Source organism: Luteolibacter sp. (assembly GCF_058122085.1).
The window spans coordinates 1-57,003 of record NZ_JBIKBQ010000001.1 but is presented as its reverse complement, the minus strand read 5'-3'; the positions used below and the strand labels follow the sequence as shown (position 1 = coordinate 57,003).

The 57,003-nt window shown below is 61.5% G+C and carries 50 protein-coding genes and 1 tRNA gene (1 of these 51 only partly in view); 29 read left to right on the top strand and 22 right to left on the bottom strand.

What is annotated here, in order from left to right; translation table 11 throughout:
- The 3 genes from AC4DF4_RS00255 to AC4DF4_RS00245 form a co-directional block, all read left to right on the top strand.
- Nucleotides 1-566: the 3' portion of a pyridoxamine 5'-phosphate oxidase family protein gene (locus tag AC4DF4_RS00255; protein ID WP_490046095.1), read on the top strand. It extends 46 nt beyond the left edge of the window; 566 of the gene's 612 nt are visible here — the last part of the coding sequence; its start codon lies off the left edge, out of view; it ends in the stop codon at nt 564-566.
- A gap of 87 nt (nt 567-653) precedes the next feature.
- Nucleotides 654-947: a hypothetical protein gene (locus AC4DF4_RS00250; RefSeq protein ID WP_490046094.1), complete on the top strand. Its 294-nt coding sequence runs from the start codon at nt 654-656 to the stop codon at nt 945-947.
- 4 nt (nt 948-951) lie between these two features.
- A complete protein-coding gene (locus tag AC4DF4_RS00245; RefSeq protein WP_490046093.1) occupies nt 952-1,137 on the top strand; it encodes a hypothetical protein in 186 nt (61 codons plus the stop codon).
- Between the two features lie 60 nt (nt 1,138-1,197).
- On the opposite strand, the gene AC4DF4_RS00240 is transcribed toward AC4DF4_RS00245, so the two are convergent.
- From AC4DF4_RS00240 to AC4DF4_RS00215, 6 genes are all read right to left on the bottom strand, one after another.
- A complete protein-coding gene (locus AC4DF4_RS00240) occupies nt 1,198-1,347 on the bottom strand; it encodes a hypothetical protein (RefSeq protein WP_490046092.1) in 150 nt (49 codons plus the stop codon).
- A 64-nt stretch (nt 1,348-1,411) separates the two neighbouring features.
- A complete protein-coding gene (locus tag AC4DF4_RS00235; protein ID WP_490046091.1) occupies nt 1,412-1,855 on the bottom strand; it encodes a TA system VapC family ribonuclease toxin in 444 nt (147 codons plus the stop codon).
- Nucleotides 1,852-2,082: an antitoxin gene (locus AC4DF4_RS00230; RefSeq protein WP_490046090.1), complete on the bottom strand. Its 231-nt coding sequence runs from the start codon at nt 2,080-2,082 to the stop codon at nt 1,852-1,854. Before AC4DF4_RS00230 ends, AC4DF4_RS00235 begins: the two co-directional genes overlap by 4 nt.
- A 269-nt stretch (nt 2,083-2,351) precedes the next feature.
- Nucleotides 2,352-5,009, bottom strand: a complete 2,658-nt coding sequence (locus AC4DF4_RS00225; RefSeq protein WP_490046089.1) for a DEAD/DEAH box helicase — start codon at nt 5,007-5,009, stop codon at nt 2,352-2,354.
- A 157-nt stretch (nt 5,010-5,166) separates the two neighbouring features.
- A complete protein-coding gene (locus AC4DF4_RS00220; protein WP_490046088.1) occupies nt 5,167-6,012 on the bottom strand; it encodes an acyltransferase family protein in 846 nt (281 codons plus the stop codon).
- A gap of 26 nt (nt 6,013-6,038) precedes the next feature.
- A complete protein-coding gene (locus AC4DF4_RS00215; RefSeq protein ID WP_490046087.1) occupies nt 6,039-6,239 on the bottom strand; it encodes a hypothetical protein in 201 nt (66 codons plus the stop codon).
- Nucleotides 6,240-6,709: 470 nt separating this feature from the next.
- Here AC4DF4_RS00215 and AC4DF4_RS00210 point away from each other — a divergent pair, with 470 nt between their 5' ends.
- Nucleotides 6,710-8,245 carry a YifB family Mg chelatase-like AAA ATPase gene (locus AC4DF4_RS00210; protein ID WP_490046086.1) on the top strand — a complete coding sequence of 512 codons (1,536 nt, stop codon included), beginning with the start codon at nt 6,710-6,712 and terminating at the stop codon, nt 8,243-8,245.
- Here the strand turns inward: AC4DF4_RS00210 and AC4DF4_RS00205 are convergent.
- Complete coding sequence (locus tag AC4DF4_RS00205; protein WP_490046085.1) at nt 8,209-8,820, bottom strand: hypothetical protein; 612 nt, start codon at nt 8,818-8,820, stop codon at nt 8,209-8,211. The genes AC4DF4_RS00210 and AC4DF4_RS00205 overlap by 37 nt on opposite strands.
- Nucleotides 8,769-9,083, bottom strand: coding sequence for a glycosyltransferase (locus tag AC4DF4_RS00200; protein WP_490046084.1), 315 nt, complete (start codon nt 9,081-9,083; stop codon nt 8,769-8,771). The genes AC4DF4_RS00205 and AC4DF4_RS00200 overlap by 52 nt, the downstream gene beginning before the upstream one ends.
- Before the next feature lie 486 nt (nt 9,084-9,569).
- Here AC4DF4_RS00200 and AC4DF4_RS00195 point away from each other — a divergent pair, with 486 nt between their 5' ends.
- Nucleotides 9,570-10,067 carry a reverse transcriptase domain-containing protein gene (locus AC4DF4_RS00195; protein WP_490046083.1) on the top strand — a complete coding sequence of 166 codons (498 nt, stop codon included), beginning with the start codon at nt 9,570-9,572 and terminating at the stop codon, nt 10,065-10,067.
- A 122-nt stretch (nt 10,068-10,189) separates the two neighbouring features.
- Here the strand turns inward: AC4DF4_RS00195 and AC4DF4_RS00190 are convergent, their stop codons facing one another.
- From AC4DF4_RS00190 to AC4DF4_RS00180, 3 genes are read right to left on the bottom strand one after another with little or no spacing between them, the layout of a single operon-like run.
- Nucleotides 10,190-10,435, bottom strand: coding sequence for a glutaredoxin family protein (locus AC4DF4_RS00190; protein WP_490046082.1), 246 nt, complete (start codon nt 10,433-10,435; stop codon nt 10,190-10,192).
- Nucleotides 10,432-12,084 carry a PEP/pyruvate-binding domain-containing protein gene (locus AC4DF4_RS00185; RefSeq protein ID WP_490046081.1) on the bottom strand — a complete coding sequence of 551 codons (1,653 nt, stop codon included), beginning with the start codon at nt 12,082-12,084 and terminating at the stop codon, nt 10,432-10,434. The genes AC4DF4_RS00190 and AC4DF4_RS00185 overlap by 4 nt, the downstream gene beginning before the upstream one ends.
- Nucleotides 12,081-14,009 (bottom strand): DUF47 family protein, encoded by a 1,929-nt coding sequence (locus AC4DF4_RS00180; protein WP_490046080.1) that lies wholly within the window; start codon nt 14,007-14,009, stop codon nt 12,081-12,083. The genes AC4DF4_RS00185 and AC4DF4_RS00180 overlap by 4 nt, the downstream gene beginning before the upstream one ends.
- 139 nt (nt 14,010-14,148) lie before the next feature.
- On the opposite strand from AC4DF4_RS00180, the gene AC4DF4_RS00175 reads away from it, so the two are divergent.
- The 9 genes from AC4DF4_RS00175 to AC4DF4_RS00135 all read left to right on the top strand — a co-directional run bounded on the left by AC4DF4_RS00175 (nt 14,149) and on the right by AC4DF4_RS00135 (nt 19,322).
- Nucleotides 14,149-14,286: a hypothetical protein gene (locus AC4DF4_RS00175; protein ID WP_490046079.1), complete on the top strand. Its 138-nt coding sequence runs from the start codon at nt 14,149-14,151 to the stop codon at nt 14,284-14,286.
- A 62-nt stretch (nt 14,287-14,348) separates the two neighbouring features.
- Nucleotides 14,349-14,657 carry a type II toxin-antitoxin system HigB family toxin gene (locus AC4DF4_RS00170; protein WP_490046078.1) on the top strand — a complete coding sequence of 103 codons (309 nt, stop codon included), beginning with the start codon at nt 14,349-14,351 and terminating at the stop codon, nt 14,655-14,657.
- A gap of 4 nt (nt 14,658-14,661) precedes the next feature.
- Entirely contained in the window at nt 14,662-15,087 is a 426-nt protein-coding gene (locus tag AC4DF4_RS00165) for a helix-turn-helix domain-containing protein (protein WP_490046077.1), read from the top strand.
- Nucleotides 15,088-15,293: 206 nt separating this feature from the next.
- Nucleotides 15,294-16,592 (top strand): hypothetical protein, encoded by a 1,299-nt coding sequence (locus AC4DF4_RS00160; protein WP_490046076.1) that lies wholly within the window; start codon nt 15,294-15,296, stop codon nt 16,590-16,592.
- A gap of 2 nt (nt 16,593-16,594) precedes the next feature.
- On the top strand, nt 16,595-17,545 hold the full coding sequence (locus AC4DF4_RS00155; RefSeq protein ID WP_490046075.1) for a hypothetical protein: 951 nt from the start codon (nt 16,595-16,597) through the stop codon (nt 17,543-17,545).
- A gap of 76 nt (nt 17,546-17,621) precedes the next feature.
- Nucleotides 17,622-17,846, top strand: a complete 225-nt coding sequence (locus AC4DF4_RS00150; protein ID WP_490046074.1) for a hypothetical protein — start codon at nt 17,622-17,624, stop codon at nt 17,844-17,846.
- The gene (locus tag AC4DF4_RS00145) at nt 17,843-18,082 is read left to right on the top strand and encodes a hypothetical protein (protein WP_490046073.1); all 240 of its coding nucleotides are present in this window, start codon (nt 17,843-17,845) and stop codon (nt 18,080-18,082) included. The genes AC4DF4_RS00150 and AC4DF4_RS00145 overlap by 4 nt, the downstream gene beginning before the upstream one ends.
- Nucleotides 18,079-18,591 carry a helix-turn-helix domain-containing protein gene (locus tag AC4DF4_RS00140; RefSeq protein ID WP_490046072.1) on the top strand — a complete coding sequence of 171 codons (513 nt, stop codon included), beginning with the start codon at nt 18,079-18,081 and terminating at the stop codon, nt 18,589-18,591. Before AC4DF4_RS00145 ends, AC4DF4_RS00140 begins: the two co-directional genes overlap by 4 nt.
- Nucleotides 18,588-19,322 (top strand): ATP-binding protein, encoded by a 735-nt coding sequence (locus AC4DF4_RS00135; protein ID WP_490046071.1) that lies wholly within the window; start codon nt 18,588-18,590, stop codon nt 19,320-19,322. Before AC4DF4_RS00140 ends, AC4DF4_RS00135 begins: the two co-directional genes overlap by 4 nt.
- Nucleotides 19,323-19,347: 25 nt before the next feature.
- Here the strand turns inward: AC4DF4_RS00135 and AC4DF4_RS00130 are convergent, their stop codons facing one another.
- The 4 genes from AC4DF4_RS00130 to AC4DF4_RS00115 form a co-directional block, all read right to left on the bottom strand.
- Entirely contained in the window at nt 19,348-20,070 is a 723-nt protein-coding gene (locus tag AC4DF4_RS00130; RefSeq protein WP_490046070.1) for a hypothetical protein, read from the bottom strand.
- Nucleotides 20,071-20,094: 24 nt separating this feature from the next.
- Nucleotides 20,095-20,373, bottom strand: coding sequence for a hypothetical protein (locus AC4DF4_RS00125; RefSeq protein ID WP_490046069.1), 279 nt, complete (start codon nt 20,371-20,373; stop codon nt 20,095-20,097).
- Nucleotides 20,374-20,450: 77 nt separating this feature from the next.
- Nucleotides 20,451-20,828 carry a hypothetical protein gene (locus tag AC4DF4_RS00120; protein WP_490046068.1) on the bottom strand — a complete coding sequence of 126 codons (378 nt, stop codon included), beginning with the start codon at nt 20,826-20,828 and terminating at the stop codon, nt 20,451-20,453.
- A gap of 18 nt (nt 20,829-20,846) precedes the next feature.
- Complete coding sequence (locus AC4DF4_RS00115; protein ID WP_490046067.1) at nt 20,847-22,967, bottom strand: cadherin domain-containing protein; 2,121 nt, start codon at nt 22,965-22,967, stop codon at nt 20,847-20,849.
- A 1,074-nt stretch (nt 22,968-24,041) separates the two neighbouring features.
- On the opposite strand from AC4DF4_RS00115, the gene AC4DF4_RS00110 reads away from it, so the two are divergent.
- From AC4DF4_RS00110 to AC4DF4_RS00075, 8 genes are all read left to right on the top strand, one after another.
- Nucleotides 24,042-26,984: a DEAD/DEAH box helicase gene (locus AC4DF4_RS00110; RefSeq protein WP_490046066.1), complete on the top strand. Its 2,943-nt coding sequence runs from the start codon at nt 24,042-24,044 to the stop codon at nt 26,982-26,984.
- Between the two features lie 10 nt (nt 26,985-26,994).
- Nucleotides 26,995-27,354: a four helix bundle protein gene (locus tag AC4DF4_RS00105; protein WP_490046065.1), complete on the top strand. Its 360-nt coding sequence runs from the start codon at nt 26,995-26,997 to the stop codon at nt 27,352-27,354.
- A 51-nt stretch (nt 27,355-27,405) separates the two neighbouring features.
- Nucleotides 27,406-32,475, top strand: a complete 5,070-nt coding sequence (locus tag AC4DF4_RS00100; protein WP_490046064.1) for an Eco57I restriction-modification methylase domain-containing protein — start codon at nt 27,406-27,408, stop codon at nt 32,473-32,475.
- The gene (locus tag AC4DF4_RS00095; RefSeq protein WP_490046063.1) at nt 32,472-34,127 is read left to right on the top strand and encodes an RNA/DNA-binding domain-containing protein; all 1,656 of its coding nucleotides are present in this window, start codon (nt 32,472-32,474) and stop codon (nt 34,125-34,127) included. Before AC4DF4_RS00100 ends, AC4DF4_RS00095 begins: the two co-directional genes overlap by 4 nt.
- A 788-nt stretch (nt 34,128-34,915) precedes the next feature.
- Nucleotides 34,916-41,302, top strand: a complete 6,387-nt coding sequence (locus AC4DF4_RS00090) for a DEAD/DEAH box helicase (protein WP_490046062.1) — start codon at nt 34,916-34,918, stop codon at nt 41,300-41,302.
- A gap of 13 nt (nt 41,303-41,315) precedes the next feature.
- A complete protein-coding gene (locus AC4DF4_RS00085; RefSeq protein WP_490046129.1) occupies nt 41,316-43,382 on the top strand; it encodes a UvrD-helicase domain-containing protein in 2,067 nt (688 codons plus the stop codon).
- A 64-nt stretch (nt 43,383-43,446) separates the two neighbouring features.
- Nucleotides 43,447-43,632 carry a hypothetical protein gene (locus tag AC4DF4_RS00080; protein ID WP_490046061.1) on the top strand — a complete coding sequence of 62 codons (186 nt, stop codon included), beginning with the start codon at nt 43,447-43,449 and terminating at the stop codon, nt 43,630-43,632.
- Between the two features lie 53 nt (nt 43,633-43,685).
- The gene (locus AC4DF4_RS00075; protein WP_490046060.1) at nt 43,686-43,886 is read left to right on the top strand and encodes a hypothetical protein; all 201 of its coding nucleotides are present in this window, start codon (nt 43,686-43,688) and stop codon (nt 43,884-43,886) included.
- Between the two features lie 276 nt (nt 43,887-44,162).
- Here the strand turns inward: AC4DF4_RS00075 and AC4DF4_RS00070 are convergent, their stop codons facing one another.
- The 4 genes from AC4DF4_RS00070 to AC4DF4_RS00055 form a co-directional block, all read right to left on the bottom strand.
- Nucleotides 44,163-44,828 (bottom strand): recombinase family protein, encoded by a 666-nt coding sequence (locus AC4DF4_RS00070; protein ID WP_490046059.1) that lies wholly within the window; start codon nt 44,826-44,828, stop codon nt 44,163-44,165.
- Nucleotides 44,829-45,032: 204 nt separating this feature from the next.
- Nucleotides 45,033-45,230: a helix-turn-helix domain-containing protein gene (locus AC4DF4_RS00065; protein WP_490046058.1), complete on the bottom strand. Its 198-nt coding sequence runs from the start codon at nt 45,228-45,230 to the stop codon at nt 45,033-45,035.
- The gene (locus AC4DF4_RS00060) at nt 45,208-46,155 is read right to left on the bottom strand and encodes a hypothetical protein (protein ID WP_490046057.1); all 948 of its coding nucleotides are present in this window, start codon (nt 46,153-46,155) and stop codon (nt 45,208-45,210) included. Before AC4DF4_RS00060 ends, AC4DF4_RS00065 begins: the two co-directional genes overlap by 23 nt.
- A 199-nt stretch (nt 46,156-46,354) precedes the next feature.
- A tRNA-Leu gene (locus AC4DF4_RS00055) sits at nt 46,355-46,436 on the bottom strand.
- 103 nt (nt 46,437-46,539) lie between these two features.
- On the opposite strand from AC4DF4_RS00055, the gene AC4DF4_RS00050 reads away from it, so the two are divergent.
- Complete coding sequence (locus AC4DF4_RS00050) at nt 46,540-46,848, top strand: putative signal transducing protein (protein ID WP_490046056.1); 309 nt, start codon at nt 46,540-46,542, stop codon at nt 46,846-46,848.
- On the opposite strand, the gene AC4DF4_RS00045 is transcribed toward AC4DF4_RS00050, so the two are convergent.
- Nucleotides 46,845-47,912, bottom strand: coding sequence for a class I SAM-dependent methyltransferase (locus AC4DF4_RS00045; protein ID WP_490046055.1), 1,068 nt, complete (start codon nt 47,910-47,912; stop codon nt 46,845-46,847). The two genes, AC4DF4_RS00050 and AC4DF4_RS00045, sit on opposite strands and share 4 nt — an antisense overlap.
- Nucleotides 47,913-48,057: 145 nt before the next feature.
- Here AC4DF4_RS00045 and AC4DF4_RS00040 point away from each other — a divergent pair, with 145 nt between their 5' ends.
- The 6 genes from AC4DF4_RS00040 (at nt 48,058) to AC4DF4_RS00015 (ending at nt 54,979) form a co-directional block, all read left to right on the top strand.
- A complete protein-coding gene (locus AC4DF4_RS00040) occupies nt 48,058-50,496 on the top strand; it encodes a transglycosylase domain-containing protein (RefSeq protein WP_490046054.1) in 2,439 nt (812 codons plus the stop codon).
- Between the two features lie 104 nt (nt 50,497-50,600).
- Nucleotides 50,601-51,374 carry a transporter gene (locus tag AC4DF4_RS00035; protein WP_490046053.1) on the top strand — a complete coding sequence of 258 codons (774 nt, stop codon included), beginning with the start codon at nt 50,601-50,603 and terminating at the stop codon, nt 51,372-51,374.
- Between the two features lie 60 nt (nt 51,375-51,434).
- Complete coding sequence (locus AC4DF4_RS00030) at nt 51,435-52,358, top strand: metal ABC transporter substrate-binding protein (RefSeq protein ID WP_490046052.1); 924 nt, start codon at nt 51,435-51,437, stop codon at nt 52,356-52,358.
- A complete protein-coding gene (locus tag AC4DF4_RS00025) occupies nt 52,355-53,260 on the top strand; it encodes an ATP-binding cassette domain-containing protein (RefSeq protein ID WP_490046051.1) in 906 nt (301 codons plus the stop codon). Before AC4DF4_RS00030 ends, AC4DF4_RS00025 begins: the two co-directional genes overlap by 4 nt.
- Entirely contained in the window at nt 53,253-54,125 is an 873-nt protein-coding gene (locus AC4DF4_RS00020; RefSeq protein ID WP_490046050.1) for a metal ABC transporter permease, read from the top strand. The genes AC4DF4_RS00025 and AC4DF4_RS00020 overlap by 8 nt, the downstream gene beginning before the upstream one ends.
- Entirely contained in the window at nt 54,122-54,979 is an 858-nt protein-coding gene (locus tag AC4DF4_RS00015; protein WP_490046049.1) for a metal ABC transporter permease, read from the top strand. Before AC4DF4_RS00020 ends, AC4DF4_RS00015 begins: the two co-directional genes overlap by 4 nt.
- Here the strand turns inward: AC4DF4_RS00015 and AC4DF4_RS00010 are convergent.
- Together AC4DF4_RS00010 and AC4DF4_RS00005 are read right to left on the bottom strand one after the other, a co-directional pair.
- Complete coding sequence (locus AC4DF4_RS00010) at nt 54,946-56,160, bottom strand: M29 family metallopeptidase (RefSeq protein WP_490046048.1); 1,215 nt, start codon at nt 56,158-56,160, stop codon at nt 54,946-54,948. The genes AC4DF4_RS00015 and AC4DF4_RS00010 overlap by 34 nt on opposite strands.
- A 55-nt stretch (nt 56,161-56,215) precedes the next feature.
- Nucleotides 56,216-56,695, bottom strand: coding sequence for a bifunctional nuclease family protein (locus tag AC4DF4_RS00005; RefSeq protein ID WP_490046047.1), 480 nt, complete (start codon nt 56,693-56,695; stop codon nt 56,216-56,218).
- Nucleotides 56,696-57,003 lie beyond the last annotated feature (308 nt).

Below are 57,003 nucleotides of genomic sequence, written 5' to 3'. Positions count from 1 at the left end.
AAGCGGAGAAGCACTACTACGGCAGGACCTACCCGTCCTTTGACGACGCTCCGGAAACCGATGCCCTGCGCGATCAGGAGATCGAGTTCATCGAGACCCGCGACAGTTTCTACATGGCGACCATCACCGAGAACGATTGGCCGTATGTCCAGCATCGCGGCGGCCCGCACGGCTTCGTCCGCGTGCTCGGACCGCAACAGATCGGCTTCGCCGACTACGGCGGGAACCGCCAGATGATCAGCGTCGGCAGCCTCTCGAAGCAGGACCGCGTCGCGCTTTTCATGATGGACTACCCGCAACGCGAGCGGGTGAAAATCCTCGGTCACGCCAAGGTGTTCGATGCCCGCGAACATCCCGAGCTCGTCGAGAAAGTCGTCCCGCCCGGCGGACACGGCGCGAAGGTCGAGCGGGTCTTCATCATCGACATCCTCAGCTATGACTGGAACTGCCTGAAGTTCATCACCCCGCGCTACAACGCCGCGGAGGTCGAGCACGCCGCTGCTACCTTGCGCCAGCGCATCGCCGAACTCGAAACCAAACTGAAGGCCCTTGGCCAGGAACCATGAAACCTAACATCGGACTCATGCGGAATCACGAAAAGGCGGCATGGATGCTCCGTGCCTGACTTCAGGCCACCTGACACGCATCCTGCCATGTCCAGTCTCCTTTTCTTCCGCACCTCCAGGCGCCCACCGGTTTCCACGGGGGCGAATCTTGTGCCGCGCGCACTTCCTCCGGATTCCGACGGATCGCTCACGAGCATGGCCAAAGGTGTGAACGACGTGCTGAACTACTACATTCAGGTCAGCGATATCAAGGCTTCCATCTTCATCGCTGGTAGCGTCGCCGCTGCGACTTTCCTGTTGATGAAATTTCCTGCCGGCGCGGCGGCCCGCACGCTCTATTTTTCCGCAGCCGCCTGCCCGTTCGTGCGTACGCATCCATGAGCAAATGAGGGCGCAACCGATCACATCCATCGCCACCCTTTCCTTGGCCACGGAGCTTGCACCGACCACGACCGCCACATCACTTGCCAAACTGGCAAAAATCGGGATGGTCAGGGAAATCACCGGAGGCAGATACGGCCGTCTCTACGCTTATGACGGCTATCTGAAAATCCTCGCTCCGTATGAATGATCGCTCCAACTACGAAGGCAAATACCGCCAATCCCTCGGCCCGCTCCACCCCGCCGCCACTCACCCCGTCGAATCCTTCCTTCGCTGCGGCGACCTCACACCTCCGGCTCCACCGGTTAGAATGGCGTCGGCGGTGTCTTGTTTTTCGGTGATGAGGGCGTCGATCTTTTCCTCGAGTGTGCCGGAGGTGATGAATTTGTGGATGGGCACGTTGCGTTTCTGGCCGATGCGGAAGGCGCAGTCGGTGGCTCGCGCGAGGCCATTGGGATGTGCGTCATCCCATGGATTCCAGCGGATTGATCACTTCAAGAAACCTGAATTTAAGGAAATCGGTGTCCGCCGTGTAGATGCGGTTCACCCCGTGTTGGCGGAGGATGGTGGCGATGTGGGCATCCGGCACAAGGTTTCCACGGACGACGATGCCTTGGGTCGCGTCCGCATAGTCCATCGGAAAGGTCTCCTCCTCGTTGATCACACGGCAGCGCGGGAGATCGAGAAGGGTGCGGATGTTTTCCCATGCGTCCGAGGGCGTGAGCGGTGCGTGGAAGATGGAGGGATGCGTGGAGATGCGAAGATAGGCCATCAAGGACGGCCAGGTCATGCAGAGCAAGTCGCCGTCATCGGTCCGCGAGGCGAGAAACTCCCGTGCCCGACCATAGTAGGGCGAGGTTCGGTCGCTCGCATAGAGGAGGATGTTCGCGTCGATGGAATAGCTCATGTCCTGTCCAGTTCACGATAAAGCGCGTCCTTGTCCGCGAGATCGACCTTTGCCCCCATCTCGGCGCTCACCCATTTGAAAGGACGCTTGCGTTGCGCAGACGGCTTCCCGGCAAGGGCCTCGGCGAGCAGACGCGAGGCGATTTTGCCGAGCGGCAGCTTCTCCTCCTTCTGGAGTCTCCTGAGTCCGTCCAGCACGGGCTTTTCAAGGTCGAGGGTCGTTCTCATGCATCAGATGCTAAATGCAACGCATCAGATGTCAAGGAGTCCGGGGAAGACTGACGCATCCAATTTTTACCGCTGAGTCGCAAAGGACGCCAGGGAATCGCAAAGTGGCCCAATACCCGCAAGCGCGAGTCTGCAAGGCGGGCGGCAAGCCGCTCTGCACACCCGGGTTCTGTGAGAGTCTTCTCTGTGACCCTTTGCGGCCCCTGCGGCTTTGCGGTGGGTCCAGTGTTTTTTGATGCGTCGGCCCTGACGGCGACCGGTGATCGCCGCTACAGGCTGAGGCGGACGAAGTCGAGTAGTTCGGAGTTGTTCATCTCGGTGAGGGATTTTTCGGCTCCGCCGGTTAGAATAGCGTCGGCGGTGTCTTGTTTTTCGGTGATGAGGGCGTCGATCTTTTCCTCGAGAGTGCCGGAGGTGATGAATTTGTGAACGAGCACGTTGCGTTTCTGGCCGATGCGGAAGGCGCGGTCGGTGGCTTGATTTTCCACGGCGGGATTCCACCAGCGGTCGAAGTGGATGACGTGGGTGGCGGCGGTTAGGGTGAGGCCGGTGCCGCCGGCTTTGAGGGAAAGCACGAAGAAGGGCGGGCCGTCGGCGCGCTGGAATTTCTGGACCATGTTTTGGCGCTCCTTGACGGGAGTGCCGCCGTGGAGGACGAGGCCACGGCGGCCGAAGACGGTGGCGAGGCAGGACTCCAAGGGATCGGTGAGTTCTCGAAACTGGGTGAAAACGAGGGCTTTTTCGCCGCGCGAGGCGATTTCCTCGCAGAGGGTGGCGAGGCGGATGAACTTGGCGCTACTGGACGGATCGTAGTTGCCGGATTTGGTGAGTTGGTCGGGGTGGTTGCAGATTTGCTTGAAGCGCATGAGGTAGGCGAGCACGAGGCCGCGGCGCTGGATGCCGTCGCTGGCTTCGAGGTCTTTGGCGAGCGTGTCGGCGCTTTGTTGATAGAGTTTCGCCTGGGCTGGGGTGAGGCCGCAGAAGACTTTCATCTCGGTTTTTTCCGGGAGGTCCGAGATGATGGATTTGTCGGTTTTGAGGCGGCGCAGGATATAGGGGGAAACGAGCCGGCGCAGCGGGGCGAAGTGCGCGGAGTTGTCGCGGGTGATTTGTTTGACGAAGGTGGCGAACTGGCCGGAACTGCCTAACAACCCAGGGTTGATGAAATCGAAGAGCGACCAGAGATCGCCGAGGTGGTTCTCGACCGGGGTGCCGGTTAGGGCGATGCGGGACGTGGCTTGGAGTTTGCGGACGGCTTTGCTTTGGGCGGAGCTGTGGTTTTTGATGGCCTGGGCTTCATCGAGGATGACCCAGCCCCAGCGGGTGGCGGTGGGCCAATCGAGGCGGGCGACCATGCCGTAGGTGGTGATGACGAGGTCGGCCGCGGCGAGGGTGCGGGGGCTGGGCTTCTCGGTATCTCCGGCGGAGCGGTGGGCGATGTGGAGGCGCAGGGTGGGAGCAAATTGGGCGGCCTCGCGTTGCCAGTTGCCGATGAGCGAGGCGGGAACGACTAACAGGCTTGGCGGGCTATTGGGCATTTCCTGTTTTTTGCGCAGCAGGGCGGCGAGGACCTGAATGGTTTTGCCGAGGCCCATGTCGTCGGCGAGGCAGGCGCCGAGGCCGGCGCTGGCGCAGAACCAAAGCCAATCGAGGCCGCGAGCCTGATAGGGGCGGAGGGTGGCGCGGAGGGCGGGCGGGGGAGGGGAGGCGTCCGGGGTGGTAAGGCGGCGGAGGGTTTCTTCAAGCTGGGTGCCGGCTTGGGCGAAGGCCCATTCGCGATGTTCTTCGAGGTCGTCTGCGTCCTTGAGATTGGCGGGGGCACCTGCTAACAGGCGCATGCCCTCGATGAAGGAAATGCCGTCTTTGGAGGCGATGGATTTCCAGTGGTCGATGGCCTGGCGGAGTTTTTCGCGATCCACTTCGATCCACTGGCCGCGGAACAGGACGAGGCCGTCGGAGCCTGCTAGAAGTTCCTTGATTTCGTTGGGGCTGAGTTTTTGGCCGTCGATGACGACATCGAGTTTGAAGTCGAGCAGGGCGTCGAGGCCGATGGAGGTGCCTTTTTTCTCACCGATGGTGGCGGCGACTTGCGGGCGCTTGCCGCGCTTCTGCCACCAGTTCGGGAGCCTAACGAGGAGTCCGGCGTCTTCAAAGGCGGGGATGTCGCGGAGGAATTCGTAGGCTTCCGGCGGGGTCCAGGCGAGCGGGTGGAAGACATCGCCGGTCTCGACGAGCGAGGCCATGAGCGGGCAGGTTTTTCCGGCAGCGTGGAGCGGGGTGAGGAGCTTGAGGAGGGCGGCTTTGTTTTTCGCTCCGGAGTATTCCTGAAGGGCTTTGCCGAGTGGAACCTGGTTGAGGCGGCCGGATTGTGAGAGGCCGGAGGCGTAGGAGGCCATGAAGGCGAAGGGGTAGTCGGGGTCATTTTTCTGCTCGGCGAGGTGCAGGGTGACGCGGCCGACGCGGGACCAGGCGGGGGCGTGTTTCTGGAGGAAGGCGGCGATGGATTTTTCCCGGGCAATTTCGACATGGGTCCAGTCGGTCAGTCGCTGCCAGAGGGCGAGCAGGACATCGGGCGAGAGGTATTCCGCGCCGGGCATGGGCGGGGCGTTGAGCGTCCAGGTGGCGAGTTGCGCGGGGTCGGGCGGCGGCAGTTCGGCGAGGGGGGCCGTGGATTCCGGGACTTGGCAGAGGGCGCGGATTAGGTGGTCGGCGATGGATTTCCAGAACAGGGTGGAGGCATCGGCCGCCGGATCGCCCGCGTGTCCGCCGAGGGTGATGAGGGTGATGAGGGCGGCGGACTCAGAGGTGGCGAAGGTGAGGTGGAGAGGGTTTTCCGGATCCGGACAGATGAGCACGCCGCCGGGGGTGAGGCCGAGTGAACTGGCGGCGGTGGGCGTGGCGTGCGGCGTTCGGGCTGGAGTGGACATGGCGGAGACGGGCTTAAATGATCTGGAACGGGATGTCACCTGTTCCGCTTCCGATAATTTGCGGTCAATGCGGGAAATCCGCATCGATATCGCGGAACACGGCAGCAAGAGCCGCGAGAAATACCCGCACCATCCGGTCCATCCTGATCCGGTTGCTCTAACTTCTCCGTGCGAGTGCTGCGGCCGGCTTCTCCACGAAGCGATGGAATACGAAGGCGGCGGCCACGCTCGCGGTGAAGGCCAGAAACAGCCCCGCAAGAGCGGCGGGCGCGGAAGTCCACCTGAGGCGGGCCCAGAAGGCGGAGACTAGCAACGGCACTGGGAAATGCACGAGGAAGAGGCTGTAGGATGTCCTGCCCATATGGGCGATCCATTTGCTGCGTGGCCAGCGTGTGGACAGGCCGGACTTCTCCGCGCCGAAGAGCAGCAGGCCCACGACGAGCGCGCTCGCCAGCCGCCAGCGCCAGTCGTAACACATGGCGGCGATGACTGTAAGCTGGTAGATCCAAAACATGGGTGCCAAGCCACCCCGCTTCTCGTCGCCCGGTGGACGACGGTGCCCATGAAGAAATACGGGAAGAAATAGAGAGCCCACGAGTCCCAGTCTGATTTGCTTTTGAAATAGAACAGGGAAATCAGTGAGAGCGTCCCACCGGCTGTTATGGGGAAGTCGATCCGGGACGAAGCGCCGGATGCCTTCGACCGGGTCGCGTATCCAGAGCATGGCAACGTAGATCAGTCCCAGTTGGAAATTGATGCAGACAAACCACAGGCCGGCGGACAGGTGTTGGTAGCCCATTATTTCCTGAGCGAAAAACACGTGCGCGATGAGTTGCGGCATGGTGGGTGGCGCTCCGACAACAGCCTCAGGTAACCACCCGCGTCCGAAGGCATTGGCTGCGATGGCAAGGACGATGGCCGCGAGATAGGGAATCCCCAGACGACGGTAGCGTTGGGCGATGAAACGTCCGATCGCCGGGGCGTCCCAATTCCTGCCTGACATGCTGCGAGCCATGACATAGCCGCCGATCACAAAGAAGACCTGGGTGGATCGAGCGTATTCGCTAAACCAGTAGACGAGGGGGCGAGGATCGTCTCCGCCTGCACGCTCATCGGCGGATAAAGCGCGAAATGATGCAAGAGGATCAACACGGACGCCACTGCGCGCAAGGCATCGAGAAACCGCAGGCGTTCGCCTGCGGTTGGTTTTTCGTTTTGACTTGGAATCATTGCGAGAGCGGAACCGTGGCTTGAGTTGGGGTTTCCCGCGGGGCGCCAAAACACGATGTGAATAGGGGTTGGCCTCGCGCATTCGCTTCTTGTCTGCCTTCCGCTTTGATCCGTTTCCTTCGCCAGCGCATTTTCGATGGACGCGATTTCGGCGTTGCTTTAGCAAGCCCCGAGCATCGGGCTCGGCGATTCGGGATAAACCATCGCCCGCCTCGCCGCGTTCCAGGTATTGCCTCGAGTGGCTCGCCCACACGCCGGCACGATATTCCGCCGTTCTCACCTTCTCCACGACCTCTCCGTCACATGATTCTATCGACCAGCCCGTGGAAGTGCCTCGTCACCGAAGGCATGGGCTATTCCTTTGGAGGCACCATGATCCGCTGACTGGAATAACGGCTGGGAGTGATAGGGAATGAGTTGCCTTTTCGCTTGTCAGCAAGTGATCAAATACGCAGTGTTTTGCTGTTCACATGATTACCCGCCTATTTTCAGCCGCGTTGCGCGGGGTCGATGCCCAGGAAGTCGAGGTGGAGGTCAACGCCCGCGGCGCGGACAAGCCGATCGTCATAATCGTCGGCCTGCCGGACGCGGCGGTACGCGAATCCTCGCAACGGGTCATTTCCGCCATCGGCGCCTCCGCGCTCTATCTGGATGACGGGATCAAGACGGTGAACCTCGCGCCTGCGGATTTGAAAAAGGAGGGGCCGTCGTTCGACCTGCCGATCGCGCTGGCGATGATCGCGGCGAGCGGGACCAAGCCGTTCAACGCGGAGGACTGCTGCGTGGTCGGCGAGTTGGGGCTGGATGGGACGGTGCGGCCGGTGAAAGGCGTTCTATCCATCGCGCTGGAGGCGAAGAACCGGGGCCGGAGCCGCCTGTTCGTGCCCGAGGCAAACGCGCCGGAAGCGGCGGTGATCGAAGGCATCGATGTGTTCCCGATCCGGAATCTCAAGCAGGCGTGGGACTTCCTCAACGGCGACATCATCATCCCGCCCTTCCATCTCGACCGCCGGGCGTTCTTCAATTCCCACCGTTCCTACGAAGTCGACTTCGACGAGGTGAAAGGCCAGTATCAGGTGAAGCGCGCGCTCGAAGTCGCGGCGGCGGGAAATCACAATTTACTTATGGTCGGTCCTCCTGGCACCGGCAAGTCGATGCTGGCCAAGCGAATGGCCTCGATCATGCCGGACATGACCGAGGAGGATGCGATCGAAACGACCAAGATCCATTCCGTCACCGGGCTGTTGGATTCGAAACGCTCCTTCCTAACGACCCGGCCGTTCCGTTCGCCTCACCATACCATTTCCGACGCGGGCCTGCTCGGCGGCGGCACCAATCCGGGGCCGGGCGAAGTTTCCCTCGCACACCATGGAGTGCTTTTCCTCGACGAGCTCCCCGAGTTCCGGCGGCAGACACTGGAGGTTTTGAGGCAGCCGCTAGAAGACCGGGTCGTGACGATTTCCCGCGCCGCCGGATCACTGACGTTTCCCGCCAACTTCATGCTGGTGGCCGCGATGAATCCCTGCCCTTGCGGCTATTACGGCGATTCAAAGCGGGAATGCCGTTGCTCGACGCGGCAGATAGAAACTTACCGGCAGCGGATCAGCGGCCCTTTGCTGGACCGGATCGACATCCACTGCGAGGTGCCGCTGGTGGATTTCCGCGAGCTTTCCTCCAACACCAATACCGGAGAATCCTCGGAAGCCATCCGCCAGCGGGTGATCGCCGCACGCGGCATCCAGTTGGAGCGCTTCAAAAAATCCTCGAACTCGACGAACTCCTCCATGGGCTCGCGGCAAGTCCGACAGCACTGCCAGTTGAGCGCCGAGGGCAACGGCTATCTGGAACACGCGATGGAGGAGATGAACTTCTCCGCCCGCGCCCACGACCGAATCTTGAAGGTCGCGAGGACTCTTGCGGATCTTTCCGGATCTCCTGACATCCGGCCTAATGATATTCTGGAAGCCATTCAATTTCGTTCTTTGGATCGGAAGTTGTTTTCGTAGCAAATAACAAGAGAGTTACCAAGCATCCATCCAATGAAGGAATAGGCGAAGCCGATGATGAACGGCAGCCAGATGGCGGCGCGCTCCCACCACGTGAAAGTCCATGTTCCTCGGGGTTGCTCAAGAGTGTGATGGACCATGAAATATAGGATGCCACTGGCGGCCAGGGCGATGAATCCGGCGTTCCCCGATTTCACGGCGAAGGGCAGTGCCCAGACGAAATACCAGGCGTGCAGCATGGGAGATAGAAGGTAGGTAGCCAGAAATCCCCGCTGCGCGGCTTCGAGCAGGGTGCGGCTTTTCAGTCCCACCCAGATCCATGAAACCAGCATGGCGAGCATGAACAGGCTGTCGTAGTGGCCGCCACCGGCGAAGCTCACGGCACCCAGCGGATTCCATGCGTAGATCAGTGCGGGCTTTGCGCCGAAGCGTCTGCACAACAGGAAGCAAAGGGCCATGTCGGCGAGTGTGAAGAGAACCTTGAAGCCAAACGGGCCGAAGCCAAACGAGGCCATGGCGGCGATCAGCCACTGGGTGAGTGGCGGGTAGATAGCGGTGGCTCCCGGATGACCCACGGATTTCCCGATTCCGGCAGGTTTTGCATTCCGGTCCAGCAGGCGGAACCATAGCCACGAATCCGCTCGCGAATCACCTCCGCGCCCATATTCGCGGCAAGCTCCACGGTTTCGTCGCTGCTGCCATTGTCCACCACGCGGACGCCGGTGAGCGGCCAGCATTTGAGGTGGGAGAGCGCGCCGGGAAGAGTTTCCGCCTCGTTCAGCGCGGGGATGATCACAAGTGTCCGGCGGCAGACTTCATCCTCCGGGGACTTGCTCAAGTTCCCGGTATTTGCCGCACCGTGATGGTCGCGATGATGTTGACTCATGTGAGTTTCGACAGGTGAGCCGTGAGGCACCCGTCGGATCTTAACAAAAAATTCCGAGCGGACGCCGCGTCAGGGCCGGTCTTTCCAAGCCGTCCGGTGCGCACGAGCAACAGCTTCCATGGGCGGCCGTGAAGCCGATGGGAATAGTAAAAGTTCGTATCCTTCGTCACCACGACCGCATTTCGGCCATCGAAATCCCGTTCAATACTCCATCGCGGGAGGCAGCGAGATATTCCAGCATGTCGCCCGCGCTCAGTCGGCAGAATGTCCACGCTCGTGCGAACGCACATACATGAAATCAACAGGTGAAAGTCTGAGTCATCCCGAGACGAGCAACGGGAGAGCAGTCGGGGGCAACTGCGTCGTTGTGAGACGGGGTGGAGAGCAGCCCGAGGCGGACCTGCGGTCCCAAATACAAGTGAACCCCTTTCGGTTTACATGCCCGAAGACGAGCTGCAAGGTATGCCGCAGGGCGGGGTTGTCAGTTTGCTGTTAGACAGCATCTACCTCAATCCGTTGGACTGGCTGATGGTCGGACTGGGTTTTGAAATGGTGCGGTATGCCGACGACATGGTCGTCCTCTGCCAAACCGAAGAAGAAGCCAAAGCCGCGCTGGAAAAGCTCCGGGAATGGATGGACGGGGCCGGACTCACATTGCATCCCGACAAAACCCGAACGGCGGACCTCAACCGGCCACTGCCCGGCTGGTTCGGTTACTTCAAACACGTCAAAGCCGGCCAACTGGGAGAAATCGACGGATGGATTCGCATGAGACTGCGCTCCATCCTGGGAAAGCGGCGCGGTCTGGAAGGCCGTGGCCTTGGAGGCGATCACCAACGCTGGCCCAACCGCTACTTCAAGAAGCTCGGGCTCTTTTGCCTGCTGGACGCCCGAGAAACTGAATTCGCGAGCCTCCGTAACGGAGCAAACCACTGACTGGAGGGCCGGATGCGGGAGATCCGCACGTCCGGTTCGGAGGGGGGAGCGGGGCAACTCAATGTCCCGTTCCTACCTCTATCCTCTATCTTATTTTGCTCTAGCCCGGTGCGTCAGCGGGATCAGCCGACGCCGTGTTTCTTGAGAAAAGGGATGAGCTCGTCCAGGCCGAAGTCTGCGAGGACGTCGCCGTGCCAGTCCATGGTGGGGGCTTTGCTCTGGCCTGAGAGCTCGACCATTTCCTGCATCGCCTCGCGGTTGCCGGAGACGACGACCGTTTTCACGGCGACTTTCTTGCGGTCGAGATAATAGACGGCTTCGTCGCACCAAGGGCAGCCGGGTTTGATGTAGAGAATGGGAAGGCTCATGGGATGCTTGCTGGGCGGGTTTTCGGCGGGATTCGCCTTCCCGTCCAGTGCTGAATTTCATCGAGCAATTCAAGCGGGCGATTCCTGACCACTTCGATTTCGCCTCGGAAAATCTCGCCGGTCGATCCATCCAGCGAGATCGCGTCGCCCTCCGCGATCGCCTCGCCGCCGAGCGTGCCGCGCTGCCCGCCGGCATCGATCGCGAATCCGCCGCAAGCGACGATGCATGGCTTTTCCAACTGCCGCGCCACGACCGCCGCATGGGACGTGCGCGCGCCTTCGATGGTGACCAGCGCTGCGGCCTCGGCGAGTGCGGCGACATCGTCGGTGTCCGCGGTTTCGCGCACGAGGATGACGGTCTTGTCCGCGCGTTTGAGGGCCGCGACCCTGAGCGGATCGAAGGTCACGACGCCGACGGCAACGCCGATGCCGGCGGGCGTTCCTGTTGCCGCGGGCGTCACGCCAGCGGCCGGGGCCAGCTTCGTTTCCTCGATTTCGTCCAGCCGGATTCCGTCGAGTCGCGCGAGTGCCTCGGCAGGGCGGATCAATTTCTCCCGGACCATGTCCCGCGCGATCCGCAGGGCCGCGAGTCCGGTGCGCTTGCCGGTGCGGGATTGCAGGAAAAGCAGGCGTCCTGCCTCGACGGTGAATTCAAAATCCTGCATGTCCTTGAACTCGTGCTCCAGAATGTCCCGCGCTCCGGCTAACGCTTGCCAGGCTTCCGGCGCGCGCCGTGCGAGTTCATCGGGATTCAAGGCTCGCCGCCGCCCCGCCACCACGTCCTCGCCCTGCGCGTTGGTGAGGTAATCGACGTAAAGTTCGTTCTCGCCGTTAGCCGGATTGCGCGTGAAGCCGACGCCGGAACCGGAGTCCGGCCCCAGGTTTCCGAAAACCATCGCCTGCACGGTGGTGGCCGTACCGAGGTCGTCGGGAATCCTGTTCAGCTTTCGATAGCTCTTCGCGCGGTCGCCCGACCAGGAGCGCAGAACCGTCTCGATGGCGGCCTTCAATTGCGCCAGCGGATCGGTCGGAAAATCCATGCCGGTCCGCGTCTCGAATTCCTCCTCGAACACCGCCGCCAGCTGCTTCAAGCCATCCGTGTCGAGCTCGTCCACCTCGGACAGCCCGCGGGCGTTTAACAGTTCCAGGGTTCTAACGTCGAATCTCGCGGGGGCGATCCCGTGAACCACCTCGCCGTATTGCCGGACCAATCGCCGGCGGCAGTCGCGGGCGAGGCGGGGATTTCCCGTCATGCGGACCAAGCCCCGGAGCGTCTCGTCAGTGAGCCCGATGTTGAGCACGGTCTCCATCATGCCGGGCATGGAAACGGCCGCGCCCGAGCGCGCCGACACGAGCAGCGGCCGGCTGGCATCGCCGAAGCCGCGGCCGGTCAGCGCGGCGAGGTGGTCGAGCTCGCGGACGAGCACCTCGTCGATGCCGTCAAGCGCCTCCGCGCCGTGCTTGAGGTAGTCGCGGCAGAGCTGGGTTGATAGAACGAAGCCCGGCGGCACGGGCAGGCCGCAGCGTGCGATCCGCATGAGATCGTGCGCCTTTGAGCCCACCAGCTCTTTGGCCGGAAGCTCCATCGCGCCGCCGTCGAAAGGAATCCGGCAGACTTGGGGCGGGCCGTGCTTTCCAAGGGGTTTCATCCGGCGAGCACCTCCTCCATCAGATAGGCCCTGAGCGCCTGGCCGGCGTGGGTGTGGGCGTCGGTGGCCGTCTCAAGCGCCTGCGACAATTCCGCCAGAACCATGGTTTGCCGCTGCCCGGTGTTTTCCAAAACCAGCCAGCGCCGGAAGCTCCGCAAGGCGTCGTCAGCCTGGTGCTCGAAGTTCGTCAGTTGCTCAAGCGCGGCCATGAATTCGTCCAGGTCGTCGCGCATGTCCGGGCGCGTGACGGACGCCGCGCATTCGATGCATTTCACCAACTCCCGGGCGGACAACAATGGCAGCCCGACCAGCTCGCCGAGCTTCTGAATCGCTGCCGGCGACGGCTTGGTGAGGCGGGTCAGGTCCAGGAGTTCAGCGGCTTCCTCCAGGTCATCGATCGCGTCGTCCGAGAACTCGAAAAACTCCTGGAGCGAGTGCGGTCGCGCGAATCGCCGGATGTCGTCGCGGGCTTCATTGAGCATCTGGTCGGCGCTTTTTTCCCACTCCGCGGCGCGGGCGGCGAATCTGGAAATCCGGGCGTCGCCTGCGTCCCTGGCAAGCCGCGCGAGCGCCTCGATCAAGGCGGCCGCCAGATCGTAACCGACCGCTGCGTGCCCGGCTGCGAGGTCGAAAATTTGGAGCCTCTCATGCTCGAAGGAGCCGCGCAGGCAGGCCTTGATCTCGTCGGTGATGTTGCGGCGGGAGCGCCGCTGGCGCAGCCCGAGCGACGCGAGCCGGAGCGCTTCCCTCAGAAATCTGGCGGCGCGTTCCGCGCCTATCAATTCGTCGAGCCGCTGGCCGTAGCGCAGCTGCGGGCCCGCGGCGTATTCCACCGCTTCCGCGAGCACGCGCGCGCCGCCGATTTCCAGCAGCGCCCGGTGGCCGTAATCGTTGTCCGCCGCCCACTTGAGCACGTCCACGGCTTGTGGCTTGCCGATGAATGTCAGGAGCCGTTTCCGCATCCGGTTCCAGTCGATTAGAAACACGATGCGAGAGCCCAGATGGCATAGGAACGCCCGGAGATCCGCCTCCCTCGCCGCCACCAGGCGGCCGCTGGCCAGCATGTATTGTCCGGATTCGAAGCGGCTGCTTTCGCGCTCCTCGGTGGCGCTCCAAGTCATGCCGAAGTTTTCCAATAGGCTCTTGAAAAACACCAGGCGGGAGCAGTGGATGTCGGTGCAGGTGACCGTGACGACAAGGCCATCGACCCGCACGACCAGAACGTGCGCGTCGGTCGTGCCGATGTCGTTTTGGATCAGAAGCCGGCCTTCGTGTTCGGTCGCGGTGGTGCCGAGCCCTGGATGGTCGAACTTGAGCGGCGCCGTGCGGTTGAGACCCTGCATGAACGCCTCGACGCGCCTCCGCCCCTTTGCCGAAAGGTGGTGGACGTGCGCTCCGGCCAAGGTCTCGACCGCGGTCTCGGCCTGCAAGCGGTTGATGGCGCGGTGCGCGTCCATCACCACGAGGTGGAGGCTGTCGCCGGCTTTGCGGTTTCCCGATGTCATCGCCTGGATCAAGGCGCCGGGAATCGCGCCGTCTTCCAGCGGGGGAAATTCAAGTTCCTTCAAGCGGGTCCGAAAGGAATCCTGGTCGAGGTCTGGCAGGCATTCGAGCATCGCGTCGATGCCGCTGCGGACGCGCCGCAGGATTTCCGCGCCGCCCGGAATCAGATAGGCTCCGGCGGGTTTCTTGCTGCTTCCGGCCACCACCTCGTCGAGCCAATCGTCGCCGAGCTGGCAGGCGAGCCGCTCCGCCTTGAGATCGACCGGCGGCAGGCCGGGGTGGTCGGTCTGGGCGCGCGCGGTCTGGAGCAGGGCGAAGTAATATTTCACCTGGTCGTTGGCGACGAGGGATCTCGCGATGGTGTCGGGAGCGAGGATCTGGCGGTCGCCCAGCTCCGCGACAATGGCCTGCTTGGATGTCATCGTGGTGCGCGTCGTGACCCGGCGGGCGTCGTCGTTTCCGAGAATTCGCGACTTTGCCGGGAGCTTGTTTTTGAAGGGGGAGGAGAGATGAAACTGCAGGATTCACCATACATCGCCGCCCGCCGCGGCCAAGACATTTGTGGGTGCTGGCAACAGGAGGCTCCGCAGTCTGGCCGGTGGGCGGTTCCTCCGCATCGTGCCCGATCCGAAGCGCCGCCGCGCCGTGCTGGCACCGGAGAAGGAAGCCAGCCCGAATCCTCACCTCGTCGCCGTCTGATCGCATGAACTCGCACCTTGACGGGCCCTATCCATGTTGCTAATTTGACAACAGCTTTCCGAATGAGAATCATCACCAAGCGCCGCATCCTCGACTATGCCAAACAGCACCCGAACGCCGCCGCCAACCTTAACGCATGGATCTCCGTCGCCTCCGCCGCTCAGTGGCAATCCATCGCCGACGTTCGTAAAGTCTTCCCCCATGCGGACCTCGCCACCGTCGGCAGCTCCAAGACTGTCACCATCTTCAACATCGCGGGCAACCACCACCGCTTGATCACCGCCATCCACTACAACACCCGCAGCATCTCCATTCTGAAAATCCTCACCCACGCCGATTACAGCAAGGACCGATGGAAAAACGACCTTTAAGCCGATGAACGCCACCAAGCCAATCCTGCCCAGCTTCGGCCAACTGCCGAAAACATACGAAGCCCTCTGCCGCCTGCGCCTGCCGCGCACGCTGCATGATGACATCGGACTCGAAGCCGTGACCGAAATCATCGACCTCATGGCTGGCCATCCGCTCAACGCCGATCAAGCCGACTACCTCGAAACCCTCGCCGAGCTTGCCGAAGCCTATGAGTCCGCGAACCATCCGGTATCCGCATCCCTACCGCCCCATGAATTCCTCGCCGCCCACCTCGAAAACATCGGCATGACCGCCACCGAGTGGGGCAAGCTCATCGGCATCGACCGCTCGACCGCTTCCCGGCTTCTCCACGGCGAGCGCAAGTTCAACACCGGCCACGTCAGGAAAACCGCCGAGGCTCTCGGTCTGGAAGCATCCCTACTGATCTAAACCGGCAATGCCAATGCGACAAAGGGGGATTTGCCGCGCAGTTCCCAATGGGACCTGTTGGGCCGCCAGCCCTACAGCCAAAAGTGCCGGGAACAGGACTCGAACCTGCCGTCATCACTAGGTATTACAATGACTAGCAGAATGCCGCGCTACGGACCGCGCAATACATGCTTGCAATACCCCTTGAAATGCGGTGAATTGCAGCCATGAGCAAGAAGCCGAAACGGACACGCATCACAGCCCCGAAGACGGCCGCAGTCAAGATTACAATCCGGCAGATCGTCCGCAACAAGGGCAACAGCACATGGACTACCTATATCGTGCAGGGTTGGAAGGAGAACGGGAAATGGCTGCGGCGTTACTTCAAGGAAGAGGATGAGGCCAAGAGCTTCGCCGCGCTCAAGCAGGTGGAGATGGAGAACAAGGGGCGTGCGCAGCGGATGATTCTCTCATCGCTCACCCAGGAGCAGCATGACGCTGCGCTCTCGGCTCTTGGCCGCCTCGGAGATCACTACTCCCTCGCCGACGCCGTGGAGTTCTTCCTGAAACATCACCGCCCGCCAGAGTTCACGATCCGGCTCCGTGAGGCTTCCAAGCTCTACCTCGACGACAAGGAGCGGGATGGGCTCCGGCCGCGCACCTTAAAAGCACTCAAGGCCAGCATCGAGCGATTCATCAAGGCGACAGACGATCCATGGACGCACGAGGTGACCCGCCAGCAGGTCGAAAGCTACCTCCGTGGCCTGAGAGCCGCCGATGGCACCAACAAGGCCAGCAAGAAATTCTGGAACAACACGCTGAACGAACTTCGAGGTTTCTTCGCGTGGTGTTCCACGCCCGACAAGTCAACCAACCGCCCGTTCACCTTTGAGAACCCGGCCGCCGAAGTCCGCGCCTACGACGCCCGGCAGGTCCGCGAGCAGCAGAATGCCAGGCCGATCACCACCGACCTGCGGAAAGTCCGCCGGATGTTCTCCGTCCTCTACTGCTGGCGTGGCGGGGCGATGCTCCGCTACCACGCGCTCGCCTACTTCGCCGGCATCCGTCCCACGGAAATACAGCGCATGAACGGCCGGGAAGCCGAGCTGATCAACCTCAAGACCCGGATCATCACCATCCCGGCGAACATTTCCAAGACCCGCCACGAGCGCCACGTCACCATTTCCGACAACCTCGCCGCATGGCTGCAAGCCACCGAAGGCCGGCCGATCACCCCGACGAACTTCAAGCATCTGCTGGAGGCATCCAAGAAACACTTCGGCCAAACCCACGACGAAGCCCGGCACAGTTTCATCAGCTACCATGTCGCCCAGCACCGGAGCATCGGTGATGCCGCGCTGCAGGCCGGGAACAGCGAGAGCATCGTCAAGCGCCACTACTTGAATCTGCATCCCCGCGAGGAAGGCGGGCTCTTCTTTCGCATCGTGCCAGATCCCAAGCGGAAGCGCGCCGTGCTGGCACCCTTACCCGCGGCAAAAACCGAACCCCACCTCAAGGTGATCTGACCATGGCGGCGAAGAAGACAGCGAAAAAGGCGAAGGCCAGTGTCGTCCCCAAGGAAAAAAGCCCGAAGGCAAAACTGCCAAAGCAGGATCGGCTCATCCGAAAGAATTTAGACCGCCGCGTCGAGAATCTGACGGGTGAAGTGAGGGACTTCCTCGCCTTCCCTCGTCCAGACCTTATTTTGGCAAAGGAATGGCTGCATGATGCCGACATTCCCTGCCCGGCGGCCGATCTGCTGGGATGGGTTGCACACGAGATGCTCTATGGCCGCAGCCGCACCATCTTCTTCGAGGCCGGAGACCGCAGGGGCATGGATGCCGCATTCTCATGCTTCATCGACCTCGCCCGAAAAATGGATTCGGCCGCCCTCAAGTCCTCCCTGCAAAACGCGATTGCCAGACTCACGTTCATCGGATGGTGGGGAGGGGTGGAGCGTGAGCTTTGGTGGCTTTGTAAATGGGGCTTGGACAACGATCACGAAAAACCGGAGCACAAGACCGGGGCGCGCAGGATCGCGCACGCCATGAATGAGGCACTCGTCGCCCGATCACTCTATCATGGCGACTGGAAACAGATCAACGAACTGGCGGCAGTGACCCAGGCAGTGAGGAAAACGAGAAACCACGAAGGACCGAAGTGCATTGAAGTCGTGCTCAGAATCTTCACCTGGCATGGCCATCTTGCAGCAAAACTTGGCAGACCACCGAGCCGCGAGGAATTGAAGAGTTTCATCCTTGATCTGGGAGACGGGATTTCAAGCCGCAAAGAGACATGGTGCGACGCATTCAATTTCCTGCTCTTGGAATATGCCAGCCCACGCAGCATACGAAGGGATGAAATGGAGATAACGCGACTTGCCAGGCTTGCGCGGAAAACAGGTAACCAGAAGCCCAAATCGTCGCCTCCGGCAAAGCTCCTTGAGCCGGAATGGGTGGCTCTTGCACGTCGCGACTGAAGTCCCTCCGAAAATTCCGATTTCCTAGACCGAAACCGGAAAACATCCCGGCGCGTTCGGTGGCAAAGTGCCGCTGATGCAAGCAAATACCAATCAATCACCGCAACTGGTCGGCAAGGAACGCTGCCTTGAGATCTTGTTTCCACATGCCGATTCCCGTCCGGGAATGCGTACATTCAACGAGTGGCTAGCCCGAGGCTACGTGCCAAAATTCAAAATCGGAAAAAGGGTCTTCATCGATCCAGATGAAGCCCGTAGAGCCCTCGAACGCCGCTTTCGCATCAACGCCATCCAGCCATGAATCCATCCGACCACCAAGGCCGGCGGGACTACCGGCATGACGATGAGCGCACCCGCGCCCGCTGCCTTCGCCTTCTGATCGCCCATATGGGCGAGGGTGGGATGCGGATGTTTCTGCGCCAGCCGCAGCCTGACCTTGGCGAGCGAACCGGCGCGGAATTGCTCGGAACTGATCCAGACGACCTGCTCCGACGGTTGGGAGCCATCGAGGCGAAGAACCACCCATATGAGCCATGAGAGACGGACCATTTATTCCGGCATGGCTCGACGATGCCGGCCTATCGCAAGCAGAGTTCCGTCTTTACTGCCACCTGTGCCGCCGTGCCGACAACAAGACGGGCATTGCATGGCCACGGGCCGACAGCATCGCACGGGACTGCCGCATGGCCAGAAACACCGTCTGGACGACTATTAGCAGTCTGGAGGTCAAGGGCCTCATTCGGCGTGTCGGGAAATCCTTTGCAGGATCGAATCGCTACCAAATTCTCGTCTCGTCTATCGGCGCAAATAAAGCACCGATAGATACCGCTCCAATCGGCGCAAATCAGATACTCCAATCGGCGCAAATGGATAGCCATCAATCGGCGCAAAGTGATAGCCGGGAAGGTTCTCCAAATAAGGTTCCCCAAGGAAGGTGCTTCAGCCAAAGCGGCTACAGGGGGCAGGTTAAGAGCCATGACAACAAGGCAAAGCAGTCTGCTCCAGTCAATACCGGACGAAGAGCCGCAACCATCGAAGAGGCATGACAACGGAAACCATCACTTGCGAGTGCGGCGTGAATTTCGAGTGGACGCCGTGTGATGAATGGGAGTTCCAATTTCTCCGCCCCAACCATTGTACCGAGTGCGAAACTCGGATTGAGGCCAAGAGGGAAGCGGTTGTGCGCCAGAGAAAGATTGACGAAATCTCCCGCCGCGCTCGGGAATCCGCTCACCATGCGACACCGGCCATCTTTTGCGCTACGGACACCAGCCACCAGAAATTCAACCTCAAGGGATGGCAGAAGGTGAACGGCTGGAGTCCAAACGCCGAAAAGCCGTGGCTGGGCCTGGTGGGTGAAACGGGCACCTGCAAGAGCCGAATCGCCTATCTGCTCGCAGCAGCGGAAATCGAACGCATGGCAACTGCGATGGAGAGGGAACCGTCGTTCCAATTCGTCGCCGCATATGAAATTTCCGAACTCGTGGGTCAATTGACCGCCTCGTCATTCCAGACGAAGGACGAAGCTCGCGCTGATCTTGCCCGACTGCGGGATGCCCGCCTGCTGCTGATCGACGATCTGGGAAAAGGGCGGATGACGCCAGCCGTCTCCGCCGAGTTTTTCGCGCTGATCGATCACAGGTATTGCCACGCGCTGCCGACGATCTGGACGGCCAATAGTCTGCCCGATACGTTCGCCGCGGCGATGCTTGCTGACATGGCAGCGCCTTTTGCAGGCCGCTTGAACGACTCGTCTCGCATTATCCTATTTCGTTAAAAGCAGGAAAGTTCGTCGCTTGATCTCACCGGAACCGCGGATGGTTCGATGACCATGAGTCCACGCACCAGGCGCGGGTGAGGCGGAAGATCCGGCGGGTGCTCTCGGACTGGCGGGCGAAGGCGTCGCGGGCTAGGGTCTCGGCTTCGTCCATGCTGAGCGCCTTCAGGCAGCCGCTGCTGAAGCAATCCACCAGCATCTCCTCGGTCACCTCCCGGCCGGCCTCTGCCGCCTCGCGGATGTGTTCCTCCCGCCACACCAGCAGGTAGCTGATCCCGGCCGACTGCAAACGCCCGAAGATCTCCGGCGACTCCGCGCCGTGGATGCCCAGAATCCGGTCCTGCGGCCAAGCCCGCTGCGAGGCATATTGAAACAACGACTGCATCACCCGGAAGTGACGGAACAGCTTCCCGATCTTCTCGCCGTCAGGGATCTTGCGCGGCAGCAGGTCGTCCAGCGCGCCGCAGATCCCGTATTCGTCCAGAAACACGTTGAACCAGAGCAGCCACTCGCTCTGAACGTAGTCCTTCAGCTCGGGCGGAAAGGGCATCACGCCGCGAAAGCCGATAACGGGCGCGTGAATAACGATCGCATCCGGCCTCATCTCGACCTCCGCCGCCTCGTCGCTGAGCAAGCCCACCATCAGGCTCTTGGAAACCGCGTTCAGCGCCATTTCCCGTACCAGATCCTCGGCGTTGAGGCTGCAATTCGAAAACGGGCTGTGCCAGGTGCCGGATGGAAGGTTCATGAAGCGGTCAATTTGCCGTTTGCGTCAGCTGCGATTGCGCGAATCCCAAGCGCCGAATATCTCGGCAATATCGCCAAGTGACTTGAGGTGGAGCACCTTGTTGGTGATTACTTTGAGAACGGGATTAGTTATATCGGGCGGGGTAAGATCGTCGTCTTGGACTTCATAAAGCGACCTAGTAAGCCAAGCGAGATCGCTACTATTTATTCTTAAAACCGTTTTACCGAAAAACCCAAGGTCCGACTCTTTAATCGTCAAACCTGTCATTGTTATTGAGATGTAGCAAAGCTCGCCACTTTCCATGTTAATTCTCGCCCAGCAACCTAATATTGGTTTGTCTATGTATCGAACTAATTTAGTCATATTTCTCCGCTAGTTTATCAAAAACAAGTTGAAGGCTTTCTGATTGCTTCTGTCCCGTCCCGCCGCGCCCCTGCAAATGCTCCCGCGAGAATCTGAATATCCACGAGAATGCGCCCTACGAGTCCCTTGGTCGGAAGTGAGGAAGCGATGCCCATGAGTGAGATTCCCTCGAATAGAACAAAAAGGGTGATCAGTACAGTTGCGGCGATCTTCGGGTCACTAACCATTTTCAGCGGAAGCATACCCGCCATGGCCACGATCACCCCGAAGAAAAAAACCAGCGGTAGCCCGAGCCACCAGGGAGTATTCTGAACAATCATGCCGGTCACAAGCTGGGCCAGTGCTATCAACAGCGCAGCAAGCGGAAGAAAGACGAACCATTTGAGTGAGTTCATGACTTGTGCGGCTTGGAGTTATTGCCCGGCTTGCTCCTCGACACGCAGGAAGCGCTTCGGCAGGTTGCGAGTGGTGTAGAAGCGAGTGACGGCAGTGCCGCTACCGACAATGTTTTCCTCAATGGCGGCCCATGCTGTCATGTCAGGCGATGCTTCGATCCGATACGTTTTCCCGATGGCCGTGGGGAAGGAGAACTCGATGGCAGTCCGAACCTCCGCCACCAGTGCCGGCTTGTCGGCAGGATCGGTGGGGGACTTCCCGGTCTGGACTTCGTAGCCGTCGAGGAATCCGTCATCGTCGGTGTCGGGGTCTAGCGGACCTGCGCCGCGTGCTATCTCGTCGCCATCCTTGAGGCCGTCACCATCGCTGTCCGGGTTGGTGATGCCCGTGCCCAAGGTCAGCTCATCATCATCAAGAACGCCGTCACTGTCGGAATCGTCATGGGCCGGAGACGAGCCGTAAACACGCACCTCGTCGTAATCTCCCAGGCCGTCACCATCAGAATCCGTGGAGAAATCGCTTGATCCGTATTGCTTCTCCACCGCTTGCGTCAGTTTGTCGCCGTCGATGTCCTCTGAAAGATCGTCCAGCAGGGTAATCGTGACTGGGGTCTCAACGACGCTTTGTGTTGAGTCGGTTACCCGCACCCGAATACTGCGGGTTGCGTCTTCCTCAAAGTTGAGCGGAGTCACGGTCAACACCTGATTGCCCACAATGGAAAACTGGGCGTTGTGTGTGTCGCCCACGCCGCCCGCCAAGACGAATTGCAGCGCGTCCCCTGGATCGGGATCTTGTGCGGAGACCGTGCCGACCAACGTGCCGGCTGGAAGATTCTCTGCAACCTCGGCTGGAGCGAGCGTCACGTTGGACGGAGAATTGCCGTCGGTCAGGAAGCGCGCCACGGCGAAATAGCCCAAACCAGAAACCCCACCGATGAAAACACCTCCATTGCCCTGACAAGTAACGCCCCTTGGGTCATTGATGCCAAAGGCCCCAAGTTGCTCGGTAATCCCGTCACCCGAGAACCCAAAGTCGAGTTGCGGTGTCAAATCGTAGCGGGCTAGCGCATTGGAAGAAGTCCCACCAAGACTCAGGAGCTTGCCGTTCGGTTGCACCGCGAGCCGTGCGCCTAGTTCCAGGGGAAGGGCGGTGACCGTGCCTGATCCTAGGCTGGACGCATATCGAACCAGCACGTTGCTCTCTCCGCCGATGCCGACACCAGATGTCCAAATGGTGCCATCAGGGGCCGCCGCCACGCTTTGGGCAATCGAGCCATAATCCTGGGCCGTTCCAGGCCCGCGATTTGGGGCGGTGGCCGTGATTGTCTCGCCCTCAAGCGCTCCATCCACGCCATACCTTGCCACCCAATGCCTGGACTCTTGATAGTCTGGCGCGTAACTTCCAGCGACAAGGAAACGCCCGTCAGGCAACATGTGCATCGCCTGTGGGTTGCGGTTGTATTCATGAAACTTCCCGGCTCCTCGGAAAGTGTCATCGAGTGTGCCATCTGTGTTGAGGCGGGCAATTGCTGAGTATGGAAAGGACCCATCGTTTGATATTCCAACAACGATGATTTTGCCTCCGGGCTGGATTCCGATCCCATATGCCCTCTCTCCACTGGCATAGATTTTCCGATTTAATGTCACATTGCCAGTGCCCGAAAAAGAAGTGTCAAGTGTTCCGTCCGAATTCAACCGTGATACTTTGATCGATTGTTCATTTCCGTAAATGCTGCTGCTATAGCCAGCTAAAACAATCTTGCCGTCAGTTTGGAGCGCTGCTGCAAGTGACTCCGTCATACCCGAACTCGACTTTCCATCATCGGAAAACCCAAGATCAAGACTGCCATCAGGATTGAATCGTGCTATCGCAGACGAACGATAGTCATTGTAGCCAAGCGCGCTTCCGACAGCCACAATCTTCCCGTCTGGCTGGACGAGCAGTGCCTCGATCCTGTCATAACGTTGTCCTGTGCTTGACGAGTAGTCCATTCGCACGATGGAAACACCGTTGGTTCCGAAGCTGCTGTCGATGTCTCCCGGCGCGCCGATGGCTTGGATTACGGAGAGAAGGAGTGCTGCACTCATCGCACAGCGCGTGGCGCGTGCTTTCGCCGTTGGAGGATTAGGTCTTTTCATCGGATTCTTGGTTGGTGCCTGAAACAAAACCAGCCACCCCGATCTCTCAGGGTGGCCGGGGAGTTTAGAACCCGTGTTAAGACGAGCGCGGGGGCCTTTAGTCGCCCCCGTGGAGGTGACCTGGACATGCGCCACCGCCTCCCCGACCCTTTCGGGTCTGGAGGCGGCGCTGTTACGGCAACGCCTGCCGCTTAACACGGAGTTCTAACGCCCCGGACCGGATCTCTCCGGACGGATTGATAGAATCGATGTTCATCATATTCCGCAAGCACAAACGGCAGGATAAGCGGCATTTCCGGAAATTTGAATCCCACCACTCCCGCGAATCTGCGGGTTGAGGTAAATCCCCGGCAATTCGCCTCCACCATGGAGACCGGATGACTCTCCACCCAGCCTTCTCCGGTTGCGGTGGAAAATCCCGACGGCCGGGAAACATATCGCCGAAACAGCCCGACCCGAGCACCGCTGAGACGGACGACGGCAGGCAGGGGAAGGTTCGATGGCCTGAAGCTAGTTGCAGCCATCGGTAATCAGTGTGAACCCTGGAACCGTCGAAGCCCGCCATACCGCCACAGTCCTCGGGGTAGGTTCCAGAGCCCGCTATCACGGGTGTGTTAATGTCCTCGGCCGGCTCCAATTACGGATGCTTTTCCGAAAACACAGTTTGGCCCGGAGACGGGCGAACTGTGTCCGGAGCCCCGGCACCCACCAATCCGGATGACTCTCCCGAAGCTCCCCCACCTTTTGCTCGTTCTGGGGTGGACCTCCCATCAGATTTCCCTCAGCATGCGGCCCATCGCCACCATGCCGCCGAACTTCTCCTCCACCGCCAATGAAACCTGGGCCGTCGCCGACCTGCTCCGGGGCGACTTCGGCCCGCTCCCTTCTTTTCGCGGACTCCAACTCGGGACGTTAACGGCGGCCCGTAAGAGAATCTACCAAGGCCTGCCATATTTTCGATTGAGGCTTCACCTTGGCCTGGGGCAGGATTTAAAGAGGACGTTAGGATGTTGCCGCCCGTCACATCTTCGCCTCACCTGCTGAAATCCATTAGAAAAACCTCGATAATTCATTATGCTCTCCTTCGCCCCCGGTGCCCGTGTTGTTGTTCGTGACGAGGAATGGCTGGTCCGCCGTGTTGATCCCTCTTCTGACGGCGGCTACCTGCTGAATTGCGACGGCGTGTCCGACCTGGTGCGCGGGCGCTCCTCCCTGTTCCTCACCAAGCTGGAGGGCGAAGAGCGGATCACCGTGCTCGACCCGTCGAAGACGGAGCTCGTGGCGGATTCCAGCTCCCAATTCAACAGCACTTTCCTCTACCTGGAGGCGAAGCTCCGCCAGAGCACGCCGAACGACGACCGCATCCACCTCGGCCACCGGGGCGTGATGAACCTCACACCCTACCAGCTCGACCCGGCGCTCCAAGCGCTGCGCCAGCCCCGGCAACGCATCCTGATCGCGGACGCCGTGGGTCTCGGGAAAACCTTGGAGGCCGGCATCCTCGCCTCCGAGCTGATCCAGCGCGGGCGCGGCCAGCGGATCCTGGTCATCACGCTCAAGAGCATGCTCACCCAGTTCCAGAAGGAGTTCTGGAGCCGCTTCTCCATTCCCTTGGTCCGGTTGGACTCCGTGGGGCTCCAGCGGGTTCGCAACCAGATCCCGAGCAACCACAACCCGTTCAACTACTACGACCGTACGATCATCTCGATCGACACGCTCAAGAACAACCTCGAATACCGGAACTACCTGGAGAACGCCTGGTGGGACATCATCATCATCGACGAGTGCCACAACGTCGCCGCCCGCGCCGGCGAGTCCGGCCTGTCCCGCCGTGCGCGCCTGGCGCGCATGCTGTCATCCCGGTCGGACACCCTGATGCTGCTCTCCGCCACGCCGCACGACGGCTCCGCCCGGAGCTTCGCCTCGCTGATGGGCCTCTTGGATCCGACAGCCATCAGCGACCCGGATGATTACACCCCGGGTGACTTCCAGGACAAGGGACTCGTCATCCGTCGGTTCAAGAAGGACATCCGCGACCAGGTCGCCGAGGAGTTCCAGGAACGGATCACCGAGCAGTTGCGGCAGGACGCCAGCCCGGAAGAGGAAGCTGCCTACGAGGCGCTGCTCGCCATCCCCTTCACCCAGAAGGGCCGCCGCCAGGGAGGTCGCCATCAGGAACTCCAGCGCGTCGGCATGCAGAAGTCGATCTTTTCCAGCCCGGCCGCGGCCTTGAAGTCCACCCGGCAGCGGATCCGCCTGTTGGAGGGGAAAGACGACGGCCCGAATCCGGAGGAGTCCGCTGAAATCACCGCCCTCCAAGTCTTCGCCGAGGCGCTGGAGAAAATCGACGCCGCCAGCTTCTCCAAGTTCCAGCGGCTGGTCACCCAGCTGCGGGATGCCACCTACGGCTGGAAACCCTCCGATCCCGCCGACCGCCTCGTCGTCTTCTCCGAACGCATCGAGACCCTCGAATGGCTGCTCGCCACGCTGCCCGCCACACTCGGCATGAAAGCCGACCAGTTCCAGATCCTGCACGGCGGCATGTCGGACACCGAGCAACAGGACATCGTGGAGCGCTTCGGCCGGAAGGACGACGCCATGCGCGTGCTGCTTTGTTCGGACGTCGCCTCGGAGGGTCTGAACCTCCACTACTTCTGCCACCGCCTCGTCCACTTCGACCTACCCTGGTCGCTCATGGTCTTCCAGCAGCGCAACGGCCGGGTGGACCGCTACGGCCAGCGCCACCAACCGCGCATCACCTACTTGTTCACCGAGACCCAAGTCGAGCGCATCAAGGGCGACCTCCGCATCCTCGAAATCCTCCAGACCAAGGACGAGCAGGCCAACAAGAACCTCGGCGACCCCGCCTCCTTCCTTCACGTTTACGACCCGGATAAGGAAGTCGCCAAGGTCGAGGAAGCCATGGCCGCCCACGTCGCCCCGGAGGCCTTCGAGCAGGAACTCGATGAAAACGCCGCCCGCGCCGAGGAGCCTCCCGCAGATGACGATGACGATGCCGGCGAGTGGCTGATGTCTCTCTTCGCCAGTGGCGATAGCGAAAATCAGAAGGAGCCGCAGCCTCCCAGCACCAGCTTCATTGACGAGCCGCCCTCCCTGTTCGGCGATGATCGCTCGGATAGCGACTACGCCTTCGCCAAGACCGCCCTCCAGCAGCTCTCCATCCCGAATCCCATCGCCCAGTTCTCGGTCGATGACCTGCACCGCACCGTCACCCTCACCGCGCCCGCCGACCTCCAGGACCGCTTGAAATTCGGCATGCCCGCCGAAGCGCGGAACAAGGACCACCGCTACACCCTCACCGCCAGCAGTCTGGCCATGGCGGAGGCCATCGAGCGTGCACGCCAAGCCAAGCGCGAGGAGGAATCCTGGCCAGCCCTACACTACCTCTGGCCGCAACACCCCATCATGGAGTGGCTCACCGAGCGTGTGCTCACCGCCTTCGGCCGACATCGTGCGCCGGTCGTCCGCCTGCCGCATCTGGCGGATGGCGAGCAGGCGTTCATCATGCTCAGCCTCATCCCGAACCGCAAAGGCCAGCCACTGCTCATCGAATGGCGCGTCGCCGTACAGCGCGAGGGAAATTGGGAACTCGAAGCCTTCCCGGACTTCGCCACCCGCACCAAACTCTCCGCCGGCCAGTTGCCCAACAGTGGCGTAGCCATCGACACCACCTCCCTCCAAAAAAACCTCCCCGCTGCCGTCACCGCCATGCGCCGCTTCATGGTGGCGCGCCAGAAAACCTTCGCCACCGACATGGACGCGCGCTTGGAAACCACCCTCGCCGATCTGGCGCGTCTCCAAGGCCAGCAGGAGGAGCAACTGGAACTCCGCTTCGAAAAATCCCAACTCGCGGAGAACCTCAAGCGCGGCCAACGCGAGCAGCGCACCCAGCACATCCGCAAGGTTTTCGACGAATACCGTGATTGGGTCCGCGACACCATGACCACTGAGCCCGAGCCCTTCATTCAAGTGCTCGCAGCGGCGACCAAAGGCTGAAGTATGAATTATGAAGGATGAAGAAAAGAATGACCTGGTGGAGCGGACGACGGTGTTCGGGTTGCGCGTCGTGAAAATGTTTGTGGCGCTGCCAAAGACCGAGGAGGCGCGTGTCTTGGGCAAGCAGGTGCTGCGTTCCGGTACATCGGTCGGCGCGAACTACCGCGAGGCACAACGCGCCCGCTCCACTGCCGAATTTATCGCCAAGATCGGCGACTGCCTCAAGGAACTCGACGAGACCGCCTACTGGCTCGAACTACTCGTCCGCGCGGAGATTGTCTCTGCCTCAAAACTCTCCGCCCTTCAGGACGAAACCAACCAGCTCCTCGCCATCTTCACCACCATCTCAAAAAAGGCAAAAAGCCTCTAAAATTTCATACTTTGTCTGGCTCTTCCCTTCATCCCTCATCCTTCAACCTTCATGCTTGATACTACCGTCCAGACCTTTGTTGGCATCACCAACGAAAACGAATTTTACGGCCACCACTACCTTGCCGAAGTGTTCCAGGGCGACATCAAGACCCTCATCGAGCAATGGAACGCCGCCGAGGAAGTCGCTGCCACCCCAGAGGAAAAAGCCACCGCCCGCGCACCGCACCGCCGCTTGGGCGGACTCGGTGGAAAATGGTTCGCCGCCATCTCGGCCCTCGCCCGCCTCAAGGACCCCGCCGAACGCCTCCGCGCCCACGCCGCCCTGCACCAACCGCTGATGGAAGCCCTCGGCTACCGGCTCAATCCCCGCCAGATCGAACTGCACGCCGGCATGCCCGTGCCGGCATGGAGCGTGCTCGGCGACGAAGGCCAGGCCCCGCGGCTACTCTTTATTCCTGCCTTCGATCCCGACGCCGACGAGGAGGCCGACGTGCTGGAACACCACCTGACCCGCGTCCATTACGACGGTCTTCCGGTCCCGCCCGCGTTCGCCAAGTCCACGTGGTCGGACATTCTCTCCGACGCCCTCTTCGGTGCCGATCACCCGCCGCGCTACACCATCGTCGCCGGGCTCACCGAGTGGCTGCTGCTGGACCGCTACAAGTGGCCGAACAACCGCCTCCTGCGCTTCGACTGGACGGAAATACTCGACCGCAAGGACGCCCACACCCTCCAGGCCGCCGCCGCCTTGTTGCACCGCGACAGCCTCGTCCCCGCCGCCGGCGAGAGCCTGCTGGAGAACCTCGACGCCAATGCCCACAAGCACGCCTTCGGTGTCAGTGAGGATCTCAAATACGCGCTCCAGTCCGCCATCGAGCTACTCGGCAACGAGGCCGTCACCCAACTCCGCGCCAAGGCCATGGCCGGCAAGCAGGGCTTCTACTCCGGCAAGGACGCCGTGGACCCGGCCGACCTCAGCATCGAGTGCCTGCGCATGGTCTATCGCCTGATGTTCCTCTTCTACATCGAGGCCCGCCCGGAGCTTGGCTACGTGCCCATCCAGAAAAGCGACATCTACGCCAAGGGCTACAGCCTCGAATCCCTGCGCGATCTGGAAATGGTCACGCTCCACACCACTGAGGCGCGCAACGGCCGCTACTTCGATGCCACCCTGCGCCAGCTCTTCCTCCTCGTGCGCCAGGGCTGCGGAGCCAGCGCCGAGCAGACCCTCACCACCGGCAGCCTCAAGGAAGTTTTCAGCCTCGCCCCGCTCGACAGCCGCCTGTTCGACGTGGACGCCACCCCGCTGCTCAATCTCGTCGTCTTCCCGAACCACATCTGGCAGGAAATCATCAAAGGCATGTCGCTCAGCCGGGGGAAACGCAAAGGCCGCGTCAGCTACCAGCTCCTCTCCATCAACCAGCTCGGTGCCGTCTATGAGGCGCTGCTCTCCTACCGCGGCTTCTTCGCCCCGGAAGACCTCTACGAGGTAAAACCCGAGCCCAAGAAAAAAGCCAAAGCCGCCACCACCGACGAGGACGACGACGAAGACTCGTCCGATGACTCCGACCAGACCGATCTCTCCGAAGTTGCCACCGGCGGGGACGTCATGGAAAACGCCTGGTTCGTCCCCGCCAGCCGCATCAAGGAATACAAGCCCACCGAGATCGTTCACGACCTCGACGACGATGGCCGCCGCGCCATGCGGAAATACCCGCGCGACACTTTCATCTACCGCCTCGCCGGTCGCGACCGCCAGAAGAGCGCCAGCTACTACACCCCGCAGGTGCTCACCCGCTGCCTGGTGAAATACGCGCTCAAGGAGCTGCTCAAGGACAAGACCGCCGATGAAATCCTGCTCATCACCATCTGCGAGCCCGCCATGGGCAGCGCCGCGTTCATCAACGAAGCCGTCAACCAGCTCGCCGAGGCATACCTGGAGCGCAAGCAGGCCGAGTTGAAAATCCGCATCCCGCACGAGCAATACGCCACCGAGCTGCAGAAGGTCCGCATGTTCATCGCCGACCGCAATGCCTTCGGCGTGGACCTCAACCCCATCGCCACCGAGCTGGCGGAGGTCAGCCTCTGGCTCAATGCCATCTACGGCGAGCCCACCGAGGAGGGCAAACCGCCCCGGCCCGCGCGCGTCCCGTGGTTCGGCTACCAGCTATTCACCGGCAACAGCCTCATCGGCTCCCGCCGCGAGGTCTATCCGGCCGCCCTCCTGAGGGAGAAAAAAGCCGACAAGCGCTGGCACAACACCGCCCCCAAGCGGCTCGATCCCCTCAACCCCGTTCGCGGCGAAAACGAGATCTATCACTTCCTCCTGCCGGACCCCGGCATGGCGGATTACAGCAGCGGCAAGAAATCCGTGGCCAACCAGCTCTACCCGGACGACTTCGAGCGGCTCAAGGCCTGGCGCAAGGACTTCACCCAGCCGCTGGAAGAACACGAGGTGATGCGCCTGCGCCAGCTCTCCACCGCCATCGACGCCCTGTGGGCCGAGCACGCCAAGCTCATGGCCGAGGACCGCCAAAAAACCGAAGACCCACTCGCCATCTGGCCCGCCAATGAGACCGAGGAAACCCGCCTGTCCCGCGCGGAAAAGGAGGAAATCCGCACCAAGCACCTGCTAAATCAGGACGACGACCTCGCCACGCCCTACCGCCGCCTGAAGTTGGTTATGGATTACTGGTGCTCCCTCTGGTTCTGGCCCATCACCCAGAGCGCCGCCCTCCCCAGCCGCGAGCAATGGTGGATGGAAATCGGTGCCATTCTGGAGGGCAACATCGTCGAGGTCGCGCTCCAAAAAGAGATGTCGCTCGATGCCCCGGCCACGCCAGTCGCATCAGGTGAAAAAAACCAACCCCACCTTCTCGACGTGCCGGGGAACGCGGAGCTCTTCCCTTCATCCCTCATCCCTCAACCTTCATCCTTACGTCTCCACGACCGCTACGGCCAGCTCCGCATCAGCCGCCTGCGCCAGAACTTCCCGCGCATCGCCACCGTCGAAAAGTCCGCCGCCCGCCACCGCTTCTTCCATTGGGAACTCGCCTTCGCCGACATCTTCGCCTCACGCGGAGGCTTCGATCTGGTGTTGGGAAATCCGCCATGGCTCAAGATCTCTTGGGAAGAGTCTGGGGTCCTCGGCGAAGTGAACCCGCTCTTTGCCATTCGCAGCCTGAACGCCACCGAAATCGCTAGACTCCGAGCCGAAGCATTCGCCCAGTTCAAGGGCTTACAGGATGCCTGGACGGCGGAATTGGAGCAGGCGGAAGCGACACAGAACTTCCTCAATGCTTTCCAGAACTATCCGCTGCTCAAGGGGATGCAGACCAATCTCTACAAATGCTTCCTGCCTCTCGGCTGGATGCTCACTGGGAAAACCGGCGTCGCCGGCTATCTCCACCCTGAAGGACCGTATGATGATCCCAAAGGCGGTGGCCTGCGGGAGGGTGTTTATCGGCGACTGCGGGCACATTTCCAGTTCGTCAATGAACTCCAGTTGTTCGCCGAGGTGGATCACCACACCAAATACAGCATTAACATTTATGGATCAATCCGCGAGGCACCCGGCTTCGACCAAATCGCCAACCTCTTTTCCCCCGCCACGGTGGACGCCTGTTTCACTCACGATGGCAGCGACACCGTCGGCGGCTACAAGGACGAAAAAGGCAAATGGAACACCACCGGCCACGCCGACCGAATCGTGCACGTGGATGAACCGCAACTGAGCGTTTTCGCCCAGCTCTATGACGCGCCAGGCACCGCCTCCTTACGTGCTCGGCTGCCCGCCCTTCACGCCGGCAAACTCTCCTCTGCCTTGCGAAAGCTGGCTGATTACCCCCACCGCCTCGGCGACCTCGGAGAGGACTATGTTTCAACCGTCATGTTTGACGAAACCAATGCACAAATCACTGGCACTATTGTACGCAACGCCGACCGGAGCGCGCCCTTCGCGACCTCGACGGATGAGTGGGTCCTCTCGGGACCGCATTTTTATCTTGGCAACCCATTCAACAAAACTCCTCACGCTATTTGTAACGCCAACGGTCACTACTCACCCCTCGACCTCGAAGCTCTCCCAGACGACTACCTGCCCCGCACTAATTACCGCCCTATGGAGGACCGCGTCGAATACCTCCGCCGCACCCCTCGCGTCTCTTGGATCAGAGACGGAGAGATCATGGGCAAGCCAGTGACGGAGAATTTTCGGGTCATCAATCGGGAGATGATCGGACCAGCATCGGAACGCTCGCTGAGCACCACGTTGGTTCCACCGGGAGTGGCGTGGATCAACACCATTTTGGGGCATGCCTTCATTGATCCCAAGTCAATGATTGCTTTTCTTGGATGGAGTCAGTCGGTCCCTCTCGATTTTCGAGTCAAAACCACCGGCATGGGGCACGCCAACAAATCCCTTGTCGACCAACTGCCGATTCCCGAATCGCTCAAACCCGATGCTGCCGTCCGCACCCTCGCCCTCAACTGCTTGACCACCCACTACGCCCCGCTCTGGCAGGAACTCTTCACCCCCGCCTTCACCGAAGAAACCTGGTCGCAGCCCGAAAACCCGCGCCTGCCGCAGCACTTCTTCCGCGACCTCACGCCCGAGTGGCAGCGGCATTGCGCGTTGCGCAGCGACTACGCCCGGCGCATGGCGCTGGTGGAGATCGACGTGTTGGTGGCGCAGGAACTCGGCCTCACCCTCGAAGAGCTGCAACTCATCTACCGCGTCCAGTTCCCAGTGATGCAGCAATACGAGCGCGACACCTGGTATGACCAGCACGGCCGCATCGTCTTCACCAACAGCAAGGGCCTCGTCGGCGTCGGCCTCCCCCGCAAGCGCGGCAAGAAAGACCCCGAGATCACCCTCACCCTGCCCGACGGCCTAGGAAAAATCCCGCGCCCGATCCAAGGTTGGGAAGAACTCCGCCAGCTCCAGGAATCCGGCCACCTCCCCCCCGGCTCTGTCGCCACCACCACAGTTACCGACGACACCCTCCCCGGCGGCCCCCGCAAGGTCGAGCGCCGCTACACCGCCCCCTTCGCCCTCGCCAGTCGCGAGGAAGATTACAAGATCGCGTGGAAGTTTTTTGAAGGGAGGAAACAGCCATGACTGTGGAAGAGCTCATCAACATCATCGCCGGCCGCGAGGGCGAGCAGGTGGAATTTAAGCAGTCCCTGCTCAGTCGCCGCGAGTTTGCCGAGTATGCGGTCGGACTGGGTAATTCCGGAGGCGGTTGGCTGCTCACGGGCGTTAGCGACCGCCCGCCGCGCCGGGTGCATCCATTTCCCTGGCCGTCAGAGGATGACATCCAACGGATTCGCACCAGCATTTATGATGCCGCACGCATCCGCGTCGATTTCCTGCGAGTGGAGCACCCGGACGGACCCGTTCTCGCCATGCGAGTCCCTCCGCGCCCCCGGGGCATGGTTTTCCACACTCAGGACGGAAAATACCTCATCCGGCTCGATGAAGGGCTGCGTGGGATGACCTTGCCCGAACTCGATGCGATCCGCCGGGAGGCCGGTGGCGAAATCACCGCACAAGCGGTGACCGGTTCGTGGTCTGACCTCGTCCGGCCTGCCGGGATGGAGGCATTGCGGGAACTCATGATCGAAGCCGGTGCCCCGCGCGACCTGACGACCCTCGCCGATCCCGACCTCCTCCGCGCCCTGGGTCTGCTCAATGCCGATGACCACCTCCTTACCGCCGGCCTTCTGCTAGTTGGCCACTCCGATGCTATCCGGGCACTTCTCCCACATGCCCAGTGGAGCTTCTTCCGCATGAAGGGCGATACCGACTACGAGCAGGCCGAGCGCGGCAGCGACTGCATGACTGTCTCGCTCCGCCGGCTTCGCGAACTGGTGGCCACCGATAACCCCATCGTCACGATCAAGGGCGACCTCGTCCATGCCGAGTTTCCCCGCTACCCGCAGATCGCCCTGCGCGAGTTGCTGGTCAACGCGCTGGCGCATCGTGACTTCGAGGTGCCCGGTGGAGTTGTCCTCAAGCAATTCCGTGATCGTATCGAACTCAGCAATCCGGGTGCCTTCCCGGCCGACATCACGCCGGAAAACATCCTCCATCACCCGTCCACGCCGCGCTACCCGGCGCTTTTCGGTGCGCTGGCCAAGGTGCGCCTCGCCAATGCAGCCAACCTCGGCGTTCCCCGCGCCTTCCGCGATCTGCTCTCGGAGGGTAAGGAGCCGCCCGTTTACTCCACCACGGGCCAGACCGTCACGGTCACCATCAAAGGTCAGGAGGCCACCCCTGAATTCATCAAGTTGATCCGGCAGCACCCGGATCTCACCGTCGATGACCTCCTCATCGTCCACTACCTCACCCGCCACCGGGAGGTCAGCACCACTGAGGCGGCCAGAATCTGCCAACGTCCGCTCGACAGCACCCGCGAGATCCTCGCCCGCCTCGCATCCCGCGACCGCTTGCTGGAATCCGGCGGCCCCGCCGGTCGTGGCCGCTACCACCGGCTCAGCCGCCAAGCCTGTGAGGAACTCGGAGAAACCCTCGCCTACCACGTGGACAGCCGCCTCACCCGCGAGAATGCCAAAGGCCGCGTTCTCTCCGCCCTAGAGCATGGTCCTCTCTCAAACGCTCAAATCCGGGAAATCACGCAAATGAGCCGTGAGCAGGTCAAGTGGCTCATGCGCAACCTCACCGAGGAAGGTTTGGTGGCCATGTCCGGCACAAAGCGGAGTTCCGTGTGGCACACAAAGACACCTCCAAAGAATGGAGAATCACCATGAACTTTGGGGATTCACCAAAAAACGTGCCCGCTGACTTTTGCTCGGCGAGCATAAGTTATGAGCGCGAGCATCATTCACCCACCAGCAAAGCGCGTCAAAATGTCCCAAATCATCTGAAGCCTACCCCAAATCGCCTGAATCCGGACACCTTTATGGTTCATGTCCAAAACTTATGGGGAATCCCCAATACCAGCGCTCAAACCTTCATCAGCCCTAAGCCCCGTTCGCCCATTAGTTGCGCGTTCAAAACTTATGAACGTGGTGCAAAACTTATGACCGCGAGCATAGGGACGGGGCTAGAGTCGGGGCTAGAGTCAGGGGCTAGAGTCAGGGGCCCAGTCGAGGGCCCAGTCGAGGGCCCAGTCGAGGGCCCAGTCGAGGGCCCAGTCGCAACGGATACTAACTCGCCCGAACTCCGGGACACCGAAAGCAGCCGCCCACTCCGCATTTCTTATGTGCCGCTCATGTGCACTTCCGCCCGCCCCGGGCGCTCCTTGGTCGGCGGGAAGGCGTGTTCTGGCGCAACTCCGTCCTGTTTCCGTCCGTCCTTATGTACCGCTCATGTGCAAACCGACCGACTCCCTCCGGCCGGCTGTCGAGTCCCGCCACTCCGCCCGGCAGCCACGATAAACCGAACCATGCACAATAAACTCGACCACTTTATTGTGCATCCACGCGAAACTCACCCACTGAGCGATGTGCTGAAAAATACAAAAAAGGACACAAACCGTCCATTTCTGCATACGCCAGCACCTTCATCCTTCTGACTTCATCCTTCACCCTTTTCCATGCTACCATCCCTACTCGCGCGCGAAGTCCAAACCGGACTCAAGCAGTTCCTCACCGTTGGCTTCGAGCCGTCCGACCCGTTGTTCGCCGGGGTGATGGAGCGGTTCGCCGAGCAGGAGAGCCGTTGGATGAAGGGGCCTTACGTGCAGCTCGGCCTGCCGTTCAGGGTGGGAGGCAAGGGCAAAACTTTCTTCAAGGGATTTGAGACCGAGCACCCCGGCTACGTCCATCAGGAGGCCGCGTGGCAGCGGCTCGCCAGCGACCATCAGGCCGCAGCCACGCTGGTGGCAACGGGTACCGGATCGGGAAAGACCGAGTGCTTCCTCTACCCTCTGCTGGATCACTGCATCCGTGCGAAAGCCGTCGGCACGGCTGGGATCAAGGCGCTGGTCATCTACCCGATGAACGCTCTGGCCACAGACCAGGCGCGGCGCTTCGCCGAAGTCATCGCCACCACCCCCGCCTTCGCCGGGCTGCGCGTGGGCCTTTTCGTCGGAGGCCGCACCGGGAAGGATGGCCGTGGTCAAACCACGATGATTCCCACAAGCGTGATCACCGACCGCCAGACGATGCGCGACGACCCGCCGGACATCCTGCTGACCAACTACAAGATGCTCGATTACCTCCTGATCCGGCCGAAAGACCGGAAGCTGTGGAGCAAGAACTTACCGGAGACGTTGCGCTACGTCGTGGTGGACGAGCTACACACCTTCGACGGGGCGCAAGGCACCGACCTCGCCCTGTTGCTCCGCCGCCTGCGGGCGCGCCTGGAGACCCCAGCGGAAAGCCTGATCTGCGCCGGCACCTCCGCCACCCTCGGCGGCAATGCGGACACCTCACTGCTGCGCGAATACGCCCGGCAGATTTTCGGCTACGATTTCCCTCCGGATTCCGTCATCACCGAGAACCGTCTGACCGAGTCGGAGTTCCTTGGGAGCAGTCCCATCGAGCACCTCTTGCAGCCGCGACAGGACTTCGCGGAGATCCTAGCCCCGAGCCAATACGGCAGTCAGGAGAAGGCGATCGCCGCGTGGTTCCATGTGTTTTTCCCGACCGAGACTGCACCGACGGACGTCAACGATCCTACGTGGCGGAGGCAACTCGGCGTCCTGCTCAAGAAGCACCTGGTTTTCTTCAATCTGATCAAGTTTGTGAAGGGTGGCATCGTGCCACTCGCGGAACTCCAGCAGAAGTTGCAGGGTTCTGTGCCGGAGAGCGCCCGCCCGGTGATCGCCGACGTGCTCGACGCATTGCTCTCGTTGGTAGCCTGGGCGCGCGATCCCCACGGCCAACCGCTGGTGACACTGCGCGTGCAACTGTGGGTGCGTGAGCTGCGCCGGATGGTGGCCAGTCTCCGCACCCAGTCCGCAGACATCGAGCTGATCTCCGCCAACGACGTGCGGCCGCAGGAAAGCCGCCTTCATCTACCGCTGGTGCAATGCACGGACTGCCACTGCAGCGGCTGGCTCAGCCGGATGCCGGCGGGACAATCCCTGCTGTCACGCGATCTCGATCTGATCTATAGCTCCTGGTTCTCCAGCCAGCCGGAGATCGTGCGGCTCTACTCCACCAAAGGGCTGACCCAACCGCAGGTGCAAGGTGTGACTCAACACCTCTGCACGACCTGCGGGGTGCTGAACTTCGAGGGCACCACCTGCCACACCTGCGGTAGCGAGGAGATCATTGATGTCTTCCGGGTCACCGCCACGAAGACCAGCACCCGCGCGAATGGGCCGACCAGCACCTGGCACGACCCGACCTGCCCCGCATGCGGCAGCGGTAGCTCCATCCTGCTCGGTGCCCGCAACACCACCCTTGGATCGGTGGTGATCGAGCAAACATGGTCTAGTCCCTACAACGACGACAAGAAGCTCATCGCGTTTTCCGACGCCGTGCAGGACGCCGCCCACCGTGCCGGCTTCTTCACTGCGCGAACTTACCTGAACACGGTGCGGACAGGGCTCTCCCGGGTGATCGATCAGGTCGCCCAACCGGTGTGTGCATGGAATGATTACCTCGCTGCGGCGCGTGATCTCTGGTCGCAGTCCGGCTCGCCTCTGGCAATGGATCCCCAGAGGTTTGTCTCCGAGTTCATCGGCCCCAACATGCTCTGGCAGAAAGACTGGGTAGAGCACTTGCAGAAGGATGGTCAACTGCCCAAGAACAGCCGTCTGCCTGAGCGTGTGCGCAAGCGCCTGGCCTGGCAGGCCTTCGCGGAGTTCACCTATATGAGCCGACGCGGACGGAACCTCGATACGATAGGCAAGGCGGTGCTATCGCCACCCGCTGATGCCGTGCGCCGTGCCGCCACTGCGGTGCTGCCTGTGCTGAAGGAGAAGTTCGGCCTGCGTCACCTCGATGAGAAATCTATCTTCCAGTGGCTCTGGGGTTTCCTGAACCACCTCAAGATGAGGGGCGCGGTCACACACCCGGAGATGGCCACCTTCATGGAGGATGGGAATGTCTTCGCCTTCGCCAGGACGGGTGGACGCAAGGAGTGGATGCCGGGCATCGGCCCACGCGCCGCGCAGCCGCGGTTCCTCTGCCTTGGCGCACCGAACCAAGGGTTTGACCGACTTACTTCCGCACAAGGGCGCACGTTCCACCAGGTCTGGCTGGAAGCCATCTGTCAGGGCGCTGGCCAGATGCTGCCGAAGAACGGGGAGGCTGACATCTATGGTGCTGCGATTAACGCGCTGGTAGCGGAGGACTTGCTCAAGGTGGTGAACGGACAGCATGGGGATATCGTCGGCCTCAACGCAGGAAAACTCCTTCTCGATAAGCGGGTGACCCGGATCATCTCGACCCAGGGCAAGCGCGGTCTCTCCGTCCCCTCGGATGTGGCGGACGAGCTGCTGGGCATGCCGTGCCTGCAAGCGCCGCAGGAAACCTACACGGAGAAGCAGGATGGAGAGCATTGGTTCGCCCGTCAGTTCAGCCGGGGTGACCTGCGCCGGATCTTCTCGGCGGAACACACCAGCATGCTGGAACGGGACAAGCGCGAGGCTCTGGAGCAGCGCTTCAAGAGCAAGCAGCCGCAGCCATGGTTTGAAAATCTTCTCTCGGCCACACCTACCCTGGAGATGGGCGTGGACATTGGTGACCTGTCTTCCGTGATGCTGTGCTCGGTGCCGCCGAACCAGGCAAGCTACCTCCAGCGTATCGGCCGTGCCGGCCGCCGCGACGGCAATGCGTTCACCTCCACCTTGGCAGACGGTGCCAGCCCACATGACCTGTATTTCTTCGAGGACACCGAGGAGATGCTCAGCGGAGAGGTCACACCGCCCGGGATCTTCCTCAAGGCTCCGGAGGTGCTGCGCCGCCAGTTGCTCGCCTTCTGTCTCGACAACTGGGTAGGCACCGACATCCCGGATCAGGCCTTGCCGGAGGAAACCAAGGAGGCGCTCGACGCCTATGACGCGAACGACCAGAAGCGCTTCCCCTACATCTTCCTGTCCTACATCCAGGAGAACGAGGTGGAACTCCTTGCGGGATTCAAGTCGCTGCTGGGCAAGGATCTTGACGAGAGGGTGGACCGGCGGCTGACGGAGTTCATGGAGGGCACCGAGCAGGAGGATCCGCTACGCCTCCGGCTGCTCAATCTACTAGAGGAGTTGGCAGGCGAGCGCAAAAGCTATCGGGAACGCGCCGAACGCCTCAAGAAGAGGATAGCAGAACTGAAGAGACTACCGCAGGACGAGGCAGTGGTGGAGGAGACCGAACGCAGCCAGCTAGAGCGGCAAAAGGCTCTTGGCCTGGCCAAGGAGATCAACAAGCGTCACCTGCTGGAAACTCTCACGGATTCCGGGCTGATTCCCAACTACGCGTTCCCCGAAGCCGGTGTGGAACTCAAGTCCGTGCTCTGGCGCAGACGCACCGAGGATGATGCGCAGGATGCCGGAGCCTACATTTCCCTGCCTGCCGAGAAATACGAGCGGCCCGCCCAATCTGCGCTATCTGAGTTCGCACCGGAGAACATCTTCTATGCCAACCGGCGGAGGGTGGAGATCGAGCAGATCAACATGGAGCTGTCCGCCGTAGAGGAATGGCGGCTGTGTCCAACGTGCAATCACAGCGTGAACCTCTCGGTCCACGCCGACAGCGATGGAGCCTGCCCGAACCCGAAGTGCGCCGATCCGATGTGGTCCAACATCTCACAGAAGCGAAAGCTGATTCGCTTCAAGCAGGCCATCGCGAACAGCAATGAGGTCGATGTGCAGATCGATGACAGCGCGGAGGATCGCGAGCCGAAGTTCCACGTCCGCCAGTTGCTCACCGAGTTCAACGCAGGCGATGTGCGCGAGGCATACAAGCTCACCTCACAGGAGACGCCCTTCGGCTTTGAGTTCATCGAGCGGGTATTGTTCCGCGACATCAATTTCGGCGAACCCACTAAGCCGGGAGACACTTACTCCGTTGCCGGACAGCAGAAAGCCAGACCCGGCTTTCGACTCTGCAAACACTGCGGTCAGGTGCAGCGTCCCCCGCGCAACGCACGCGAGCGCACCAAAGCACAGTTACACGCCTTCGACTGCGCACAAAGGGATTCCGACGACCCGGAGAACCTGATCGACTGCCTCTACCTTTACCGCGAGTTCTCGTCCGAGGCGCTGCGTATCCTGGTGCCCTTCACCCGCTCCGGCACCGACGAGATCTCGGTGCAGTCGTTCATGGCAGCTCTGCGCGTTGGCCTCAAGCGGCGCTACGGAGGTAAGGTGGATCACCTGCGCCTGATCACTCAAGAGGAGCGCTCAACGGATGGCGGAGCCAGCCGCCACTATGTGTTGATCTACGATTCGGTTCCCGGCGGAACGGGTTATCTCCATGAGCTACTGGCCGACGGAGCGGAGACGCTCATCAATGTGATCCGTCTGGCGTTGGAACATATCAAGGGCTGCACCTGCAATGCGGATCCGGGTAAGGACGGCTGCTACCGCTGCGTCTATCAATACCGGCTTGGACGAGAGATGGCTCTCGTTTCACGCGACCGTGCACGTGCCATTCTCGAAGCGATCGAGGACAACCTCGGCCAACTCGAAAAGGTGGCCACGGTGGCGGACATTTACGTCAACCCGAACTTCGACTCGGATCTGGAAGCAAAGTTCATCGAGAGCCTACGCCGGCTTGGCGGCAAGGGTGGCCTCCCGGGAGTGCGTCTCGTAAAAGAGATCGTGCAAGGAAAGTCGGGTTATCTGTTGGAGGTCGGCACGCAGCGTTACTGGATCGAACCGCAGGTGAACCTAGGGCCGACTGACGGGGTAATGATTCCTTCGTGCCCGGACTTCGTGCTATGGCCGGCAAAGACCGGTTCACCGCGACGGCCAATCGCGGTATTTTGTGACGGCTGGGCGTTTCACAAGGACATCACCCGCGACGATGCCGCCAAGCGCAACGCCCTGCTCGCCAGCGGCAAATTTTGGGTCTGGGCGGTCACCTGGCAAGAGGTGATGGCGGCCATCGGCGGCAGTTCGGAAACCGACTTGGGCGACAGCCTGGAGTCCATGGCGCTCAGCGATCTACCTGCGCAGCTAAAGGGAATGATCGATGCCGCGCATTGGACCCGCCACTCGGTGGCCGCGCTCCTTCATTGGCTGGAGGCTCCTGTGACCGATGGCAAGGATGGGCGGGCGCTTCGATGCGCCAAGCATGCCGGGGCCACGGCCTTCCGGATGATCCCGGATCCTCGCAAACCGGAAAGCGCCGCCCAGCGGGCGCAACTGGAGCTGTTCTGGAATGAACTGCTCGGCACCTTGCCATGCGAAAAGCCAGCCAAGGCAATGGCAAGCGGCAACCTCAACGAGTTGCTTCTCACGTTCCGCTACTGGATCACACCGACCCTGGCCGACCCCGAAGCCGCTGTGCCGAAGAGTCCCGGCTTTCTCGTGCTCGACCCCGCCGCAGCCGAAAGTGAACTGGAGCAACACTTGAGCTGGCGGCGTTGGTTGTGGCTGTTCAACACCTTGCAGTACCTGCCCGGCGTCTTCCTCGCGACACGTGAGAGCTTGCTTGGTCAGGATCACAACGCCATCACGCCCATGGACGGTGCCAAGCCAGCCAGTGGTGGCGGACAGGCGGCACAGGCCGCCGGCTGGGAGGACGTCATGGACCAGGTGATGGAATTTCTGCAACCGGGGCTGAAGGAACTGCTCGATGCAGGCGTGCCCGTTCCCGACGAGGTGGGTTTCGAGCTGGAGGAGGACGGCGAAGTGGTGGCCGAGTGCGAACTCGCCTGGACCACCCGCAAGGTGGTGCTACTCCTGGAACCCCATACCGATACCGCGGCAATCTGGACCAAACGTGGTTGGCAGACGGTCACGGCTTCACCCGGATGGCCCGGACAACTCACCGCCAAGCTCAATTCGGATCCATCTGCGGAGCCGGCCTAATTCCTAACCAATAATCTTCATGAACCTCAAAGTAGCACTCGCTCAGGATTTCCTGTCCAACCTCTCTAAACTGCCGTCGTCGATCCAGTCGAAGGTGCTCAAATGGGCGCTCCGCTTCCAAAGCGACCCGACAGCAAGCAGTATCAATTACGAAACGATCAAAGGCGCGCGCGACAAGAACCTCCGTTCGGTGCGCATCGATCAGGACTGGCGCGGCATCGTCTTCAAACCGGACAAGGGTGATGTCTATGTGCTGATGTATGTGGACAAGCACGACGACGCCTACCGCTGGGCGGAGACCCGTCGTGTGGCGATCAACCCGGTGACCGGGGCCATGCAGCTCTTCGCGGTGGAACTTACGGAGGAAGTATCTGACGCCCCTATGACCCAGCCCATGGCTGCCGATTCAAGGGTGGCAGCTGCACCACTCTACGCAACTCTCACGGATGCCGAACTGCTTAGCATCGGCACGCCCGAAGAGATGATCCCTCAAGTGCGGAACATCCGCTCGGAACAGGAGTTGGACGTCATGCAGGAGCGTCTGCCAGTGGAAGCCTACGAAGGACTCTTCCTCATTGCGGCTGGTGACACCGTGTCGGAAGTGCTCACCTCTCGTGAAACCCGCGTGGACAAGAAGGTGGACACGGAGGATTTCGCAACCGCGCTACAAACCGCCGAGTCCCAGGCCCGCTTCGTGGTGGTGGACGATCCGGACACCATGACGGCCATCATGAATGCGCCGCTCGCCCAGTGGCGGGTGTTTCTCCACCCCACCCAACGCAAGCTCGCCGACTCCGACCGCAACGGACCGATGCGCGTGCTCGGCGGCGCAGGCACCGGCAAGACCGTGCTGGCCATGCACCGCGCCAAGTGGCTCGCGGAAAACCGACTGGAGGAAGGACAGAAGGTGTTCTTCACCACCTTCACCCGGAATCTGGCTCAGGACATCGAGGAGAACCTCAAAACCCTCTGCGGTCCGGCGGTCATGCAGCGCATCGAGGTGCAGAACCTCGACGCATGGGTGCATGGGTTCCTGCGCAAGCATCAGTACGAATACACCATCATCTTCGACCGCCGGAGTGGTCCGGCGGCGGACGCCTGGAATCTCGCCCTCGCGGCGGCGGACCCCACCCTCGGCCTGCCTCCGGGGTTTTACGAAGAGGAGTTCGAAAACGTGATCCTCGCCCAAGGTGTGAGCACCCGGGATGAATACCGCCAGGCCCGCCGCAAAGGACGCGGCACCGTGCTCACCCGTGGCAAGCGGGATGCCATCTGGCCGGTGTTCGAAGACTACCGCGCGGCCATCACGTTGCGTAAACTCAAGGAGGTGGATGACGCCTACCGTGACGCCGTTTCATTGTTAAAGAAGCACCCCACCTCCTACGCCTCGATCGTCGTCGATGAGACCCAGGACTTCGGACCGCAGGCGCTCAAGCTCCTCCGCGCCATGGTCCAACCCGGCAAGAACGACCTCTGCTTCGTTGGCGATGGTCACCAGCGGATCTACAACCAACACCGCGCCTCCATGAGCGAGTGCGGCATCGACATCCGCGGCCGGGGCCGGAAGCTGTATCTGAACTACCGCACCACCGAGGAAATCCGCCGCGCCGCCGTCGCCCTGCTCGAAGGCTGCGAGGTGGACGACCTCGACGAAGGATCGGACGAGGTGAAAAAATACAAGTCCATCTCGCGCGGCCCAGAGCCCGCGTTCATCCAGGTAGCCCACCTGGAAGACGCCTTCGCCAAGGCGGTGGACGTCGTCGCTGTGTCCTTGGCGGCAGGCCGCTCCGTGTGCGTCATGGTGCCGACCAAGCACGAAGCCCAGGAAACGCTCAAAGCCCTCAAGGCCGCTGGGATCACCTCCACTCTGATCGGTCCTAACGAACGGGACCGCGCCGAATCTTCCGCCGCACGCGTCGCCACTATGCACCGCGCCAAGGGACTTGAGTTTGACGAGGTCGTCCTGATCGCCAAGCCGGGTCGCACGCCCGGCAGCACGCAGCAGTTCGACAAGCAGCGCCTCGAATACGTCGCTCTGACACGCGCCAAGCGGAACGCGACGGTGATCCGACTTCAGTGATTTCCCACGCTACGACCTCCAGCACTTCACCATCGCCGCCAAGGTCCAAGAGAACTCCGGCGTGATGGCCCAGGTGCGCAACAACACCGCCGAGCAGGCGATGCTCCGGGATTTCCCGAAAGCCGTCGAGGATGCCGTCCTCGCCAGCGGCGACGCCCATCAGGAGCTGATGGCCCAGTTCCTCGCTAACAAGACCGTCCAGAAGGGCTTTGCGCGCCTGCTGCTGGAGATTCTGGCGAAGTCGGCGTGAGGCGGGGCTATGCTCTCGACTTCCCGGCGGCATGGAAGCATGGTGGCGAAGCCATGGAAGCATCACCACTCAGCCCGGAAGGAGAACTCGCCCTCAACGCGATGCTCGGAACAATGAAGGTCAAGGGAGTATTGACCGACGAGATGATCAACCAGCAGGAAGGGGAGACGATTCTCAGCAAGCCGTTCCTGGAATGGCCGAAGGAACTGCAGGAGAAACTGGCACCCTACGGAGCGGGACCAGCGATCCGATGACCGGCCCATCCATACCAAAACTAACCCCAAACACCATGCCCCCTACAGACTCCACAACCCCGCAGGCAGCCCCGTGGCCGCCTCCCGCTCCGCAAGTAACCGTTCAAACGAATTGCCAGGGACCATGGGCGGCCTCTTTCGCATGCGCGGATCAGAGAATGTGGTGTAAAGGTCGATGGAACCAAAAAAGGGGGGGCGGGGGGCTCCTGCCCGCACGGATTTCTTCACGCCAGGAAGATGCAGTAGCAGCACGAACCCAGCGTATAGCGCAGCCGCTCAGCAGGCCACTGAGTCCGCCCGCATCAGCACCTTGATTCTCTTCACCGTGCTGGTGCCTTTACGTGTCCGCGCCGCCACATCGCGCAGGCTCTTCCCGGCCCGCAGCAGGCGCACCACGTCGGCGTGTCTGGCCAGTAGCTGGTCCCTTGGCATGACCGTCCCCACCGGGCGACCCAATACCTTGCCAGCCCTCCGCGCCGCCTCAAGACCAGACAGCACACGCTCCCGCAGGGTTTCCCGCTCCGCCAGCGCCATCTCGGCCAGGACCGCCAACATCATGCCCGCCGACGGGTTGCGCTTGCCGCTATCCAGCATCGTCTCGACCCGCTGTGAGTGCCAGTAGAGCGACACCTTCATGTCGAGCAGTCGCTCCACGAAGCCATGCACCACCGCAGGCCGGCGACCAACACGCGACACCTCATGCACGAGCACCTTGCGGATCGCACCCGCGGCGGCGAGCGTCTCCACCCGCGCCAGCCCGTGCCGGTCGGCATCCTTGGCCGCGCCGGACACGCCATCCTCCTCGACGACCTCGACCACCTGCCAGCCACGCGCATCCGCCACGGCACGCAGCTCGTGGACCTGACGCTCGGTTTCCTGACGCTTGGTGGACACCCGGACGAGGATGGCGACCGGCACAACGGGGGATGGCTTGTTTTCCATGTCCGTGTGTTCGCTCTAGCGGACCATCTAATCAAATGATATCGCGGTCCCTGCCGCATCTATTTTCAACACCCGAATCTTGGCGAAACCGCAAGGATTCCACCGCGCGGAAACGCCAAAATTCGGCGGGGGTTTATTTGGTCCCTTCTACTGGTGTTCTTCCGCGGACAGCTTGGCGATCGTGGTGCGATTCGGCAAAGGCCGCTACCTGTGAGGCTGCTCCGCATTAAGGATGCGCTCGATCTCGGACGCCGAGACGAGCATGGCCCCGAAACCCGTAATGGCCTTGATGCGCCCGGCTTTCACTTGCCGATAAGCCCAAGTTCTCTCTTTTCCAAAGAATGCCGCGGTTTCCTGCAAAGAGTATGCACGCCGAACTTCAGTCGTTTTCTGTTTGTTCATTCAGGGAGGATGGGGATCGACCTGCCGAATCACAACCCTGGTCCTTGGATGCCTCGTCTGGTTTTCGCTTCACCGGCATGGCATCAAGCGCAGCATCGGCACCTTCAAGTTGCGCCCTCTCCACGACACGATCCCCCTCGCGCATCACCCCGTGGTGCATGCGCTCGGTCACGCTTCCATCCAGCAGGGGAGATTTTGCGCCGGCAGCCATCGCAGGCTCCTGCACCGCGCCTTCCACCGGAACGCCGCCGAGAGTGGGACAGGCGGGATTTGACTCGGCCTGATTGCTGCCGGAGGCGTTGAGTCCCCGGATCTGCTCCAGACGTTCCAACAGAAGCGGCGACACCACACGCACCTCGCGGCCCACATCTTCCAGTGTGAGACCTTGCGGCTGCGGTTTTTCGGTCTTCAGGTCGTGAAGCTCCGCAAGCGCCTTGCACGCCTGCACCACCACCGCGCCGTAGGCCGCGCCCTCGGCAATTCTCGGCTGCGATTCCTCAATCAGCCTGCGGTAGTGGCAGTCGAGGTAGCCGCGCACCGCCTGCAGATGCTCGTCCTTCGTGCCATGCCCGCCGTGAGCCTCCGCCACCACCGTACGCCAGACTGCATGCGCCCGGCCGTAGCTGATGCCCAGCTCATAGGCGCACTCCTTGAGACGCTTCCCACCGAACACATGTAGTTCTATCAGCCGGCGTCGCGTTTCATAGCCGCGCACTCTTTTCTTCTCCGAGCCCCGACGCAGCGCAGCGCCTTGGCGTCCCTTCCGATCAGGCCGTGGATCGGGAACCACCTCGGCATCGACAATGTCAATCGGCTCCGAGGCATCGCCGGTCCCGGAATCCCCCGAGGCATCCGCAGGTGCGGGTTTCGGGGCATCGTCCTTGGAAAGCGGGGCATTCTGGTGGTCATCGCGTGGATCTTTCATGCAGCGGATAGTATCACTGCAGCGGGAGGGTGGGGAGTGGCGGGAAATGCCGCGCAACAGACCGCGCAATAGAACCGGCTAATGGGCGCATTTTGGCGCAATTTAAACAGTGATTATGAACACCTCCAGGCTTCGGTTGTTCATTGTAAATCGCTTAAAATCAACGTATTAAGTGGATATAAGCAGCTGCCTAAAAAAGTGCCGGGAACAGGACTCGAACCTGCACACCTTTCGATACCAGAACCTAAATCTGGCGCGTCTACCAATTCCGCCATCCCGGCTTGCGGACGGGACTCTACCGGGGCGCGGGCGCGGGGCAAGCACACATTGCACGGCGGGAGAATCCGCTTGTGGACCGCCGGCGGAGCCGCTCTGGTGTGAAGGATGAAAGAAGTTTATACGCATCACGATCTGGCGAGGCTGGGATATTTCAAGACGGTGCTGGATGAGGCGGGCATCGCGAATTTGATCCGTCACGAGAGTTTGTACAACCTGGCGGTGCCCTTCGCGGTGATGCCGTCGTTATGCGTGCGGGATGACGAGGATTACGAGCGCGCGCTCGAGTTGCTGCGCAGCCACGCGGAGAGTCCGCCGGTTTTGGGGGAGGATTGGGCGTGCGCATCCTGCGGCGAGGCGGTGCCGGCGTCGTTCGATTCCTGCTGGAAATGCGGTGCGGCCCGACCGGCGGTTTAGGGCGGGCCGATCCCGAGGCGGTGCCAGGTTTCCGGCGGAGTGACGGGTGCGGCGGGTGAGTTCCACGAAAGTTCGAGGACGTGGAAACTGCCGCCGAGGTGGGCGGGATGGGTGAGGGTTTGGAATTGGCGGAGCGCGGCGGCGTCGGGATTTCCTTCCTGAGCGAGGAGCCAGTCGCGGGCCTGGCCGGTGAGCCAGCTGCCCTGCGAGGAGAACGCAACGGGCCGGCAGCCGAGCTGGATCGCGGTTTCCGCGACGGCGGTGAAATCGACGTGCGCGGTGATGTCGATTTCCCCGGGCGTGGCGAGCGGGTTTTCCGCGGCGCGGTGTTTGGAGAAGGTGCGGAGGGTGCCGGTTTTGCGGTCCGGGTGATAATATTCGGGCCGCGCGAAGCCGTAGTCGGGCCAGAGGAGTAAGCCCGAGGAAAGACAGCGGGTGAGTGGTTCGAGGAAGTCCCGGAAGTTCGTGCGGACTTCGGTGCGGTAGCCTTCCGGGAACGAATTTCCTAGCGGAGCAAGCGCGTCGAGCAAGGCGGGGAGCATGATTTCATGACCGGCCTGCCAGACGAAATCGCCGTCCGGGGCGGCCGCGACCGTACATTCGCGCCAGCTGCCGTTAGTCCGTTCGACGACATGAAACGGCAGGGCGTCGAGCAGTTCATTGCCGAAGGCGATGCCCGGCAGGGGATCTGCGTGGAGCTCGCAGGCCTCCGTGATGAAGCACGTTTTCCCCTGAAATCCGCGGAGCGTTTCCCGCTGTGCGGCTTGGAGACGGGGCAAGGGCTCGGGGACGGCGTATTCGAGCGCGGCGAATGCCTGCGGATCGAGCCGGGAAATCGCGCCGAGAATGTCGGCGGCGAGCGTGCCGTCGTGTGCGCCGCATTCGATGATCCGCCAGCGCGCGGGCGAGCCGGATTCCCGCCATTCGCGGAGAAAGCGCCGGGCCAGCAACTCGCCGAACAGCGGGCCCACGCTCACGCTGGTGAAGAAATCTCCGCCGCGCCCGACCTGGCGGGTTTCGCGGGCGTAGTAGCCGAGCGATGGTTGGTATAAGGCGGCGGCCATGAAATCCGGAAACCCCAGAGGGCCTTCCCGCGCGATCCGGTCCCGCAAAATCGCCCCCAACGAAGGGGTTGCGGGAGCCGCGTCGCTCGGATAGCGTTCCGCTCGCGTGACCGAATGGCAGGTCGGTGATGAATCCGGATCAGGCATGGCAAAAATTCAAAAAACGAATCGGAAGAAGAGCAGCAAGCGCTGGTTCTTCAAGCGCAAAGGCTTTTGGCTGACCGTTCTGGTGCTGGGCTTGCTGATGGGGCTGGTCGCGGGCGGAGCGGGTTGGCTGTTCATGGAGGCCTACACCCGCGAATACCGCCAGCGCGCGGCGACTTACGATCTCGCGCGCATCAACGACCTTGAGGAACCAAGCATCATTCTGGACCGGAACGGCAAGGAAATCGGCCGGATCTTCGTCCAGAACCGCAGCGTGATCCCGATCGAGCGGGTTCCGGAAATTTTCATCAAGGCCCTGCGCGCCGGCGAGGACTCGCGGTTTCTGTCGCATCATGGCGTTGACTACATTGGCGTCGCCCGCGCGGTCATCTTGAACGCCCAGGGCGGCAACCAGGGCGCGAGCACGATCACCCAGCAGTTGGCGCGCAACGCCTACAACCTCAAGCAGGAGGCGGTCTTGCGGAACGAGACCACGATCCAGCGGAAAATGGTCGAAGCCTTCCTCGCGCGGCGGATCGAGGACCGTTACTCGAAGCGGGAAATCCTCAGTTTCTATCTCAACCGCATCTATTTCGGCAGCGGGTTTTACGGCATTCGCTCCGCTTCGCTTGGATACTTCGGCAAGGAGCCGGCGGAGCTAACTGTCGATGAGTGCGCATCGTTGGTCACCTTGATCAAAAATCCTAACGGTCGCTCGCCGCTGAACAATCCCAAGGCGAATCTGGACGGGCGCAACTACGTGCTCGGCCGGATGCGCGAGGAGCACATGATTTCCTCCTCCGAGCTGGCCCGGCTCAAGAGCTTGCCGCTTTCCCTCAATTCGCAACCGCTGCGCCGCGGCACTTCGCATCTCTATGAGCGGGTCGCGGAAGCCGTCGGCCAGGCGCTCGGCGAGGACGCGCTGGCTTCCGGGAAATTCAGGATTCACACCACGATCCTCGCCGAAGCGCAGAATGCGGCGCAGAAATCCTTGTTGGAAAGCCTGGCGACAGCCGAGGCCCGGCCGGGATACGCGCACCAGAAATATCAGGACTATCGGAAAAGTAGCTCGAAGCCCGCCACCTATCTTCAAGGTGCCGCGCTGATGCTCGACCACGAAACCGGCGAGGTGCTTGCCCACGTCGGCGGGCGGGACTACGCGCAGGTTCCCTATGATTTCATCGAGCTCGGCAAGCGACCGTTAGGTACCGCGTTTTTCCCCTATATCTACGCGGCCGGCCTGAGCGGCGGGCAGACGCCCGCGTCGCTCATCGAGGACGAACCTATGGACAACCGCGCGGTGATGGTGGGCGGCCAGGAAGGGATTCTCGGCGAGTGGGGGATGGAAGTCCCGTCGCCGACATACGCGGGGCAGATCCCGGTGCGCGAGGCGTTGGAAAATTCAAAGATCGCCGCCACGGTGCGCTTCGCCGGAATGGCGGGCTTGCAACGGGTCGTCGATACCAGCGTCGCCTTCGGACTGCCGCTGCAGAAGGCGGAATTGCTGCCGCGTCTCGCGGTCGGTTTCGAAGAGGTCTCGATGAAACAAGCGGTGCGGGCGATGACGACCTTTCCCCTCGGCGGGATGTCCGGGCCTGACAAGCTGGTCTATCTGGACCGCGTCGAGAACGCGGCGGGGCGGGTGGTGTATCGCCGCCAGCGCCAGGCGAAGACGTCGCGTCCGGTCATCGACCCGGCAACGGCGTGGCAAGTCCACAGCATGATGGCCGGTTCGCTTTACCGCGGCAGCTCGAAGGGGGTTCTCGGCGAATTGGTCGAAAAACCGTTCAGCGGGGCGGGCAAGGGCGGCTCCACCTACGGCTTCTCGGACTCCTGGTTCATCGGTTATAACAAGCGGATCACCTGCGGGGTGTGGACCGGATTCCTGACGGGCAGCGGCGAGCCGATCTATCCGGGAGCCTTCAGCCGGGATCTCGCGATGCCGGTCTGGCAGGCCGCCATGAACGCGGCGGCCCCGTCGTTCGGCGGCGGGGGATTGTCGGCTCCGGCCAGCGTGATCGAGATTCCCGTTTGTGCGACTTCCGGACAGCGCGCGACTCAGTTCTGCCAAGAGCACGTCGAGGATATAGGCTCCGGAAAAGTCCGCTCACGTTCCACGGCGATGTCCGAGTATTTTCGCAAGGGCACGGAAAACCTGCCGTTTTGCACCGTCCATTCCGGAGCTGTCAGCGACGGCGCGATCCCAGAAATGGCCATCCTCAACATGCCCGCGCTCGACGCCGTGCCGGTCCGCCCGAAGGAGCCCGTCCTCATCGGCGACGATCCCTATCACATCGAAGTCCCGAGTTTCGCGGCGACATCCGCCGAGGCCGGGCTCGTCCGCCGCCACACCAACGTGCTCGACAGCCTCGACCTCGGGGATGTCGAAGAAGGCATGCCGCTGAAGCCTCCGGTGCGGCTCCAGATTCTGGACGAGTGATTTTCGCGGAGAAAATGATGAGCTGGCTGCAGCAATCCGGGAATTGATCCATTCGTGAAATTAGCCTTGAAAACTAAAATTAGCTTCGGCTAAGTTGTCGGGACATGACCACTCGATTCCTCAAATCAGCCGCATTTCCGCTCGTCGTCATGGCTAGCGGAATTTCAATCAGCCCGGCCGCCGGTCTCCGCCCGCTCAGCACCGACCGACCCGACACCACCGAAAGCCCGCGCACCGTGGACGCCGGGCATTTCCAATTCGAAATGGAAATCGCCAGTTCCACCCGCGACGGCGGCGCGCGCGAATTTTCGCTCGGGGAGCTCAACGCCAAGATCGGCCTCGATCACGCGACCGATCTGCAAGTGGTGATGCCGTTCTACAGCCACGTCCGCAAGGGCGGCGAAGGCTTCGGCGACATGGAAATCCGCATCAAGCGCAATCTCTGGGGCAATGACGAGGGCGCGACCGCTCTGGCATTGATGCCATTTATCAAGATTCCTACGGCGAACGGTGACCTCGGAAACGGCGAGTTTGAAGGCGGCTTGATCGTCCCGCTCGGCTTCGACGGGCCAGCCGACTGGTCCTGCGCGGTGATGGCGGAACTGGATGTGGAGGCGGATGAAGATGGCCGCGGCTACCACCTCGGCCTGCTGAACTCGGCCACGGCCAGCCATGGATTGACGGAACATACCGCGATCTTCCTCGAAGCAGTCAGTGTCCTGAGCGCTGAATCCGGATCGGACTGGGAAGCTTATTTCAACACCGGCATGACTTGGGCGGTGACTCCGACCTGGCAAGTCGACGGCGGCGTAAGAGTCGGCCTCACCTCGGCCTCCACCGATTTCACGCCATTCCTGGGGCTGAGCACGAAGTTTTAAATTTAGCCTCATCTGAAATTCTACATTGTAGCGAATATGAAATTTGACATTGATACGCCCATGAAACGTGTTGCCCGCAGAAGCGTGCTCCTGCTCGCGACTGGGTTGTGCGCCATGCTCGCCGTCGGCTGCGGTGGAGCGAAAAAGCCGTCCGCCTCGGGCAAAAAGCGGGTGGTGACGAGTTTCACCATCATCGCCGACATGGCCCGTGAGGTCGCAGGGGAGGCGGCGGAAGTGGAGTCGATCACCAAGCCCGGCGCGGAGATCCACGGCTACGAACCGACTCCGAAAGACATCGTCAAGGCGCAGGGCGCGGACCTCGTTTTGTGGAACGGCATGAATCTCGAACTCTGGTTCGAAAAATTTTTCACCAACGTGAAGAACGTGCCTGGCGCGGTGCTGACCGAGGGCATCACGCCCATCGGCATCGGCGAGGGGCCCTACTCCGGCAAGCCGAATCCCCACGCCTGGATGTCACCGGCGAACGCCGTGATCTATGTGGAAAACATCCGCCGCGCGCTCGTGAATGCGGACCCCGCCAACGAGGCGGTTTACACCGCCAACGCCGCCGCCTACACCGCGAAAATCAAGGCGCTCGACGAACCGATCCGCCAGAAACTCGCCGCCATCCCGGAGGATCAACGCTGGCTGGTTAGCAGCGAGGGCGCCTTCTCCTACCTCTGCGCCAACTACGGTCTCAAGCAGCTCTATCTGTGGCCTATCAACGCCGACGCCCAAGGCACTCCGCAGCAAGTGAAGCAAGTCATCGACGGCGTGCGGGCGAACCGGATTCCCGTGATTTTCTCCGAGAGCACCGTCAGCGACAAGCCCGCCCGGCAGGTCGCGAAGGAAACCGGAGCCCGTTACGGCGGCGTGCTTTACGTGGACTCCCTGACCGCCGCGGGTGGTCCGGCACCGACCTATTTGAAACTTCTGGAGAGCAATGCCGAGACCATCGTGAAAGGATTCCTCCGTCCGCAATGAGCACTCAGCAAGATCTCCCGCAGCTCGACGTCGAGGGCGTTTCAGTATCCTATCCGAACGGTCATCTCGCCCTGCACGATACCACGTTCCGCCTCGAGGGCGGCACGATTTGCGCCCTCGTCGGCGTCAACGGAAGCGGCAAGTCCACGCTTTTCAAGAGTATCATGGGCTTTGTGAGACCGAAGTCCGGCAGCGTGAAAATCAACGGTCTGCCGGTGCGCGCCGTGCTCAAGCAGCACCTCGTCGCCTACGTCCCGCAGGCGGAGGAGGTGGACTGGCAGTTTCCCGTTAGCGTCTGGGATGTGGCGATGATGGGCCGCTACGGCGCGATGAATTTCCTGCGGATCCCGCGTGCGTTGGACAAGGCGAGAGTCGAGGAAAGCCTGCGCCGGGTCTCGATGTGGGAGTTCCGGAACCGCCAGATCGGCGAGCTGAGTGGCGGCCAGAAAAAGCGGGTTTTCCTGGCTCGCGCACTGGCCCAGGGCGGGCGCTTGATCCTGCTGGACGAGCCGTTCACCGGCGTGGACGTGAAGACGGAGGAGGCCATCATCGTCCTGCTCCGCGAACTCCGCGCTGAGGGCTGCATCATCTTCGTTTCCACTCACAATCTGGGAACCGTCCCGGAGTTCTGCGACCAGGTGGTGCTCATCAACCGCACCGTGCTGGCGTATGGTCCCACTTCCCAGGTGTTCACCGAACAAAACCTGTCGGCGGCTTTCGGCGGCGTGCTGCGGCAGTTCAAGTTCGATCAATCCACCATCCAGGACCATGACGGTCGGGCGGTTAGCATTCTCACTGATGACGAGCGCCCGCTCATTTTCGGCAAGGACGGCCACCTCGAATACAAGGACCGCGGCGAGCACGAGGAGTTGTTGAAACAGCGATCCGAAGAGCATGAGTGAACTCCTCCAGTCCCTACTGACGCCGTTTCACTACGACTACATGCTGCGCGCCATCTGGGTCAGCGCGCTGATCGGCGGCGTGTGCGGGTTCCTGTCGTCTTTCGTGACTCTCAAGGGCTGGTCGTTGATGGGCGACGCCCTGTCGCACGCGGTCGTTCCCGGCGTCGCGCTGGCCTACATCCTCGGGCTGCCGTTCGCGCTGGGCGCGTTCGTCGCCGGTTTGTTAGCCGCTGCGACCATGGCTTTCATCAAGGCGAAAAGCCGCATCCGCGAGGACGCTACGATCGGCATCGTCTTCACCGCCTACTTCGCGCTCGGTCTGTTGCTCATCTCGCTGTTCCCGGCGCGGGTGGATTTGAAAGTCATCCTGCTGGGAAACATCCTCGGCATTTCCGATCCTGATATCTGGCAGGTCATCGTCATCAGCGCGGTCACGCTGCTGGTGCTGGGCCTGAAATGGAAGGACCTGATGCTCTTCTGCTTCGATCCGAACCAGGCCCGCACGCTCGGGCTTCCGGCCGCCGGGTTGCATGTCACCTTGCTCGCGCTGCTGGCCGCCACCGCCGTCGCGGCCTTGCAGGCGGTAGGCGCCTGCCTGGTGGTCGCCATGCTCGTCACGCCGGGCGCGACCGCCTATTTACTGACGGACCGCTTCGGTAAAATGCTCTGGCTGTCATCCACCATGGGAGTCGCCACCTCGCTGGCGGGCGCTTACGCCAGTTACTTTTTCAATGGCGCGACGGGCGGGTGCATTGTCACGCTCCAGACGCTGGTTTTTCTAGCCGCTTTTCTCTTCGCGCCGAAGCACGGCATGCTCGCCTCCCAACGCCGCCTCGCCCGCGCGGCCACCCCGCCCGCGCCATGACGGAGTTTTTCGAACCGCTGCAATACGCTTTCATGCGCGACGCGCTGCTCGTCGGAGCGATGGTCGCGGCTCTTTGCGCGGTGCTGTCGTGTTTCCTGATTCTCAAGGGTTGGTCGCTGATGGGCGACGCCATTTCCCACGCCGTGCTGCCGGGAATCGTGCTCGCATACATCGCCGGGCTGCCTCTCGCGATCGGTGCCTTCGCGGCGGGGCTGTTTTGCGCTGTCGGCACGGGCTTCATCAAGCGGAACAGCCGGATCAAGGAGGACACGGTGATGGGCGTCGTGTTCACAGGATTGTTTGCCTTCGGGCTGGTGCTCTTCAGCCGGACGCCTTCGGACATGCATCTGGATCATATTTTGTTAGGAAACATCCTCGGCATTACGCCATCCCAGATGTGGCAATCGCTCGGTCTCGGCGGAGTGGTGCTCGGCGTGACGCTCGCCCTGCGGCGCGACTTGCTGCTGATCTGCTTCGATCCCGGCCAGGCGCGGGTGATGGCGCTGCCGGATCGTTTTCTCAACTACCTGCTGCTCGGCCTGCTGTCGCTTGCCATCGTCGTTTCGCTTCAGGCTGTGGGAATTATCCTGGTCGTCGCCATGCTGGTGACGCCAGGCAGCATCGCCCACCTCTGGACGGATCGCTTCGACCGGATGCTGGCCATCGCGGTCACCGCGGCCGTGGGCTCGACCGTGATAGGGATTTTCACCAGCTATCACATCGACGCGTCCACCGGGGCCTGCGTCGTGCTGGCGCAGGCGCTGCTGTTCGCAGGCTCGCTGCTGTTCGCGCCGAAATACGGAATCATCGGGCGCCGCGCTCAGCGTCCCGCCGCCAACGCGTCGATTAGATAACGTGCGGGGCGGAAGTTCTCGATGAGGATTTCCTGCTGCTGCCCGCGATTCATGCGGACCTGGCTGATGTTGAAATTGGGCGTCTTGTGCGGCGCGAACAGGATGTCGTCGTGAGTGGAATTCTCGTGCTTCTTGAACATGCTTGGCAAGATGTCACCGCCGAGATGGTCGTCGCGGCCGGTTGCCAGATGGCAGGTGCCGAGGACCTTTTCATCCTGGATGTCCGCCCCTGAAACCGGCAGCACCTGCGTGCCAAAACCGAGCTCGCCGAGCGTGCCGGTCATCGGGTCATCCGCCAGGCGGGCGTTGTGCGCGTCGATGGTCGCCTGGTTTCCCTGGATCAGCGTGGAGTGGATGATGCAGCGGTTTTCAACCTCAAGCACTCCCAGCGTCCCGTCTTCGTATTTCATTGGAAACTGGCCTCGGGCGTCGGCAGGCACGAAGTAAACCTCGCCCGCGGGAAGATTCGCGATGTCCGGAGTTTTTCCAAGGCAGAGTCCATGGGATTTCTGCGCTTCCTGGGCATTCAGGCCGAGCCATGCCGTCAAGACGCGGCCGTCTTCGAGGGAGAAGTCAATTTCGATCGAGTCGGCTTTCGTCAAAGCCACGCGCAGGCGCTCCGTGTCCTCCGACACCTCGTGATAGTTCACGGCGAGGCCGGAATTGAGGATCACATCGTTAAGCCCGTGTAGCGTGGCGCCGCGGAAACCGTATTCCTTGCACTTCGCCGTTAGGGGAGCCGTGGCGGAGAATGTGGAGATGCAGAGGATCAAGTCGTAGTTCGGGTAGATGTCGGCATCCAGCGAGAGTTTGTTTCCCTTCGTGTCCCAAACATCGTCTGCCAGATCAAGGTTTGAGCCATGGCTGCAGCGGTAGGCGAACATCTCGCCGCCGGTCATTTCAAGCTCGTCGAGAGCTCCGTTTTGCAAGCCGAGGTAGAAATGCTTGTGCGCGTTTTTCTGGACGGGAAAGCCGTCGTGATCAAGGAACGCGTGGTTCTTCACGAGCTCTTCCGGATTGTCAAAATCGATTAGAATGCAAACCCGGCACCCTTGGGTGGGCGCGAACACGGTGCCAAGAAGGCGAACCAGATCGAACGGCGGGAATTCACGGTTCTCCGGGTGAAGCAGAATCTCTTCGTGAAAGTAAGCGGGAAGGGAGGGGCTCGATATCGTTGTCATGGGGCGGTATTTTAAAACCGCCCGCGATCGCCGCAACAGAAGATTTACCGGGACCTCACAGAATATCGGTATCCGCAGCGCCGCCTTCTTCCGTATCGCCTTCCTTCCGCATATCCGCGAGGACGCCGCTCATGTCGTCGAGTCTGTCCCAAAGCTCCTTAACCACATAAAACGGGGCTCCGCAGCGGACCACCAGCGCCAAACAGTCGGAAGGTCGCGCATCCAGTTCGACGATTTTACGCTCCATGATCTCGTTCTCGGCCTCCACAATCAACCGGGCGTAATAGACTTCCTGTTCCATCCGCACGATCACGGCCCGCGAGATTTTCGCCCCGAAGGTCTCCAGAGCGAGCAGAAACAAATCATGTGTCAGCGGGCGCGGCGGGAGTTGGGAGCTCAGGGACGCGTTGATTGACGCTCCCACACCTGGATCGATGTAAAATACGATGCATTTCTTACCGTCTCCCAGAAAGACAGCGCACCCCGCCTGAGTGGGTAGAAGCGCAATAGGCTCAACGCGGACGAGATTTGACATCGGCGACAACATCGCCACTCAAACCGATTTATCCAAGGCCAAAGGTCAAATTGCTCCGATCCGCTTTCCCCGTGACTCCTTCGCTGACTGGCTGAATTGAGTTCATCCTCGCCAGTGATTTTTCAAGGAAAGTTGCGTCACGTGCGACAGAGTTCTGTGAAATTCGCGGATTTGAAGTCTAATAATCAGCGAGTTGCGAAACTCCGGCGGAAACTTTCAAAAAACTCCACAAAATGGATTGACCGGCGGCGCGGGGCCGGAATAGGTTCCGCCCGTCGCCACGACGGAGGGCGGCCGAGAGACAGAGC

Bases quoted from the DNA above. Each gene is read 5' to 3' on its own strand.
- AC4DF4_RS00250 (WP_490046094.1), top strand. From the start codon at position 654: ATGTCCAGTCTCCTTTTCTTCCGCACCTCCAGGCGCCCACCGGTTTCC.
- AC4DF4_RS00245 (WP_490046093.1), top strand. From the start codon at position 952: ATGAGGGCGCAACCGATCACATCCATCGCCACCCTTTCCTTGGCCACG.
- AC4DF4_RS00235 (WP_490046091.1), bottom strand. From the start codon at position 1,855: ATGAGCTATTCCATCGACGCGAACATCCTCCTCTATGCGAGCGACCGA.
- AC4DF4_RS00230 (WP_490046090.1), bottom strand. From the start codon at position 2,082: ATGAGAACGACCCTCGACCTTGAAAAGCCCGTGCTGGACGGACTCAGG.
- AC4DF4_RS00225 (WP_490046089.1), bottom strand. From the start codon at position 5,009: ATGTCCACTCCAGCCCGAACGCCGCACGCCACGCCCACCGCCGCCAGT.
- AC4DF4_RS00220 (WP_490046088.1), bottom strand. From the start codon at position 6,012: ATGTCAGGCAGGAATTGGGACGCCCCGGCGATCGGACGTTTCATCGCC.
- AC4DF4_RS00215 (WP_490046087.1), bottom strand. From the start codon at position 6,239: ATGATTCCAAGTCAAAACGAAAAACCAACCGCAGGCGAACGCCTGCGG.
- AC4DF4_RS00210 (WP_490046086.1), top strand. From the start codon at position 6,710: ATGATTACCCGCCTATTTTCAGCCGCGTTGCGCGGGGTCGATGCCCAG.
- AC4DF4_RS00195 (WP_490046083.1), top strand. From the start codon at position 9,570: ATGCCCGAAGACGAGCTGCAAGGTATGCCGCAGGGCGGGGTTGTCAGT.
- AC4DF4_RS00190 (WP_490046082.1), bottom strand. From the start codon at position 10,435: ATGAGCCTTCCCATTCTCTACATCAAACCCGGCTGCCCTTGGTGCGAC.
- AC4DF4_RS00185 (WP_490046081.1), bottom strand. From the start codon at position 12,084: ATGAAACCCCTTGGAAAGCACGGCCCGCCCCAAGTCTGCCGGATTCCT.
- AC4DF4_RS00180 (WP_490046080.1), bottom strand. From the start codon at position 14,009: ATGACATCCAAGCAGGCCATTGTCGCGGAGCTGGGCGACCGCCAGATC.
- AC4DF4_RS00170 (WP_490046078.1), top strand. From the start codon at position 14,349: ATGAGAATCATCACCAAGCGCCGCATCCTCGACTATGCCAAACAGCAC.
- AC4DF4_RS00165 (WP_490046077.1), top strand. From the start codon at position 14,662: ATGAACGCCACCAAGCCAATCCTGCCCAGCTTCGGCCAACTGCCGAAA.
- AC4DF4_RS00160 (WP_490046076.1), top strand. From the start codon at position 15,294: ATGAGCAAGAAGCCGAAACGGACACGCATCACAGCCCCGAAGACGGCC.
- AC4DF4_RS00155 (WP_490046075.1), top strand. From the start codon at position 16,595: ATGGCGGCGAAGAAGACAGCGAAAAAGGCGAAGGCCAGTGTCGTCCCC.
- AC4DF4_RS00150 (WP_490046074.1), top strand. From the start codon at position 17,622: ATGCAAGCAAATACCAATCAATCACCGCAACTGGTCGGCAAGGAACGC.
- AC4DF4_RS00145 (WP_490046073.1), top strand. From the start codon at position 17,843: ATGAATCCATCCGACCACCAAGGCCGGCGGGACTACCGGCATGACGAT.
- AC4DF4_RS00140 (WP_490046072.1), top strand. From the start codon at position 18,079: ATGAGAGACGGACCATTTATTCCGGCATGGCTCGACGATGCCGGCCTA.
- AC4DF4_RS00135 (WP_490046071.1), top strand. From the start codon at position 18,588: ATGACAACGGAAACCATCACTTGCGAGTGCGGCGTGAATTTCGAGTGG.
- AC4DF4_RS00130 (WP_490046070.1), bottom strand. From the start codon at position 20,070: ATGAACCTTCCATCCGGCACCTGGCACAGCCCGTTTTCGAATTGCAGC.
- AC4DF4_RS00125 (WP_490046069.1), bottom strand. From the start codon at position 20,373: ATGGAAAGTGGCGAGCTTTGCTACATCTCAATAACAATGACAGGTTTG.
- AC4DF4_RS00120 (WP_490046068.1), bottom strand. From the start codon at position 20,828: ATGAACTCACTCAAATGGTTCGTCTTTCTTCCGCTTGCTGCGCTGTTG.
- AC4DF4_RS00115 (WP_490046067.1), bottom strand. From the start codon at position 22,967: ATGAAAAGACCTAATCCTCCAACGGCGAAAGCACGCGCCACGCGCTGT.
- AC4DF4_RS00110 (WP_490046066.1), top strand. From the start codon at position 24,042: ATGCTCTCCTTCGCCCCCGGTGCCCGTGTTGTTGTTCGTGACGAGGAA.
- AC4DF4_RS00105 (WP_490046065.1), top strand. From the start codon at position 26,995: ATGAAGGATGAAGAAAAGAATGACCTGGTGGAGCGGACGACGGTGTTC.
- AC4DF4_RS00100 (WP_490046064.1), top strand. From the start codon at position 27,406: ATGCTTGATACTACCGTCCAGACCTTTGTTGGCATCACCAACGAAAAC.
- AC4DF4_RS00095 (WP_490046063.1), top strand. From the start codon at position 32,472: ATGACTGTGGAAGAGCTCATCAACATCATCGCCGGCCGCGAGGGCGAG.
- AC4DF4_RS00090 (WP_490046062.1), top strand. From the start codon at position 34,916: ATGCTACCATCCCTACTCGCGCGCGAAGTCCAAACCGGACTCAAGCAG.
- AC4DF4_RS00080 (WP_490046061.1), top strand. From the start codon at position 43,447: ATGGCCCAGGTGCGCAACAACACCGCCGAGCAGGCGATGCTCCGGGAT.
- AC4DF4_RS00075 (WP_490046060.1), top strand. From the start codon at position 43,686: ATGGAAGCATCACCACTCAGCCCGGAAGGAGAACTCGCCCTCAACGCG.
- AC4DF4_RS00070 (WP_490046059.1), bottom strand. From the start codon at position 44,828: ATGGAAAACAAGCCATCCCCCGTTGTGCCGGTCGCCATCCTCGTCCGG.
- AC4DF4_RS00065 (WP_490046058.1), bottom strand. From the start codon at position 45,230: ATGAACAAACAGAAAACGACTGAAGTTCGGCGTGCATACTCTTTGCAG.
- AC4DF4_RS00060 (WP_490046057.1), bottom strand. From the start codon at position 46,155: ATGAAAGATCCACGCGATGACCACCAGAATGCCCCGCTTTCCAAGGAC.
- AC4DF4_RS00050 (WP_490046056.1), top strand. From the start codon at position 46,540: ATGAAAGAAGTTTATACGCATCACGATCTGGCGAGGCTGGGATATTTC.
- AC4DF4_RS00045 (WP_490046055.1), bottom strand. From the start codon at position 47,912: ATGGCCGCCGCCTTATACCAACCATCGCTCGGCTACTACGCCCGCGAA.
- AC4DF4_RS00040 (WP_490046054.1), top strand. From the start codon at position 48,058: ATGGCAAAAATTCAAAAAACGAATCGGAAGAAGAGCAGCAAGCGCTGG.
- AC4DF4_RS00035 (WP_490046053.1), top strand. From the start codon at position 50,601: ATGACCACTCGATTCCTCAAATCAGCCGCATTTCCGCTCGTCGTCATG.
- AC4DF4_RS00030 (WP_490046052.1), top strand. From the start codon at position 51,435: ATGAAACGTGTTGCCCGCAGAAGCGTGCTCCTGCTCGCGACTGGGTTG.
- AC4DF4_RS00025 (WP_490046051.1), top strand. From the start codon at position 52,355: ATGAGCACTCAGCAAGATCTCCCGCAGCTCGACGTCGAGGGCGTTTCA.
- AC4DF4_RS00020 (WP_490046050.1), top strand. From the start codon at position 53,253: ATGAGTGAACTCCTCCAGTCCCTACTGACGCCGTTTCACTACGACTAC.
- AC4DF4_RS00015 (WP_490046049.1), top strand. From the start codon at position 54,122: ATGACGGAGTTTTTCGAACCGCTGCAATACGCTTTCATGCGCGACGCG.
- AC4DF4_RS00010 (WP_490046048.1), bottom strand. From the start codon at position 56,160: ATGACAACGATATCGAGCCCCTCCCTTCCCGCTTACTTTCACGAAGAG.
- AC4DF4_RS00005 (WP_490046047.1), bottom strand. From the start codon at position 56,695: ATGTCAAATCTCGTCCGCGTTGAGCCTATTGCGCTTCTACCCACTCAG.